The sequence below is a fragment of the Methylicorpusculum sp. genome, from assembly GCF_030651835.1.
In the GTDB taxonomy this organism is placed as follows: domain Bacteria; phylum Pseudomonadota; class Gammaproteobacteria; order Methylococcales; family Methylomonadaceae; genus Methylicorpusculum.
Genome location: NZ_JAUSBX010000031.1, coordinates 1 through 57,671 on the forward strand (window position 1 = coordinate 1; position 57,671 = coordinate 57,671).

Annotated in this window: 52 protein-coding genes (1 of these 52 running past the window's edge); 36 read left to right on the forward strand and 16 right to left on the reverse strand. The window is 46.1% G+C overall.

The window, feature by feature from the left end; all coding sequences use genetic code 11:
* Positions 1 to 155 precede the first annotated feature (155 nt).
* The 6 genes from Q7V32_RS03675 to Q7V32_RS03700 all read left to right on the forward strand — a co-directional run bounded on the left by Q7V32_RS03675 (position 156) and on the right by Q7V32_RS03700 (position 5,013).
* Positions 156 to 923 (forward strand): DUF1295 domain-containing protein, encoded by a 768-nt coding sequence (locus Q7V32_RS03675; protein ID WP_304895632.1) that lies wholly within the window; start codon positions 156 to 158, stop codon positions 921 to 923.
* 175 nt (positions 924 to 1,098) lie between these two features.
* Complete coding sequence (locus Q7V32_RS03680; protein WP_304895633.1) at positions 1,099 to 2,130, forward strand: cyclopropane-fatty-acyl-phospholipid synthase family protein; 1,032 nt, start codon at positions 1,099 to 1,101, stop codon at positions 2,128 to 2,130.
* Positions 2,131 to 2,132: 2 nt separating this feature from the next.
* Positions 2,133 to 3,434 (forward strand): HAMP domain-containing sensor histidine kinase, encoded by a 1,302-nt coding sequence (locus Q7V32_RS03685; RefSeq protein ID WP_304895634.1) that lies wholly within the window; start codon positions 2,133 to 2,135, stop codon positions 3,432 to 3,434.
* A gap of 389 nt (positions 3,435 to 3,823) precedes the next feature.
* Positions 3,824 to 4,507: a cold shock and DUF1294 domain-containing protein gene (locus tag Q7V32_RS03690; protein WP_304895635.1), complete on the forward strand. Its 684-nt coding sequence runs from the start codon at positions 3,824 to 3,826 to the stop codon at positions 4,505 to 4,507.
* A gap of 66 nt (positions 4,508 to 4,573) precedes the next feature.
* Positions 4,574 to 4,783, forward strand: a complete 210-nt coding sequence (locus Q7V32_RS03695) for a type II toxin-antitoxin system HicB family antitoxin (protein WP_304895636.1) — start codon at positions 4,574 to 4,576, stop codon at positions 4,781 to 4,783.
* 2 nt (positions 4,784 to 4,785) lie between these two features.
* Entirely contained in the window at positions 4,786 to 5,013 is a 228-nt protein-coding gene (locus Q7V32_RS03700; RefSeq protein WP_304895637.1) for a type II toxin-antitoxin system HicA family toxin, read from the forward strand.
* Between the two features lie 269 nt (positions 5,014 to 5,282).
* Here the strand turns inward: Q7V32_RS03700 and Q7V32_RS03705 are convergent, their stop codons facing one another.
* Together Q7V32_RS03705 and Q7V32_RS03710 are read right to left on the reverse strand one after the other, a co-directional pair.
* The gene (locus Q7V32_RS03705; RefSeq protein ID WP_304895638.1) at positions 5,283 to 6,149 is read right to left on the reverse strand and encodes an ion transporter; all 867 of its coding nucleotides are present in this window, start codon (positions 6,147 to 6,149) and stop codon (positions 5,283 to 5,285) included.
* A 351-nt stretch (positions 6,150 to 6,500) separates the two neighbouring features.
* Positions 6,501 to 7,967, reverse strand: a complete 1,467-nt coding sequence (locus tag Q7V32_RS03710; protein ID WP_304895639.1) for a hypothetical protein — start codon at positions 7,965 to 7,967, stop codon at positions 6,501 to 6,503.
* Between the two features lie 78 nt (positions 7,968 to 8,045).
* On the opposite strand from Q7V32_RS03710, the gene Q7V32_RS03715 reads away from it, so the two are divergent.
* Both Q7V32_RS03715 and Q7V32_RS03720 read left to right on the forward strand, forming a co-directional pair.
* The gene (locus tag Q7V32_RS03715) at positions 8,046 to 9,290 is read left to right on the forward strand and encodes a hypothetical protein (protein WP_304895640.1); all 1,245 of its coding nucleotides are present in this window, start codon (positions 8,046 to 8,048) and stop codon (positions 9,288 to 9,290) included.
* A 78-nt stretch (positions 9,291 to 9,368) separates the two neighbouring features.
* A complete protein-coding gene (locus Q7V32_RS03720) occupies positions 9,369 to 10,028 on the forward strand; it encodes a thiopurine S-methyltransferase (RefSeq protein WP_304895641.1) in 660 nt (219 codons plus the stop codon).
* Positions 10,029 to 10,106: 78 nt separating this feature from the next.
* Here the strand turns inward: Q7V32_RS03720 and Q7V32_RS03725 are convergent, their stop codons facing one another.
* From Q7V32_RS03725 to Q7V32_RS03735, 3 genes are all read right to left on the reverse strand, one after another.
* Entirely contained in the window at positions 10,107 to 11,156 is a 1,050-nt protein-coding gene (locus Q7V32_RS03725; RefSeq protein WP_304895642.1) for a low specificity L-threonine aldolase, read from the reverse strand.
* A 22-nt stretch (positions 11,157 to 11,178) separates the two neighbouring features.
* A complete protein-coding gene (gene mgtE, locus Q7V32_RS03730; RefSeq protein ID WP_304895643.1) occupies positions 11,179 to 12,519 on the reverse strand; it encodes a magnesium transporter in 1,341 nt (446 codons plus the stop codon).
* A 608-nt stretch (positions 12,520 to 13,127) separates the two neighbouring features.
* Positions 13,128 to 14,051 (reverse strand): MerR family transcriptional regulator, encoded by a 924-nt coding sequence (locus Q7V32_RS03735; RefSeq protein ID WP_304895644.1) that lies wholly within the window; start codon positions 14,049 to 14,051, stop codon positions 13,128 to 13,130.
* 140 nt (positions 14,052 to 14,191) lie between these two features.
* Here Q7V32_RS03735 and Q7V32_RS03740 point away from each other — a divergent pair, with 140 nt between their 5' ends.
* The 13 genes from Q7V32_RS03740 (at position 14,192) to Q7V32_RS03800 (ending at position 31,683) form a co-directional block, all read left to right on the forward strand.
* Positions 14,192 to 15,646 carry an RNA polymerase sigma factor RpoD/SigA gene (locus Q7V32_RS03740; protein WP_304895645.1) on the forward strand — a complete coding sequence of 485 codons (1,455 nt, stop codon included), beginning with the start codon at positions 14,192 to 14,194 and terminating at the stop codon, positions 15,644 to 15,646.
* A gap of 123 nt (positions 15,647 to 15,769) precedes the next feature.
* Complete coding sequence (gene hflK, locus Q7V32_RS03745) at positions 15,770 to 16,936, forward strand: FtsH protease activity modulator HflK (RefSeq protein WP_304895646.1); 1,167 nt, start codon at positions 15,770 to 15,772, stop codon at positions 16,934 to 16,936.
* Positions 16,933 to 17,793, forward strand: coding sequence for a protease modulator HflC (hflC, locus tag Q7V32_RS03750; protein WP_304895647.1), 861 nt, complete (start codon positions 16,933 to 16,935; stop codon positions 17,791 to 17,793). Before hflK ends, hflC begins: the two co-directional genes overlap by 4 nt.
* 31 nt (positions 17,794 to 17,824) lie before the next feature.
* Positions 17,825 to 19,720 (forward strand): ATP-dependent zinc metalloprotease FtsH, encoded by a 1,896-nt coding sequence (gene ftsH, locus Q7V32_RS03755; RefSeq protein ID WP_304895648.1) that lies wholly within the window; start codon positions 17,825 to 17,827, stop codon positions 19,718 to 19,720.
* 313 nt (positions 19,721 to 20,033) lie between these two features.
* Complete coding sequence (locus Q7V32_RS03760) at positions 20,034 to 20,471, forward strand: hypothetical protein (protein ID WP_304895649.1); 438 nt, start codon at positions 20,034 to 20,036, stop codon at positions 20,469 to 20,471.
* 284 nt (positions 20,472 to 20,755) lie between these two features.
* The gene (locus Q7V32_RS03765; protein WP_304895650.1) at positions 20,756 to 21,652 is read left to right on the forward strand and encodes a TIGR01777 family oxidoreductase; all 897 of its coding nucleotides are present in this window, start codon (positions 20,756 to 20,758) and stop codon (positions 21,650 to 21,652) included.
* A 153-nt stretch (positions 21,653 to 21,805) separates the two neighbouring features.
* Entirely contained in the window at positions 21,806 to 24,205 is a 2,400-nt protein-coding gene (locus Q7V32_RS03770; RefSeq protein WP_304895651.1) for an N-6 DNA methylase, read from the forward strand.
* Complete coding sequence (locus tag Q7V32_RS03775; RefSeq protein ID WP_304895652.1) at positions 24,196 to 25,209, forward strand: YhcG family protein; 1,014 nt, start codon at positions 24,196 to 24,198, stop codon at positions 25,207 to 25,209. The genes Q7V32_RS03770 and Q7V32_RS03775 overlap by 10 nt, the downstream gene beginning before the upstream one ends.
* Positions 25,206 to 26,573 carry a restriction endonuclease subunit S gene (locus tag Q7V32_RS03780; protein WP_304895653.1) on the forward strand — a complete coding sequence of 456 codons (1,368 nt, stop codon included), beginning with the start codon at positions 25,206 to 25,208 and terminating at the stop codon, positions 26,571 to 26,573. Before Q7V32_RS03775 ends, Q7V32_RS03780 begins: the two co-directional genes overlap by 4 nt.
* A gap of 43 nt (positions 26,574 to 26,616) precedes the next feature.
* Entirely contained in the window at positions 26,617 to 26,859 is a 243-nt protein-coding gene (locus tag Q7V32_RS03785) for a hypothetical protein (RefSeq protein ID WP_304895654.1), read from the forward strand.
* Positions 26,856 to 27,593, forward strand: a complete 738-nt coding sequence (locus Q7V32_RS03790) for a zeta toxin family protein (protein ID WP_304895655.1) — start codon at positions 26,856 to 26,858, stop codon at positions 27,591 to 27,593. The genes Q7V32_RS03785 and Q7V32_RS03790 overlap by 4 nt, the downstream gene beginning before the upstream one ends.
* 260 nt (positions 27,594 to 27,853) lie before the next feature.
* Entirely contained in the window at positions 27,854 to 30,964 is a 3,111-nt protein-coding gene (locus Q7V32_RS03795) for a type I restriction endonuclease subunit R (RefSeq protein WP_304895656.1), read from the forward strand.
* A 2-nt stretch (positions 30,965 to 30,966) separates the two neighbouring features.
* A complete protein-coding gene (locus tag Q7V32_RS03800; protein ID WP_304895657.1) occupies positions 30,967 to 31,683 on the forward strand; it encodes a M48 family metallopeptidase in 717 nt (238 codons plus the stop codon).
* A gap of 8 nt (positions 31,684 to 31,691) precedes the next feature.
* Here the strand turns inward: Q7V32_RS03800 and Q7V32_RS03805 are convergent, their stop codons facing one another.
* Positions 31,692 to 32,561 (reverse strand): universal stress protein, encoded by an 870-nt coding sequence (locus Q7V32_RS03805; RefSeq protein ID WP_304895658.1) that lies wholly within the window; start codon positions 32,559 to 32,561, stop codon positions 31,692 to 31,694.
* 400 nt (positions 32,562 to 32,961) lie between these two features.
* On the opposite strand from Q7V32_RS03805, the gene Q7V32_RS03810 reads away from it, so the two are divergent.
* Positions 32,962 to 33,579 carry a class I SAM-dependent methyltransferase gene (locus Q7V32_RS03810; protein ID WP_304895659.1) on the forward strand — a complete coding sequence of 206 codons (618 nt, stop codon included), beginning with the start codon at positions 32,962 to 32,964 and terminating at the stop codon, positions 33,577 to 33,579.
* Between the two features lie 208 nt (positions 33,580 to 33,787).
* Here the strand turns inward: Q7V32_RS03810 and hspQ are convergent, their stop codons facing one another.
* Both hspQ and Q7V32_RS03820 read right to left on the reverse strand, forming a co-directional pair.
* The gene (gene hspQ / locus Q7V32_RS03815; protein WP_304895660.1) at positions 33,788 to 34,099 is read right to left on the reverse strand and encodes a heat shock protein HspQ; all 312 of its coding nucleotides are present in this window, start codon (positions 34,097 to 34,099) and stop codon (positions 33,788 to 33,790) included.
* On the reverse strand, positions 34,099 to 34,632 hold the full coding sequence (locus Q7V32_RS03820) for a gamma-glutamylcyclotransferase family protein (protein ID WP_304895661.1): 534 nt from the start codon (positions 34,630 to 34,632) through the stop codon (positions 34,099 to 34,101). The genes hspQ and Q7V32_RS03820 overlap by 1 nt, the downstream gene beginning before the upstream one ends.
* A 218-nt stretch (positions 34,633 to 34,850) precedes the next feature.
* Here Q7V32_RS03820 and Q7V32_RS03825 point away from each other — a divergent pair, with 218 nt between their 5' ends.
* The 4 genes from Q7V32_RS03825 (at position 34,851) to ribA (ending at position 38,689) form a co-directional block, all read left to right on the forward strand.
* Positions 34,851 to 35,204 (forward strand): response regulator transcription factor, encoded by a 354-nt coding sequence (locus Q7V32_RS03825; RefSeq protein ID WP_304895662.1) that lies wholly within the window; start codon positions 34,851 to 34,853, stop codon positions 35,202 to 35,204.
* Positions 35,194 to 35,811, forward strand: a complete 618-nt coding sequence (locus tag Q7V32_RS03830) for a chemotaxis protein CheX (protein ID WP_304895663.1) — start codon at positions 35,194 to 35,196, stop codon at positions 35,809 to 35,811. The genes Q7V32_RS03825 and Q7V32_RS03830 overlap by 11 nt, the downstream gene beginning before the upstream one ends.
* A 9-nt stretch (positions 35,812 to 35,820) precedes the next feature.
* Positions 35,821 to 37,980, forward strand: a complete 2,160-nt coding sequence (locus tag Q7V32_RS03835) for an EAL domain-containing protein (RefSeq protein ID WP_304895664.1) — start codon at positions 35,821 to 35,823, stop codon at positions 37,978 to 37,980.
* A gap of 91 nt (positions 37,981 to 38,071) precedes the next feature.
* Entirely contained in the window at positions 38,072 to 38,689 is a 618-nt protein-coding gene (ribA, locus tag Q7V32_RS03840; RefSeq protein ID WP_304895665.1) for a GTP cyclohydrolase II, read from the forward strand.
* A gap of 68 nt (positions 38,690 to 38,757) precedes the next feature.
* Here the strand turns inward: ribA and Q7V32_RS03845 are convergent, their stop codons facing one another.
* A complete protein-coding gene (locus Q7V32_RS03845; RefSeq protein WP_304895666.1) occupies positions 38,758 to 39,930 on the reverse strand; it encodes a M20 aminoacylase family protein in 1,173 nt (390 codons plus the stop codon).
* Positions 39,931 to 40,130: 200 nt separating this feature from the next.
* Here Q7V32_RS03845 and lexA point away from each other — a divergent pair, with 200 nt between their 5' ends.
* Positions 40,131 to 40,775 (forward strand): transcriptional repressor LexA, encoded by a 645-nt coding sequence (gene lexA / locus Q7V32_RS03850; RefSeq protein WP_304895667.1) that lies wholly within the window; start codon positions 40,131 to 40,133, stop codon positions 40,773 to 40,775.
* A gap of 144 nt (positions 40,776 to 40,919) precedes the next feature.
* Here lexA and Q7V32_RS03855 read toward each other — a convergent pair whose 3' ends face one another.
* Together Q7V32_RS03855 and corA are read right to left on the reverse strand one after the other, a co-directional pair.
* Entirely contained in the window at positions 40,920 to 42,278 is a 1,359-nt protein-coding gene (locus Q7V32_RS03855; protein WP_304895668.1) for an HD-GYP domain-containing protein, read from the reverse strand.
* Positions 42,279 to 42,574: 296 nt separating this feature from the next.
* Positions 42,575 to 43,564 carry a magnesium/cobalt transporter CorA gene (gene corA, locus Q7V32_RS03860; RefSeq protein ID WP_304895669.1) on the reverse strand — a complete coding sequence of 330 codons (990 nt, stop codon included), beginning with the start codon at positions 43,562 to 43,564 and terminating at the stop codon, positions 42,575 to 42,577.
* Positions 43,565 to 44,239: 675 nt separating this feature from the next.
* Here corA and Q7V32_RS03865 point away from each other — a divergent pair.
* A complete protein-coding gene (locus Q7V32_RS03865; protein WP_304895670.1) occupies positions 44,240 to 45,832 on the forward strand; it encodes a SulP family inorganic anion transporter in 1,593 nt (530 codons plus the stop codon).
* A 142-nt stretch (positions 45,833 to 45,974) separates the two neighbouring features.
* Here the strand turns inward: Q7V32_RS03865 and smrA are convergent, their stop codons facing one another.
* The 3 genes from smrA to Q7V32_RS03880 all read right to left on the reverse strand — a co-directional run bounded on the left by smrA (position 45,975) and on the right by Q7V32_RS03880 (position 48,068).
* Complete coding sequence (smrA, locus tag Q7V32_RS03870) at positions 45,975 to 46,553, reverse strand: DNA endonuclease SmrA (RefSeq protein WP_304895671.1); 579 nt, start codon at positions 46,551 to 46,553, stop codon at positions 45,975 to 45,977.
* A 57-nt stretch (positions 46,554 to 46,610) separates the two neighbouring features.
* A complete protein-coding gene (locus tag Q7V32_RS03875) occupies positions 46,611 to 47,516 on the reverse strand; it encodes a DMT family transporter (RefSeq protein ID WP_304895672.1) in 906 nt (301 codons plus the stop codon).
* Positions 47,517 to 47,585: 69 nt separating this feature from the next.
* Positions 47,586 to 48,068 (reverse strand): MOSC domain-containing protein, encoded by a 483-nt coding sequence (locus tag Q7V32_RS03880; RefSeq protein ID WP_304895673.1) that lies wholly within the window; start codon positions 48,066 to 48,068, stop codon positions 47,586 to 47,588.
* A 119-nt stretch (positions 48,069 to 48,187) separates the two neighbouring features.
* On the opposite strand from Q7V32_RS03880, the gene hslO reads away from it, so the two are divergent.
* From hslO to Q7V32_RS03900, 4 genes are all read left to right on the forward strand, one after another.
* Positions 48,188 to 49,060, forward strand: coding sequence for an Hsp33 family molecular chaperone HslO (hslO, locus tag Q7V32_RS03885; protein ID WP_304895674.1), 873 nt, complete (start codon positions 48,188 to 48,190; stop codon positions 49,058 to 49,060).
* Positions 49,047 to 49,835 carry a hypothetical protein gene (locus tag Q7V32_RS03890; RefSeq protein WP_304895675.1) on the forward strand — a complete coding sequence of 263 codons (789 nt, stop codon included), beginning with the start codon at positions 49,047 to 49,049 and terminating at the stop codon, positions 49,833 to 49,835. The genes hslO and Q7V32_RS03890 overlap by 14 nt, the downstream gene beginning before the upstream one ends.
* Positions 49,836 to 50,140: 305 nt before the next feature.
* Positions 50,141 to 51,889, forward strand: coding sequence for an ABC transporter ATP-binding protein (locus tag Q7V32_RS03895; RefSeq protein WP_304895676.1), 1,749 nt, complete (start codon positions 50,141 to 50,143; stop codon positions 51,887 to 51,889).
* Between the two features lie 242 nt (positions 51,890 to 52,131).
* Entirely contained in the window at positions 52,132 to 54,300 is a 2,169-nt protein-coding gene (locus tag Q7V32_RS03900) for a sodium-translocating pyrophosphatase (protein WP_304895677.1), read from the forward strand.
* Here Q7V32_RS03900 and Q7V32_RS03905 read toward each other — a convergent pair.
* The gene (locus Q7V32_RS03905) at positions 54,265 to 54,609 is read right to left on the reverse strand and encodes a hypothetical protein (RefSeq protein WP_304895678.1); all 345 of its coding nucleotides are present in this window, start codon (positions 54,607 to 54,609) and stop codon (positions 54,265 to 54,267) included. The two genes, Q7V32_RS03900 and Q7V32_RS03905, sit on opposite strands and share 36 nt — an antisense overlap.
* A 96-nt stretch (positions 54,610 to 54,705) precedes the next feature.
* Between Q7V32_RS03905 and Q7V32_RS03910 the strand changes: the two genes are divergently transcribed.
* The 3 genes from Q7V32_RS03910 to Q7V32_RS03920 all read left to right on the forward strand — a co-directional run bounded on the left by Q7V32_RS03910 (position 54,706) and on the right by Q7V32_RS03920 (position 56,660).
* A complete protein-coding gene (locus tag Q7V32_RS03910; RefSeq protein ID WP_304895679.1) occupies positions 54,706 to 55,500 on the forward strand; it encodes a hypothetical protein in 795 nt (264 codons plus the stop codon).
* A 329-nt stretch (positions 55,501 to 55,829) separates the two neighbouring features.
* Positions 55,830 to 56,048, forward strand: a complete 219-nt coding sequence (locus Q7V32_RS03915) for a DUF1289 domain-containing protein (RefSeq protein WP_304895688.1) — start codon at positions 55,830 to 55,832, stop codon at positions 56,046 to 56,048.
* Between the two features lie 267 nt (positions 56,049 to 56,315).
* Positions 56,316 to 56,660: a DUF2956 domain-containing protein gene (locus tag Q7V32_RS03920; RefSeq protein WP_304895680.1), complete on the forward strand. Its 345-nt coding sequence runs from the start codon at positions 56,316 to 56,318 to the stop codon at positions 56,658 to 56,660.
* Between the two features lie 80 nt (positions 56,661 to 56,740).
* Here the strand turns inward: Q7V32_RS03920 and Q7V32_RS03925 are convergent, their stop codons facing one another.
* Positions 56,741 to 57,106: a DUF6164 family protein gene (locus Q7V32_RS03925; RefSeq protein ID WP_304895681.1), complete on the reverse strand. Its 366-nt coding sequence runs from the start codon at positions 57,104 to 57,106 to the stop codon at positions 56,741 to 56,743.
* A gap of 357 nt (positions 57,107 to 57,463) precedes the next feature.
* Here Q7V32_RS03925 and Q7V32_RS03930 point away from each other — a divergent pair, with 357 nt between their 5' ends.
* A protein-coding gene (locus tag Q7V32_RS03930) for a hypothetical protein (protein WP_304895682.1) crosses the window boundary here: on the forward strand, positions 57,464 to 57,671 show its 5' portion. Its footprint extends 14 nt past the window's final position; the window shows 208 of its 222 coding nt (coding positions 1-208); its start codon is at positions 57,464 to 57,466; its stop codon lies off the right edge, out of view.

The following is a 57,671-nucleotide window of genomic DNA, read 5'->3' on the forward strand; positions in this document are numbered from 1 at the left end:
CCCCTCCAATTATAGTGGGTGTAGGTGGTTGATTGAAAAGGCTTCTGCAACAGGGATGTTGCAGAGAGCTACAGGGACGCATTTACGCGTCCTTTGAAATCAAGCACCTACACCCTTAATTCAAAGCGGGCGAGTAGTTACCCAGGAGGTATTGAATGTTTAGTTTAACCGTGGTCGCCGTATTAAGCGTGATCGCTATGCTGATGGCTTGGGTATGGCAGCAGAATCGTCGCAATGCAGGGATTGTCGATGTCATCTGGGCATTCGGTATGATGTTTGCCGGGCCCTGGTATGCCTTTACCGGTTCTGCGCCCGTGTTATTGCAATTGAGTCTGGCTTTATTAACGATGGTCTGGTTTATGCGCTTGGGTCGCCATCTGGCTTTACGCGTATTCAGCGAACAGGAAGACGGCCGTTACAAAGCAATGCGTTTGGCCATGAAAGAAAACGCAGCCAAAGGATTTCTAGGCTTTTTTTTGGTACAGGCCGGATTTATCTGGATCTTGTCTTTACCTTTCTACGCCGTTGCTCAAAACCAGAATCCGTCCACGCAATTGGTTGTGCTGGCGCTGGTTATTGCCGAACTGGCTTTTTGGGGCGAGGCGTCTGCCGACCGTCAATTGGCCGAATTTCGTAATAACCCTGACAACAAAGGACGCACCTGCCGCAATGGCTGGTGGCGTTACTCAAGACACCCCAACTATTTTTTCGAATGGTTGCACTGGTTTGCGTATCCCTTGATGGGCTGGGGCAGTGAGTACCAGTATTGGTTGTGGTTGGCGCCGGTTGTCATGTTCTGCTTTTTGTATTTTCTCACCGGCATTCCGTTTACCGAGCAACAAGCCTTGCGAAGTCGGGGTGAAGATTACCAGCACTATCAACAAACCACGCCGATGTTTTTCCCCTGGTGGCCCAAGGAATAATCGTTATGAATCAGTGTAGGAGCGTGCCATGCCCGCCACTGGATGGGGTTCCATCGCGGGCATGGCCGGCTCCTGTAAAATACGATTAACTTAACGGTATTGTGAGTTGGGTGAGAGGGAATGGTTCGTTGCGCTGATTTGTTAAAAAGTTTCTAACAAAACCAAGAGGTTTACGATGAGCTTGATCGCACTGGCAGAAGCCGGAAAAGTCCCCGATTCCTTGATCAGATGGGGTATCAGACGTTTATTAAAACAACGCTTGCAGGAAGAATTTGCAGATGATGTCGAACGCCAAAGTCAGCGTTACCGTGACTTATTGACAGAACTCAGACAGAGCCCGATTGCGATTGAAACCGAGGCCGCCAACCAGCAGCATTACGAAGTACCGGCCGCTTTTTATCGGTTCGCGTTAGGTAAGCATCTAAAATATTCATCCTGCTATTGGGATCATGAGACTACTAACCTGGATGAAGCCGAAGCTAAGATGCTGGCAATAAGCTGCGAACGGGCTGAACTGATCGACGGGCAGGACGTGCTTGAATTAGGCTGCGGTTGGGGGTCGTTGACACTGTGGATGGCCGCGCATTACCCCGGCAGCCGCATAACTGCCGTATCAAATTCCAACAGCCAGCGTGAATATATCAATGAACAGGCCCGACAACGCGGATTGAACAATATCGAAGTCATAACCTGCGATGTCAATCAACTGACGTTGGACCGTAACTTCGACCGTATCGTTTCGGTAGAAATGTTCGAGCATATGCGAAATTACGACAGCCTTTTGAATAAGGTCGCGTCCTGGTTAAGGCCCGGCGGCAAGCTGTTCGTACACATTTTTTGTCACCGCTATCTGGCCTATCCGTTTGAAACAGAAGGCGATGACAACTGGATGGGACGGTATTTTTTTACCGGTGGAATGATGCCCGCCCGCGATACGCTGCTGCATTTTCAAACACAGTTACACATTGAATCTCAATGGGATGTCTCGGGGCGGCATTATCAGCAAACTTCTGAAGCCTGGCTCAATAATATGGATACCCACAAAGAGGCTATTTTGCAGTTGTTTAGTGAAACTTATGGAAAGAAGGACGCTGCGTTGTGGGTGCAGCGCTGGCGGCTGTTTTTTATGGCTTGTGCCGAATTGTTCGGATATCGCGGCGGTAATGAGTGGCTGGTGGCTCATTATCGGTTTGCCAAAACAGGATAACCATGCCAAAACAAGGCCTGCACTATAAGCTGATCAAAGCTTTTTTGTGGCAAATTTTACTGATCAGTGGCGCGACGCTACTCGGCGTCTTTGCTGCAGCCAAAATCGTTGAAGATGTTTTGGTCAGGGAGGCCTTGCAAGGCGAAGCCACGCATTTCTGGTCGTTATACCAAACCCATGCGGATTTCCCTCGTCCGAATACGGCCAATATGAAAGGCTATTTGGCCAAAGGCGGTGATGACTCAGAAGTACCGCCTGGGTTGCGTCATTTAACGCCAGGTTTTGGCCGGGCGAATATGGAAGGCCGTCATCCGATTGTGTATGTCGAAAATAACGGTACGGATCGGCTTTATCTGGCTTTTGACGAACAGCAGGTTGCCGCGCTGTCATTTTATTTTGGCACTGTGCCGCTCAGTCTGGTTTTGGTGTTGATTTATCTGTTCGCCTGGCTCGCGTATCAGCAATCCAAAAAAGCCATTTCACCGGTTATCAAACTGGCAGAAGTGGTCGAACGGTTTGATTTTAGGAAACAAGGATTGGCTGAGTTGGATCTGAATGAATTGCGCGACTCAGGCGACAGTGATGTCGCCAAACTGATCGATGCCCTGGATCATTTCACTGAACGATTGGAATTGTTTATCGAGCGGGAGCAAAACTTTACCCGTGATGCCAGCCACGAGTTGCGCACGCCGATGGCCGTCATCAAAAGCTCCCTGGCTTTGCTGCAACGACATGCCGATTATCAACCCAACGAGCGACATGCCCTGGCGGTGATTGAAAACACACTTAAAGACATGGAAGAACTCATCGAGACTTTGTTGCTGTTAGCGAGGGAGGAATCTTCGCCGCTACCGGAAGAAGACGTCCTGATTAACGATTTATTAGCGACATTGGCCGAGCAGGTCAACCGTGTCGTAGGTTCAGATCATCTACGCCTGGAAATTGAGCAAAACTGCCTGCTGTCCACCGTTGCGTCGGAAAAAGTGCTGCATATTCTGTTTACCAATCTGCTGCGAAATGCATTCAGCTATACGCGAGAAGGCACTATCAGCATTATCATCGACGAAAACCGCGTCACCGTATCCGATACCGGTATCGGAATGGAACAAGCTCAGTTGCAACAAGTGTTCGAGCCGTTCTACCGGGCCCAAAACGACAACCGGGGTCACGGTTTGGGCTTGACGATAGTCAACCGGCTCTGCAACCGCTTTGGCTGGCAATTAAAAATCAGCAGCAAACCCGGCGAAGGCACCCGCGTGTCGGTCTATTTTCCCAAAGCCAAACGGGTGGGCGGCAGGCGTTAGTTAATCCAGAAGGATGCGGTGAGGAACGGACCGCATCGACGGGTTGGCGAGCGCAGCCTAAATAATGGCTTTGTTGATTTTGGAGCCAAAAATCGGGAAGATATTTTTAAACTGAATTTTCCCAATAATTTCAAAATCGAACTACCATTCTGCTTGAGCTGCAGGAATTATCGATAGAGTTTGCTTAAACGGTGGCAAACCTATTTAACAAAGCACTGTCACTTAAGGCCGAGGCGTCATTCCGGCATTCCCTGGTCGAGGCAGGCTCTGTCGGAACGACGGTAACTATTAATTCAAACAAAGCTCTCTAAAAAGCCTGAACAACCCCATAAAAACTGGGAAACCTTCAGATTTGTAAGCACTATAACCACTCGTAAGCGCTGGAAAATATGGATACAAGAATCAAGGGAAAAATAATATCTTGGAATGATGACAAAGGTTTTGGCTTCATTGAACCAAATGAGGGTGGGAAACAAATCTTTGTTCATTTCAAAGCTTTTAATAACCGGAAAAAAATGCCAGCGATAAATCAGGCCGTTACCTATTCCATATCAGCTGATAAAAGTGGCAGACCTTGTGCTGAAAGAGTAACAAGAGCCGGTGAGCTTCTATCGAATAACAAAAAAACTGATAGGGCGTATTTCTCTATTTTTATCCCGGTATTATTTGTTGTGATTGTTGGCATATCAGCACTCACAAACAAGGTTCCCTTTTTAGTCTTGCCTTTTTATTTGGTTATTAGTTTATTGACTTTTATCTTGTATAAAGTTGATAAATCAGCGGCTCGAAATGGAGATTGGAGAACGAAGGAAAGCACTCTGCATTTGTTTTCATTAGCAGGTGGTTGGCCTGGTGGAATGATTGCCCAACAAACATTACGACACAAGTCTAAAAAACAATCGTTTAGAACTGTGTTTTGGGTGACGGTTTTACTGAATTTCAGTGCCTTTATTTGGCTGCATACACCCGGTGGAGCATCAGCGCTTTCCTTTATTGAAGTTCGAACCGCTCTGAACGTTCCGTATGGGATTATTTTTGACAAAAAAGGGCACATTTTGAAGCATGAGTTTTAACGATGATTAATCATGATATAAATCCGGCAGTGGATTCCAATAGTTATTCAAATAGGTCATGTCAGTATGAAAAATTACACTGCAATTATTGAAAAATGTCACGATACAGGATTGTATGTGGGCTTTATTCCCGGATTCGCAGGGGCACATACCCAAGCTGAAACACTTGATGAACTCAATAAAAACCTTCGGGAAGTAATTGAAATGCTCCTTGAAGACGGCGAGCCAATACTTGAAGCCGAGTTTATTGGTACACAAAATGTTGTTGTGGCTTAAGCATGGGGCACATTCCTGTTCTAAAACCTCGTGAAATTGCTGCTTTGCTTGAAATATTAGAGTTTAAAGAAGTTCGCCAGCGTGGATCGCACAAACAATTCCGCCATACTGATGGCCGGTGTACAACTGTACCGTTTCATGCAGGACGTGATATTTCACCCATTTTGCTTAGGCAAATTGCCAGAGATATTGGATTAACAGTTGAAGAATTACTTAAATTTAAAGTCTAATCCGATGCTCCAGCGAAACTCAGCAGTTCTCAATTTGAAGAGAAAAAAGGGCTGGGAAGCTTTCTGAGGATGTGGTCAGCAAGGATGCTGCTGTCAAGCCCCCAAGGAAGGGTTTACGGCGTTCCTCAAAAGGCTTTTCCCAGCCCAAAATGACGCCGAAAAGATCAAAGTGAGAATTGCTGAGCGAAACTCCTCTAACTAAGTATTGCAGGGAGTTGTCTTAGTTAGGTAGGTAGGATGCCGTTCGTTCCTCACCGCGCCCTACCGAGCTAATCACTTCCCTCCAAAAATTGCCCGCAATATTTACAATAAACGGCATCAAAGTCATGGCCGGTTGCACCACAGTTGGGGCAGGCCTCGTTGTCGATTTTGCTTGATTTATGACTTTTCATCAGCTCGGCGCTATAAATTCCGGTAGGAACGGCGATGATGCCGTAACCCATGATCATGATCACCGACGCGATAAACTGACCCAGAGGCGTTTGCGGTGATATGTCGCCGTAGCCGACAGTCGTTATTGTGACGATGGCCCAATACAAAGACGTGGGGATGCTGGTGAAGCCGGATTCGCTGCCTTCTATCATGTACATCAACGAGCCAAATACGACGACTAACATTAATACGGTAAATAGAAACACCGCGATTTTTCGAAAACTATTGTTCAGTGCAACCATCAGAATATTCGCTTCGCGGACGTATTCGGACAGTTTTAAAAGCCTGAATATGCGCAACACACGCAAGATGCGAAGCGTCAGCATATATTCGCCGCCCGGAATGAGTAGCCCCAGAAAAGTCGGAAGTATGGAAAGCAGATCGATAAAGCCAAAGAAACTGCTGGCATAAAGCCAGAGTTTGCGGACGCAAATCAGGCGTAACAGATATTCAAATGAAAACAGGGCGGTGAAAAACCATTCCGCAGCATAGAGTTGTTGTTCATATTGATTACGCATGGCTTCGATGCTATCGAACATTACCGTAAGGATACTCAGCAAAATCATGATAATCAGAACAATATCGAAGGCTTTGCCGGCAGTCGTTTCTGCGCCGAAAATAATCTGATTTAGAGCAGCGCGCCAGGCGGAAGCTGGGCTGTCTTCACTGTGATTTTTCAGTTTGAACGGTTTTCTATCCGCCATTGAGGTTGTCCTAAACAGGATTAACTAAACCTTGTTATCTCGATGAAGTTGTGTTCAATCGAGACTTTTGGGGTGTTTATAGTTTTCAGTTTCACTGTATGCTACGGCAGACAAAGAAAAGGTCAATTTTCTTGTCTCCATCAGCCTTATATCGACGAATTGTATACCCATCGCAGATCGAAATTCGGCACCAGGTTGCCCGTCAAAGGACGCCGTAAATACATCCGTGTAGGCTCTATGCCAGCATCCATGCTGGCAAAGCCTTTGCCGAACAACCCGTTGCCGAACAACCCGTTGCCGAACAACCCGTTGCCTCCTTAGGCACTGCCGAAATTCAAAGTGGTCGAGTAGTTAAAATGAAAGATCCCATTGCAGCCAAAACCGCTGTTCTGATTGACTCATGAATGAACGCGGGTCTTCGACGATCAAATGGCTCACCTGGAAATTTACTTTATTGGAATGGCCACTGAAGAAGTAGGTCATGACACCGCTGACTTCCTGTTGCAGATCGTTATCGACATCGGTATTCGGATCAACAAACGCATAGCGGCCGGCAAATTCCAGATTTTTAGGTACGATCGCAAACAGGTAATGAGGAAAGTAACCCGCTTGAATCAAGCCGCCTCTGAGGTTGGTATCTCTTGATGAATCAGATTCTGCTTTAAGCGTGTCCTCGATTTCTTTCCAGTGCATTTCGTGTTGAATCGATAAGCCCTGCCATTTGAACCGGACTTCCTCCATCATTTGATTGATTTTGTATTGTCCGTCTTCTCCTTTTTTAAATCCGTCCAAATTCCGACAACTGTTGCTGTCGGTTTCAAAAGAAGTACATTTGCTTTGGTTGGTCGCTGCGGCGAAAGCAAAGTTGAGCGCCGGTTTTTGATGGAATTCGATATCGGATTGGGTGAACGGCATTTCCCCGCCCAGGGCATTCCATTGCAGGCGGCCTGCATACATCATGTTGTCATCGTCATTATTGCGTTCACCCACTCCTAAACCCGTAAAGATGCCTGCGACATAGCTCATGTCATACCATCTTCCGGGAAACAAATTGCCCAGGACCTGAACGCCTTGTTGCCGATCCACGGTAAAAATATCGTTGACGATTGAGCGGTTGACAAATTGTTGGTTGCCGGAAGATGTAACCCGCTCGTCGTTATAGACTACCTTGCCGCGACCAACCCATAATTTGGCCCAATTATACTTGTCCAAAGTCAGGTTTAGATCGCGTAACACCGGTTGAGACCAGTCATATTGCATGTAGTATTTAAGCCAGGGCCAATAAGCGTGGCCTTTTAGCTTGGTTCGAGCCCTGCGAATCATGAATGAACTATGATCGCGTTCGAGTTGACTGATTGAACGCGGGTCGCTGTCAAAAGGGTTGGCATAACGGACTTGTATGCGATTTTGGATGGCCAGCGCGAATTTGCCGTCATCGGTTTTAACTTCAAAACCGTTTTTCCCGTAACTGGAACTGACCGGAAAACCATCCTGTTTTTTTGACGGCATTTTGTCAGCATCTTTGGTTTCCATCGTCTGCGTTGGAACGGGCGGTTTTGTCTCAACGGGAGCTGGTGGTGCAATGGCAGGCGCTGCGGTAATGGCGGCTGATTTGCTTTCCAATACTTCCAGCCGGTTCAGCTTTTCATCTAATAGCTTTAATTTGGCATCGAGACGTTTTTCAATAGCCAATAATTCGTCTTTATACTGTTCAGGATTATGGGCTTCAGCTGCGAGCGCGTTTCCGCATAGCGACAGGCTTAACACTGCCCATTTGCCTGCGCTGGGCAGTGGCCTCAAGTTCAATTGATTGTTCATGGTGGGTTTTGTCAGCTAACAAAAGCGTCAATTATGACAAAAATATGACAGAATTATGACAGCTCATGATGAAAATAAATGACATGGTTTTATACCTGCCCGCCTTTTACGCCGTTGATTTTTTTAAAGTTCTCTATGGTGAAACCTAACATCTTACACAACCCCGTAAGTCCACAAGTCGATCAATTGCTTTTTGAAGAGGGGCGCTTTTCGCCAGTATCCTGGTTGTTGGCGAACGGTTTTCTTGAATATGGGGATTACGTCAACTGGCGTAACGGCCTGATAGATAGTCTGGATAGCTGTTTTATCCGGCAACGGGATACTATCCTCATCCAGTTAAAGGCAGCTCAACTCTACGCTGTTTCGCTTGGGTTTGAGTCGGTTGTCGTGGCTTACACCTCGACAGATCAGCGTATTTTGTTAATCAGCTGTAATCCTGCCGATGACCTGATATTCAAAACGGATTTTGAACCCGCTCATAACCGGATGCAGTTGGATCTTTTTTTCGACAGTGCGCCGGTTTGCACTGAAAATGAATTGATTGCAGCGCTCATCGCCGGAAATGTTCAGGAAATTGATATATATCTCGATAAGTTAAACAGATACGATGACCGGAAACATCAGGATTTCAAGCAACTGATTGAATTGGGGCGTCGGATAAAGTCCGGCAGTTTATCGATTCAACAAAAAGTTGCGGTATTAGAAGAGGAAATGATGCCTCTGTCGTTAAAACTTTTGCGCGGTGAATCGATACGGTTTTTAACGCCCTTGTGGCGGACTTTGTCTGACAGCTTGACCGGATATGCCTTTCGGCCGCAAGTGCCGAACGTGCATATCAGTTATACAGCGGCCAAGGCATTTCAATGGCAGGACGTGGTCAGCTCTATCGAACAAGAACCGAAATGGCTTGAAAATCCGCTGTTGCTATTTCGTTATGCCGAAGCGTCCTTTAAATTAAGCCGTGAACTGACAGGTTTTACCGCATGGTTTCAAATATTCTTATCGGATGCAGAAGAGGCAGAGCAACTTATTAAAAAAACGGCGCATTCTCTGCTGTCTGCTGATTGGCGGCGTTTTCAGGATCTTGATCCGGAGCTCGAAACACGCTTTTTTCCTGCCTGGCTTTTATTGATAAAGCCGGCCTTAGCCAGGCATGATTATAAACTGACCGGCGATTCGGAAGGCTGTCAGGCTTTCAGTCTGGTCAAGCAATTAATGATTTTGCCGAGTGAAAGGACCGGCAACGCATCACTTTCTCTGAGAGCAGAACTGAAAATGTTGAATCCCGGTATTTTCGATCATTTTATTACGGCAATTCTATGATTGATTCATGCAATCCCAGGTCGTGACAACGCTCTTTTTCGACAATGAAGTTAATCTTTTTCCAATCAGGACAAACACGTGCAATTAGATTTTTGGTTAAATAAATGGCAAAAGAAGGACATCGGCTTTCACCAGGACGCCGTCAATCAGTCATTGATGGATTTTTGGCCCCGGCTTGATTTGGGAAATCAGGGGCGTGTTTTAGTACCGCTGTGCGGTAAAACACAGGATATGCTGTGGCTGGCCGGACAAGGTCATCATGTCGTCGGTGTGGAAATCAGCCCCATTGCGGTACAGGAATTTTTTGCTGAAAACCAGCTAGATGCGACCCATGCTCAACTGGACGGTCTTGATGATTGGTCGGCCGGAGCTGTGCGGCTGATTTGCGGTGATTTTTTTGCGACAACGGCTGCGGTTGTTGACGAGGTCATGGCGGTTTATGACCGGGCGGCATTGATTGCCCTGCCTCCGGAACTGCGCCGCCGCTATGTCGCTCATCTCAGTTCTTTGTTGTCTTATGGTACGGACATACTTTTGGTGGTCATTGATTATCCGCCGGCAGAAATGGATGGTCCGCCTTTTTCGGTCAATGATCATGAGGTCAACGCGTTGTATGGCGCTGAGTTTAGCATCAGCATGCTGGCAGAGCGTGATGTGCTGGATGAAAATCCGAGGTTCAGGCAGCGAGGTTTAACCCGGATGATCGAGCGGGTTTACCGGCTGACAAAATTAGCCTGATAGAAGACTGGAAGGGGCATGTAAATGGCACTTCAGCAGGGTGATTCTGATCGGCTCTCTTGCTAATCAGGTCATCCTTCACCCCAGTAATTCAATGAATCTATCCACATGCGCTTTTTCTGTCGCAAAGCTGGTGACCAGGCGGGTCAATACTTCATTTTCTGCCAACAAACCGGCTTTGGCTCTGGGCGGATTCCATTCATGAAATAAAGCGCCTTGTTGTTTAAGGTAAGCGGCAAAATCTTTGGTCATGATACAAAAGACTTCATTCGTCTGAGTGTGCCAGGCCAACCGGGCGTTTTGTGCTTGTTCTATGCCTTTTTGTAAATAATCAGCCATCGCATTCGCATGGCGGGCTAAGTTGAGCCAGAGATCATCGTCGAGATAAGCGTCAAACTGGCCGGCAATAAAGCGGGTTTTGGAAAAGAGTTGTGCAGCCCGTTTACGAATATACGGCAAATCCTTAGCCATGCCGGGTTCCATAAAAACCAGCGCTTCAGCGCACCAGCAGCCGTTTTTTGTAGCCCCAAAAGAAACGATGTCGACGCCGCATTGCCAGGTCATTTCGGCCGGGGTCAGGTTTAACGCCGCCAGTGCATTGGCAAAACGCGCTCCATCCATGTGCAAGGGCAGTTGTTTGGCTTTGGCAATGGCCGCGATGGCTTTGATTTCATCCCGCTGATACAGCGTGCCGATTTCAGTCGCCTGAGTAATGGATATCGCCATGGGTTGACCGGCATGAATAAAATTGGGGGGAAAACGGGCGATTTCGGCTTTCAGATTGCCGGGGTCAATTTTACCGTTTTCACCATCAACCGGAGCGAGCCGGGCGCCGTGAGTGAAAAACTCAGGTGCGCCGCATTCATCTTCAATCATGTGCGCTTCACGGTGACAGAATGAAACGCCGCCCGGACGGTTGACTGCCGCCAGCGCCAGGGCATTGGCGGCGGTACCGGTGCCGACAAAAAAAATCGCAACTTCACGTTCAAACAGGGTGTTGAAGCGCTTTTCTACCCGTTTATCCAGTTCGCTGGCGCCGTAAGCCGCCGAGAAACCGCTTGATTCTTCAGACAGTCGTTGAGCGATGGCGGGATGGACGCCCGCCCAGTTATCGGATGTAAAAAACATTCTGGTACTCCTGTTTGCCGGATCAATTCATTAAAAAAGCCGAACCCAACGCTAAAAAGGCGACAAAGCCGACCACATCGGTCACTGTTGTCAGGATCACCGAACCGGATAATGCCGGATCAATCTCGAATTTATCCAGCACAATCGGAATGATAACGCCCGAAAATGCGGCGGCGATGATATTAATGACAATAGCCGTAGCGATCACTAAGCCGATGCCAAAACTGCTAAACCAGAGCGAGGCGATGATGCCGATGACCAAAGCCCAGAGCACACCATTGACAGCACCAACCCGCACTTCCTTGATCAGCAGCGGCATCATGTTGCCTTTGGCTATTTGACCCAGCGCGATACCTCTGATAATCAGCGTCAAGGTTTGACTTCCGGCAATACCGCCCATGGAGGCGACGATGGGCATCAGCACGGCAAGGGCCACAACTTCCTGCAAGGTGCTCTCATAAAGGCCGATAGTCCAGGAGGCCAGAAAAGCGGTTAGCAGGTTGATACCCAGCCAGGTTGCCCGGCGTTTTGAGCTGCGAAAAACCGGCGCGAATAAATCCTCGTCTTCATTTAAACCGGCGGTAGCCATCAATTGACTTTCATATTCTTCGCGGGTGATTTCCAATGCCAGTCTCAATGTCAAGCGGCCTAACAGCAGATTGTTACTATCGATCACCGGTAAAGCGCTCAAGCCGGAATGCTCCATTTTTTCCGTGGCATCGCTGAGATAGCTTTCAGCGGACAACGTGACCGGGTCTTTTATGGATAAGCTGATCAACGTTGCTTGAGGGGGCGCCAAATAAATTTTATGCAAGGGGACTGTGCCGACATAACTGCCGTTGCGCTGAATCAGATAAATACAGTCGGTATAATCCGGCAATTCATTCTGAATTCGCCGTAACGCATCTCTGACCCGAGCCGAGCGAGGCAGAATGATCAATTCATGGTCCACGTAACGACCGATCTGGTCTTCGTCATACTGCGAAGATAACTGGTAATGCTTGCGCTGATCAGCATCCATGCCGCTCAATGCGTTGTCTACAACATATTCCGGCAGCGACTCAGCCAGTTCGATCAAATCTTCAGCATGCAGGCCGCTTAATAGATCCTGCAGCTCGGTTTCTTCCAAACTTTCAATGATCGTAGCGCGCGGTTCCGAGCGCATGGCCACCAGAACATCGACCCGGTCTTCCTGAGGAACCTGTTCCCAGCGCTGCAAACGGTCCTGCAAGGGCAATGACTCAAGCAACAAAGCGAGCTCGGTGCTTTCCAGTTCTTCTATAGCCTCTTCAAAAACAGCTTTTTGATCATCGTTCTCGGCGATATTGAGGCGTTCGACCAGATGACTCATTTCTTCATTCATGCTGTTTCTCCTTTGAGGTTATCTAGCGTTGATCAAATTTGCATGCCAAAAAAAAAGCCTGTGAGGCTTTTAATAGGCTGTTAGTTGAATAGTTTTTTTCGCCGATCAAATTATTTATTTTAAGTCACACCGTGTAATGGGCTTTTATTTTGGCCGTTGCCTGCCCAGCCGGTCAAGGCCAAACCGTGTGCTTGATTTTCGGACTATTCAGAAAACGATAGTGTACGTCATCTGGTCCGGCCCGGAGTGTAAATTCGGGGAGCACGCGGCAATTCTCAATTTGAAGGGGAAAAAGGGCTGGGGAAAGCCTTTTGACAGCCCAAAATGACGCTGAAAATATCAACCTGGGAATTGCGCGGAAACAAGGCGGCTCCAAGCCCAGCGGACCCTATTTAGAATCCATTCTTCAACAAACAAAGTTACTAAAAATCATGGACAAGCCATGTGCATCTTTTTTGGCGGGAATCTTTTTTTAATTCCAGGAGTAAATTAGTCAAGAACTTTTTGAAAAGACTAATGTCCGATAAACATTAAGTTAATCCGGCCGATAAGGCCAGCGCTATATGGCGTGCAGACCCGGTTTTTTTGAAAGGCAAACGGGCTGTTTTTCAGGGATGTTGTGGCGCATTACGGGCTCTTTGGACATTGAGAAGGCGTGCCAGTCGGTCATTAAAGGCATCCAGGGAAGGGGTATAAATGAATTTTTTATCCAATTCATTTCTATCGCAAAGAAACTGAGCTCCCGCGCCGCCTATCCATAGTTGCGTCTCATCTGCCGTTGATTTTGCCAGTTGATTTAACTCAACGACGGTTTCATTTAAGGGAGGAAAGGTCACGCAGCTAAGGACAATGACAGCGGGTTTAAGCTGAATGCTGGCTTTTAACAGTTCTTCGCCGGGAATATCGGGGCCTATGTAAAAGCAAGGGCAACGTTGAGAGACAGCCAGCATACAGGTCAACAATATGCCGAACTCATGGTCTTCTCCGCTTAGCGTCGCAAACATGATGCCGGGATTAGGTCCGGTAAAAGGATGCATGGAGTTGACCAGGCTTAAAACAATACGTTTTACGCAGGCGGATAGCATGTGTTCCTGGGCAATGCTGAGTTTGCCTTCATGCCATAAATTGCCGGCATTTTGCAAGGTGGGTAACAACACATCGCGGGCATAAGCGAGCGGTTCCATTGCCACCAGCGCGCGGCGCAAGAGTTCCTCGCACTGATCCATACGGTAATTGAGTAGCGCATCGATAATTTGAGTAAAGAAAAGATCATTGTGATTACTGCGGGTTTCCTGGTGGGAAGAAACCAGTTCCTGCAGTTCCGCATTGCTCATTTCGGCAATTTTGCTGATTGTAAAGCCTTGCTGGGTCGCATTGGAAAGCAAGGTTAACCGTTCGATGTCCTGTTGAGTATAGAGACGGCGCCCCTTGTCGTCGCGAACAGGGATTACGGTGCCGTAACGCCTTTCCCAGGCGCGCAAGGTTTCAGTGTTAATGCCTGTGAGAGAGGTAACTGTTTTGATGGTATACATAATTTGCACAGGGTTTGTTTAACAAAATGTTTGACAAGCATTGTACTTTGGCGTAACTTTGATTCCAAGCTTTAATTTAGCTTCAAATAAACTTCTACGGCTTACCTGCCCGGTAGTCCAATTTAAGGGGTAAAATAACCATGACCCAGCTTCAAAATGTTCAACTTGCAACCAGCTTCATTCATGATGGATTAACGTCCGCCACCAATGAGGAACATCGGTCTTCACTGCTTCCCCGCACCAATTCAAAATTTAAAACGTCAAGTAACAAACAAGACAATGACCTTGGCTTGTTAACACTATTCGAGCCGGATGTGATCCCATTGGATGAGAGCGATGGTGATTATGAAGGAACCTTGACGGCTTCAACCGAATCTTTAGAACTTAAAATTCATACCCAGAACGCAGTCGTGTTGACTGCTGAACAGTTCAACTGGCATGCCCGAAAAATGGGGAAAGCGAGACAGGAACTGACTGATATCATCATCACTTCGCCGCAAGCACTGCTGATAATGGCCGCTGAATTCCTGGATTCACTGAGCAAAGGCGTTGATATATCAGAACTAATTAACCGTAGCGGCTGCGAGCAAAGCCAACCTGTACAAAATAGCGAGCTTGTACAGGATACAGCGAAGGGACTTGAAATAAAACTGACAAATTGCTTTCAAAAAGTAATTAATGCCGAAGAAAGTATTAATGTCGAATTGACGCTGCAAGAATGCCGTTTGGCCTTGCGCGATATTCAGTTTCTACCCAACTTTCTGCAGCAAGTGGTTTACAGCATCAAGTCGCAAGGTCAGAACAAAGAAGCGGGTTTTCAGGATGAAGCCTTAGTCAAAACCCTGCTGGCCAAGTTGAAAGGCATGGTGGATTCCCGCCAAGCCATGATCAATGGCAATCTGAGACTTGTTACCTTCATTGCCCGTCAATATAACAACCAAACCCTGTCATTTTCCGATTTGATTCAGGAAGGTACGGTCGGGTTGATCAAAGCTGTCGACCGTTTCGACTTTAGCCGCTCGGTTCGTTTTTCCACCTACGCGATTTACTGGATCAAACAAACCATTTCCAGGGTCATGGTCAGGCAGGAAAAAACGGTCAGGCTACCTTACAACATAGCGGCTAAAGCATCAGCCGTTTATGAAGCGATGAACAGCTTGCACCTGCAGAACAATCGCTGGCCCAGCGTGATTGAGCTTGCCGAAAAATGCAAACTGCCGGAAGACGAGATAAAGGCGATTATCGATAACTATCAACCTACCGTGTCTTTGTTCAGCAACATCAACAACAATGAAGACATGCCTGAAGTGATTGACACTTTAGAGCAGCACCACTATCCGCAACCCATCAATACACTGGCTGCAAGTGCTTTAAAAGCCTGCTTGAGAAAAGCAATAGGCACATTGCCCGCTCGCGAGGCCGATATTATTACCTGCCGCTTTGGGCTTGATAATGATCATGAAATGACCTTGCAGGATATTGCCGAACATCTGTCATTAACCCGGGAACGCGTCAGACAGATTCAAAACAGCGCATTATTAAAACTGAAAAATAATTTCAGTCATGAGCTGATCGACTTTCTTGAGCCGGGTTAACTCATTTTTCCTGAGTCAAATCCTAAAAACCAAAAACTTAAAAGAAACCAGCTAACAAGAGTTCAGTTTTAAGCTGAAGAGGATAAAGCTGGTCAAAAAACCTTCATGCAGGAGACTACTACCATGCCTTGGAAAAATGAGAATAAAGAACACCATGATCTGGGTGAAAAACCAAAATCGGATTGGGGCGAGCAGATTGATACCCATTGGAATCAATATTCCGAAAAATTTAATCAGTTCTTTTCCAAAAATACCAAAAAACTGGCCCTGTACGCCGGAGCAGCGTTAGGCGTTAGCTGGCTGGCTAGTGGCATCTATATAGTCGATCAAGGCAGCCGGGGGGTTGTTACCCGTTTTGGTGCTTATGTTTCTACCGCGATGCCGGGTCCTCACTGGCATTTGCCCATGCCGCTGGAAGATGTGCAAGTCGTCAATGTGGAAAACCAACGGTTTATAGAAATTGGCTATAACACCGGCAGCCGTAACAACGGATCAGGCTCTGTTTTACCCGAATCCCTGATGTTGACCAAAGATGAAAACATAGTCAGTGTCAGACTGGCAGTGCAATATCAAATCAAGGATGCCAAAGATTACCTGTTTAATGTAAAGCAGAGTGAAGCGACGCTCAGGCAAGTTACCGAAAGTATCGAGCGAGAAGTGATCGGAAGAAACGATATGAGTTTTATCCTGACTGAAGGACGCAGTCAAATCGTTACCGAGATTAAAGACGAAGTCCAGAAAGCAATGGATGAATATAAAACGGGCCTAAGAGTTGCCAGTGTCAACCTACAGGATGCTCAGCCGCCTGAAGAAGTTCAAAATGCATTTGAAGATGCGATTCGTGCACGTGAAGATAAACAGCGCTTGATCAATGAAGCTGAGGCTTATGCGAACGAGGTCATTCCCAAGGCAAGAGGTGCCGCCGCACGGATGATCCAGGAAGCCGAAGGTTACGAAGCCCAGGTGGTCGCCAGATCCAAAGGTGAGACTGAACGTTTCGATCAACTACTCGTTGAATACGAAAAAGCGCCGAAAATCACCCGTAAACGGATGTACCTTGAGGCTCAGGAAAAACTATACAGCAGCAGCAATAAGGTGATGGTTACGGTAGAAAATGGAAACAACATGTTTTATTTGCCGCTCAACCCGTCCGAATCAAAAAACAATAGCGAATCGACTTCCATGTCTGAAAAGATAAGTCAGGCCGCAAGCCAAGTCGCTCAAGCTGAAAAGCTTAAAAACATCCAAAAACAACTACCGGCAAGTCGAGTTAGCAGGAGCAGATTATGAACCCAGCACAGTTATTAGTTCCACTAAGCTTCAGTGCCTTACTCCTCAGTTATATGACCGTGTTTTATGTTGGGGAAAGCGAAAAAGCAATTAAATTCAGATTAGGTGAAATTGTCGAGTCTGATTACGAGCCCGGTCTGCATTTTAAACTGCCGTTAATCAATAACGTTAGCCACTACGATGCCAGAGTCCTGACGCTGGACGCTAAGTCAGAGCGATTCCTGACGTCTGAAAAGAAGAACGTCATAGTCGATTCATTCGTTAAATGGAAAATATCAGATGTTGGTCTTTTCTATACCACCATGGGCGGTGACGAATACCAGGCAAATCTGCGGCTGGATCAAGTGATGAAAGACGCTATGCGGGGCGAATTCGGCAGGCGGACGATCAAAGAACTTGTTTCAGAAGACAGGGGCGATATGCGGCGCATGTTGATTTCACGGCTGGCACCCGTGGCCAAGGAGTATGGGATTGAACTTTTGGATATTCGGATCAAACGCATAGATTTGCCGGAAGAAGTCAGCAGTTCCGTCTACAGGCGGATGGAGGCCGAGCGGGAAAGAGTGGCAAGGGAATTTCGCTCTCAAGGTTCAGAACAAGCCGAAGAAATCAGCGCACAAGCTGACAAAGAACGGGAAATCATATTAGCCAATGCGTATAGAGAGTCCGAGCAGATCCGTGGTCGCGGTGACGCGAAGTCTTCAGAAATTTACGCGGCAAGTTACGGTAAAAATCAGGAATTTTACGCCTTCTATAGAAGTCTCAATGCTTATGCGGCTTCCTTCGAAAAAACCCAGGATACGCTGGTTTTGGAGCCTAAATCTGATTTCTTCAAATATTTTTCGAAAGAAGAATGATATCCTCATACTTCCATAGAGGAGAAAAAGTATGAAAACAAATGCAATTAAATTTTTAATCTGGATTGCTGTAGGCGTTACGCTCTTTTCAGCATTCAGCCGGATGAATCCGTCGGGTGACAGTAACTATGCCTTGTCTTACTCTGATTTCATACAAGATGTAAGAGGAGGTGCTATCTCTGAAGTCATTATTAATGGCGATGAGATAGACGGGCGCAGAAGAAATGGCGAACGATTTATTACTTACAACCCCAATGATGCTCGTTTAATCGACGAATTGTTGGAGTACGGTGTCAAAATCAAAGTTGCCAGTCCGCCAAGACAGTCAATGTTGATGCAGATCTTCATTTCCTGGGCGCCTATGCTGCTTCTGATTGCTGTCTGGGTTTACTTCTTCCGCAAGCAACAAGGCGGTGGCGGAGTAGGTGGTCAGATGAATTTCGGCAAAAGCAAAGCTAAATTGCTGGAAGAAAATCAGATCAAGGTCAAATTTGATGATGTCGCCGGAGTTGAAGAAGCAAAGGAAGATGTTGTTGAAGTGGTTGACTTCCTGAAAGATCCATCCAAGTACGAATATCTGGGCGGTAAAATTCCCAGAGGCTTGTTGATGGTAGGACCTCCAGGTACAGGTAAAACCTTGCTGGCTAGAGCCATTGCAGGGGAAGCCGGCGTGCCTTTCTTCTCGATATCAGGTTCTGATTTCGTTGAAATGTTTGTCGGTGTCGGTGCCTCCAGGGTACGAGATATGTTTGAACAAGCCAAAAAGCGTGCACCTTGCATCATCTTCATCGATGAAATCGATGCGGTGGGAAGACATCGCGGTAACGGCATGAATGGCGGTAACGATGAGCGCGAACAAACCTTAAACCAATTGCTGGTTGAAATGGATGGTTTCGCGGGCAACGAAGGCATCATCGTAATTGCAGCCACCAACCGTGCCGATGTACTGGATAAAGCGTTATTAAGACCCGGTCGTTTTGACAGACAAGTCACCGTTGGCTTGCCTGATATCAGAGGCCGTGAACAAATCTTGAGAGTTCATTTAAAGAAAGTTCCGTTGGCTGACGATGTCAACATCATGGATTTGGCAAGAGGCACTCCTGGTTTCTCAGGTGCCGAACTCGCTAATCTGGTCAATGAAGGCGCATTGTTTGCTGCAAGGACGAACAAGCGCGTAGTTGACATGAACCATCTCGATAAAGCGCGCGACAAGATGATCATGGGGGCTGAAAAGCGCAGCATGATGATGAGAGAAGAAGACAAGCTGATGACGGCTTATCATGAAGCAGGCCACGCAATTGTCGGCCGTTCCGTACCTGAACATGATCCTGTCTACAAAGTCAGCATCATGCCGCGTGGCGGAGCTCTGGGTATTACCATGTTCCTGCCGGAGCGAGATACCTACAGTGCCAGCCGTGACAAGCTTGAAAGTCAGATTGCCAGTTTGTACGGCGGACGTGTAGCCGAAGAAATCATCTACGGCAAAAACAAAGTCACTACCGGCGCCTCAAACGATATTGAAAGAGCTACCCAGTTAGCCAGAAATATGGTAACTAAATGGGGTCTTTCAGATCGGTTGGGTGCTATGGATTACGGCGAAGATCAAGGTCGTGGATACATGGGACCGCAGGCAAAAGCCATGTCCGAAAAAATGGCCGAAATGATCGATGAAGAAATACGTAATCTGCTTGACTTGAACTACGAAAGGGCACGCACCATTCTGAATGACAATATGGACATTCTTCACAACATGGCTGATGCGTTGATGCAATGGGAAACCATTGATAAGTTCCAGATTGATGATTTGATGAATGGCAAGAAATTGGCGCCACCTGTCATTGAAGAGTCAAAGCCTGATGAGCCGCCAACAGCGGAAACCGGTTCAGGAACGACTCCAACTGTAGGCCAAGGCGGATTGGCAACCTAGTAATAAAAACGATCAAAGTCGCTTGTTGACAGTCAAAAAAGGGACTTCAGCAAGCACTTGGAACCATTGATCAAAGCGTCCATCGGTTGTGGAGATGGGCAAACCAATAAGACGTCCGCATATATGTAGGGACTTATAAACGATTGCCATTGGCAAATTTTCTGCCAATGGCTGACAAAATCGATTGTTTTTTGATATTGATTTTGGCAGTGCTTTTGCACTGTGGGAAGAGTTCTTCCCTGTGTAATGTCCTCCTCTATAAGTCCTCCCCACGCATTACTATGGGGAGGATTCTTTTTTTCGCGAGGTTCTCATGAATGCTTTAGCAACAAAAAGTTTAAATAGTGTCAAGTACGGTTTGGAAGCTAACTACTATGTTTCGCTGTTAGTCACAGTCGTGACCGCAGTCATGTCTGTAACAGGGAAAGACAGCTTTTTCACGATGGGCGATGATCTTTACGGGCCACTGGGCAATAATCTTAAAATAATGCTGATTTATCTGGCTTTGGCTCAATTGGTAGTATTTATATACTGTCTGAGGAAGCAAAATTATCGGGAATTGACAATCATGGGATTGTTCATTATTTTGTTGATCGGTGGCGTTGAGTTTTACGGCGCCATCAACGATGTACCGATAGACGAAAAATATAATCCATTTTTTCTGTATACCGGCCTATCACATATTTTTTACGGTATATTGTCGTTCTTGCCTGACAAAAACGATCAAATGGACGCACCAAATATAAATTAAATCCAGGTTAAAAGGATGGTTGATTGATTTGTCAGTTTGTTATTCGCTATGAACATTGGCAAATCAATAGCCTTCTCGATCTAATCCACTTTTTTATCATCAATTTGGGAATTGTTGATAACGGGATCTCTCATTCACTATGTTTGTGGTCTAAGTGATTTTCGTGGATCAAACGATTTTACCAAGTTAAAAATAAAACGTATTTCCGGAAGTTATATTAAAAAGCCCTCCGTTTCATATCTTCAGATCATAAAATGCCATACCAACCAGGGAGGCAAGCAATCATGAAAGTACTTCTCACCGGTGGCACCGGTTTTATCGGTAAAGCCCTCATTCAATCATTGCTTCAAAGCGAACATCAAATTACTGTGCTGAGCCGAAATCCGCAACAGGTTGCAGAACTTTGCGGAAAAAACGTGGCAGCATTGGGGCGATTGGATGAATTAACGGCCGAAGATCATTTTGATGCGGTGATCAACCTGGCCGGTGCGCCGATTTTTGACCGGCGTTGGACTGACGCACGCAAACAACTGATATGGGACAGCCGCGTCAAATTGACCGAGCAACTCATTGAAGCGATCAATAAAATGAAGGTTAAGCCGCAAATTCTGATCAGCGGTTCGGCCATAGGCTATTACGGTAATCAGGGCGATACAGAATTGACCGAACAGTCGTCCTACCGGGATGATTTTTCGCATCGCTTATGCGAGGCTTGGGAAACAGAAGCAAAAAAAGCAGAAGCTTTAGGTGTCCGTGTCTGCATTATCCGGACCGGGCTGGTTGTCGCTCCCGGCGGCGGAATTGTTGGCCGGATGCTGCTTCCGTTCAAACTGGGCCTGGGAGGCCGTATTGGTGATGGAAAACAATGGATGTCGTGGATACACCGGGATGACTGGATAAACATTGCATTGGCGATGATTGACAATCAAAGCATGCAGGGTGTCTATAACGCGACAGCACCGGCGCCCAGAACTAACGCCGAATTTACCCGCGTATTGGCCGCTTGTTTAAAAAGACCGGCCTTAATCCCGGTACCTGCCTTTTTGCTTAATTTATTGCTGGGTGAAATGGCCGAATTGGTCTTAGGTAGCCAGCGAGTCCTTCCAAAACGACTACTGGATCAAGCGTTTCAATTTAAATACACAGAACTTGATGACGCCTTATTGGATGCCGTTAAGTGAAAGCCATCCAATGATTAAATAAGCAGTATTGCAGGAGCGGGCCATGCCCGCGATGAGAATAAATAGGCAAGAACTGTTAGTTCAAAGTGGCATATTTGCCGGGCTCACTGTACATTAGCGTGCTGCAAATAAGACAAAACTAACAACTCACTCATGGCCATCAAAAAATCCGAGCTGTATAGCTCGCTATGGAAAAGCTGCGACGAACTGCGCGGCGGAATGGATGCATCGCAATACAAAGACTATGTACTGGTATTGTTGTTTATCAAATACGTCAGCGATAAATACGCGGGTCTCCCCTATGCTCCGGTCACCATCCCGGAAGGCGCAGGTTTTAAAGACATGGTCGCGCTCAAGGGCAAGCCCGATATCGGCGATCAGATCAATAAAAAGATTATCGGGCCGCTGGCCAGCGCCAATAAACTGTCCGATATGCCGGACTTTAACGATGCCGGTAAATTGGGTAGCGGTAAGGAAATGGTGGATAGACTGACCAATCTCATTGCCATTTTTGAGCACAAAGCATTGGATTTCTCCAAGAATCTGGCCGGAGGCGATGATATTCTCGGCGATGCTTACGAATTTTTGATGCGCCATTTTGCGGTGGATAGCGGCAAAAGCAAAGGCCAGTTTTACACCCCTTCCGAGGTCAGTCTTATTATGGCCAGGATCATCGGTATTCGAGAGGCAAAAACCAGTAGCAATACCACTGCTTACGACCCAACCTGCGGATCGGGTTCTTTGATACTGAAAGTCGGCGATGAAGCGCCTACCGAAATTACGCTTTACGGGCAGGAAAAGGACGCGGCAACCAGCGTTCTGGCGCGAATGAACATGATTTTGCACAACAATCCAACCGCTCTGATTGTGCAGGGCAATACCCTGGCTGATCCCAAGTTTAAAGAGGGCGATAGCCTCAAGACCTTTGATTATGTGGTCGCTAATTTTCCATTCAGTGACAAACGCTGGAGCAACGGCGTCGACACCGAAAACGACCCTTACGACCGCTTCAAACATTTTGGCACGCCACCCGACAAGCAGGGTGATTATGCCTACCTATTACATATTGTCCGTTCTTTAAAAAGCACCGGCAAAGGCGCCTGTATCCTACCGCATGGCGTCTTGTTTCGCGGTAATGCCGAGGCCGATATCCGCCGCAATCTGATACGCAAAGGCTATATCAAAGGCATCATCGGCCTGCCGGCCAACTTGTTTTACGGTACCGGCATACCGGCCTGCATCATTCTGATCGACAAAGAAGAGGCCCACACTCGCAGGGGCATTTTCATGCTCGACGCCAGCGCCGGTTATATGAAAGACGGCAACAAAAACCGGCTGCGGGCGATGGACATCCACAAAATCGTCGATGTCTTCAACAAACGCCTGGAAGTACCTAAATATTCGCGCATGGTGGGTTTCGAGGAAATCGAGAAAAACGACTACAACCTCAACTTGCCGCGCTACATCGACAGCCAGGAGCCGGAAGATCTGCAAGACATCGAAGGCCATTTGCGCGGCGGCATTCCGCTGCCTGACATTGAAGCACTGCAACGCTATTGGGTAATTTGCCCTCATCTGAAAGCGGCCTTATTCAAAGACAATCGCCCCGGTTACCTGGATTTGGCGGTCGATAAAGCCGCTATCAAAACCAGCATCTACCAACACTCAGAATTTGCCGCCTTCATCACCGGCATGAACGATCATTTCGACGCTTGGCGACAACGCACTACCGAATCACTAAAGGCCCTGAAAAGCGGCTGCCACCCCAAGCAACTCATCGTTGAGCTGTCCGAAGACTTGCTGAGCCACTACGCCGGTAAAGCCTTGATCGATAAATACGATGTTTATCAGCATCTAATGGATTACTGGGCAGACACCATGCAGGACGATTGCTACCTGATCGCCGCCGATGGCTGGAAGGCCGAGACCTACCGCATCATTGAAACCGACAAAAAAGGCAAACAAAGAGACAAAGGCTGGACCTGCGATTTAGTGCCCAAAGCCTTGGTTGTCGGGCGTTACTTTGCCGACGAACAGCAAGCTATAACACAACTGCAAGCCGATCTTGATAGCATTAGCGCACAACTCACTGAACTGGAAGAAGAACACAGCGGCGAAGATGCGGTGTTTTCGGGCTTCGATAAAATCAACAAAGCCGAAGTCAGCAGTCGGTTGAAGGAGATAGGTAATGATGCAAACGCCAAAGATGAAATCGACATATTGAAAAACTGGCTGAAACTGTCAGCCGACGAAGCCGCACTGAAGAAAGCACTCAAAGACGCCGAAGCGGAACTGGATGCTAAAGCCTATGCCCACTACCCTAAACTCAGTGAAGCGGACATCAAAACCCTGGTGGTCGACGATAAATGGTTGGCAAACCTGGACACTGCCATCCACGGTGAAATGGACCGCATCAGCCAGCAATTGACCCAGCGCGTCAAGCAACTGGCCGAACGCTACGAAACCCCGGTGCCGCAAATCAGCCTACGCGTGGACGCATTGCAAGCCAAGGTCAACGGCCACTTGCAAAGAATGGGGTTTGTATGGAGTTAACCCAAAGCACCGATTACCAAATCCTGCTGGAGCGCATCACCGACAGCTACACCCAAGGCCGGGTGCAGGCCATGCAGGCCGTCAATATCAGCCTGCTGGAAACCTACTGGCAAGTGGGTCGGCATATCATCGAGTTTGAGCAAAACGGTAAAATCCGCGCCGAGTATGGCAAAGCCTTGATCGGCAGCTTGGCCACCGATTTAAGCCTGCGCCACGGCAAAGGCTTCAGCCGCAGCAATTTGGTCTACATGCGCCTGTTCTATCTGCGTTACCCAATAAGTCAGAAGCCTTCTCACCAATTGAGTTGGTCACACTATGTCGAATTATTGAAGCTCGATGACGAGTTGGAACGTAGTTTCTACGAAAAACAGGCCATCGCCGAACGCTGGTCGGTACCGGAGCTGAAGCGCCAAAAAGCCTCTTCATTGTTTTTACGACTGGCGGCCAGTAAAGATAAAGCCGGGGTATTGCAACTGGCCGCGCAAGGCCAAACGCTGGCCCAGCCTACCGACCTGTTGCGCGAACCTTACATTTTTGAATTTCTCAAAATCCCGGAACCGGCGCAGGTCTCGGAAACCCAACTCGAAACCTTATTGTGCAATCACTTGCAGCAATTCTTACTGGAGCTGGGGAAAGGTTTCACCTTTGTCGGCAGGCAGTATCGCATTACCCTTAACAACATTCATTACAAGGTCGATTTGGTGTTTTATCACCGCATCTTGCGCTGTTTCGTGCTGATCGACCTGAAAATGGGCGATGTGCAGCATCACGATATTGGCCAGATGAACATGTACCTGGGCTATTTTGCCAACGAGGAAAATATCGAAGGCGACAATCCGCCCATCGGCATCATCCTCAGCCGGCATAAAGACGAACTGCTGGTGGAGTATGCCACCTACAACCTGAACAGTCAGTTATTCGTGCAGAAATATCAGCTGTATCTGCCGGATCGGGAAGAGCTAAGACGGGAGCTGGAAGACACCTTGCGCGAGGCGGAACAATGAGTGAGCCGCGAAATAGCAGCAAAAGCGATGCCGCGCCTCCCAACCCAGGGGCGGTGATGGATGTGCAGGAAGCGAATGCGAAATATTTGTTGCCTGCCGAGCAGCAAGTACCGAAGGGATATAAGCAAACTGAGGTGGGGGTGATTCCGGAGGATTGGGAGTTAGCATCCATTGAGGATGTCGCCCAAATCACAACTGGCAGCAAAAATACCCAAGATAAAATCGAGGATGGTGAATATCCGTTTTTCGTGCGTTCTCAGACGGTGGAGCACATCAATAGCTATTCATATGATGGTGAAGCAGTTTTGACAGCTGGTGATGGTGTTGGAACCGGAAAGGTATTTCACTATATAAGGGGTAAATTTGACGCTCATCAACGTGTTTATCGTATTTCTGAATTCAGTAGCCGCCTAAACGGATATTTCTTTTATCTATACTTTAGCAATCATTTTTACAATCGAATCATGCAGATGACAGCTAAATCATCAGTTGACTCTGTAAGGCGAGAGATGATTGCCAAAATGCTTATCCCTTTACCTCCCACTAAAGCCGAACAAGAAGCTATCGCCGAGGCGTTGAGCGATGCGGATGCGCTGATTGAAGCCCTGGAACAACTCGTCGCCAAAAAACGCCAGCTCAAACAAGGCGCCATGCAGGAATTGCTCACCGGCAAACGGCGGTTACCGGGGTTTGAAACCAAGCTCGGTGTAAAAATCACTGAGATTGGAACAATTCCAATCGATTGGGAATATCTTCAAATCGCCGACTTTATAGACCTTCTAACTGGTTTTCCTTTTCCCAGTAGCAAATATTCCATGTCTGGTATTAGGCTCTTAAGAGGTTCAAACGTTAAGCGTGGAATTACGGATTGGTCTGATGACGGAACAGCTTATTGGCCCTCAGCAACTTCGGAGTTAAAGAAGTATTTGTTGAAAAGCGGCGACATAGTAATCGCCATGGATGGTTCCCTTGTTGGACGCAGTTTCGCTATGTTGTCAGATTGTGATCTGCCGGCTTTATTACTACAAAGAGTAGCCAGAATTCGACCAGCTGTTATAGATCAGAAATACCTGAAAGAGTGGATATGCAGTCCTAGATTCACTGACCATTGTGACGCTGTAAAAACAGTTACCGCAATTCCCCACATAAGCCCTGCTGATATTCGTTCATTTCAAATTACTATTCCGCCAACCAAAGCTGAACAAATCGCCATCGCCCAAATCCTCACCGACATGGACGCTGAAATCACCGTGCTGGACACCAAACTCACCAAAGCCCGCGCAGTCAAACAAGGCATGATGCAGCAATTACTCACCGGCAAAATCAGGCTGGTTGTCAATCCCAAACCGATCATCGACAATTGATATGAAAGAGACGGTCCAATCGAATCCTAACTGGAGATAACCCTTGTCCACTGTCAATCTACCCTTCACGGAAAAAACCCTGTGTTATCTGGAAGAGCACATCCCGGAATTGGCCGATGCCGCCTTCAAGCAGGCATATTGGCAGGCTCTGGCCGCAGGCAGTAGCGTGTTAGAAGTTGAAAACGGCACGATTGTCGAAGTCTTTCCGGACGGTACCCGACAATTCGTCAAGCATATCGATCCGGCAACACCGGTAACGCCAGGGCAAAAGCGGGTTGCCGCGTGAGTGACGTGCCGCGTCTGCGAATGTTTGCCGGGCCGAACGGCTCGGGAAAAAGCACCCTGAAATCGGTGATCAGCCCGGCATTGCTGGGTGTATATATCAATCCCGACGAGATAGAGAAAGACGTTCGAGAACGCGATTATCTTGATCTTAGCGCCTATGCCGTGGAGACAGTGGCTGAAGAAATTCTGGGATTTTTTCGGCAGGCTCCCTTGTTGGCATCGGCGGATTTGCTGGATGAAGCTGCTGAATTGCGTTTTACCGATAATAAGCTCAGTTTTCACTCTGTAATTGTCAATGCGTATTTTGCTTCGGTAGCGGCGGACTTTATTCGGCGCAAATTACTGGAATCGAGAACCTCTTTTACATTTGAAACCGTGATGTCATTTGCCGACAAGGTGGATTTGTTGCGGCAGGCGCAAGCAATGGGGTTTCGAACCTATCTGTACTTTATTGCCACCGAAGATCCAATTATTAATATTTCCCGCGTTCGCCACCGGGTGAAAATGGGCGGGCATCCGGTGCCGGAAGATAAGATTGTGAGCCGCTATCGGCGTTCTCTTGATTTACTGCGCAATGCGGTGCGCTATAGTCATCGAGCCTACATTTTTGATAACTCGGGTAGCGAGCGTGTTTGGTTGGCGGAAGTAACCGATGGCCATATTCTGGAGCTGAAAACCGATTCGATGCCGCATTGGTTCAAAGCGGCCTTGTGGGACGTTTTTTCAGCAGGTTGATCTGGAGCCGATGCGTTTGCCTTGGCCTTGGCCGGTGGTGGTTTGATGTTTTCGACTCACTGGAAGTCAACTAACACGGAAAATTTCGACTTCCATAAACGAGCTTTTCAAGATAATTTTTTTGGTAGACAGCGTCAATTTATTGATATGGCTATGGTTTTTATGTCAAATTAAAGATACATAAACAACATGATTACAGATAATCATCATATTTCCGCCTCTTTACATCAGGTCGATAGCTAATCGACAAGGATTGTTAGATGAGTACAGTCGGCCAAGCCGAAAAGGTTACGCAAAACCGTATCATTACTTTATTTCGGGATAATCTGGATTACCGCTATCTGGGCGATTGGACTGATCGTGTGGGCAACAGCAATATCGAAGAAAGTCTGCTGTCGGCATATCTGACGCGTTGTGGTTATAGCGCTGCGCAAATCAGTGTAGCCATCCACAAACTGCGCAGCGAGGCGGATAACCACAGCCGCACTTTATACGGTAACAATCAGGCGGTTTACAACCTGCTGCGTTATGGCGTGCCGGTCAAGATAGACGCGGACCGGGTGACCGAAACAGTACACCTGATCGATTGGCAGGTGCCGGAAAACAACGATTTTGCGATTGCCGAGGAAGTGACGTTGAAAGGTGCGCTGGAGCGGCGGCCGGATTTGGTGCTGTATGTCAACGGCATTGCGGTTGGCGTGCTGGAGTTGAAAAACAGCCGGGTGAGTATCGGTGATGGCATCCGGCAGAATCTGTCCAATCAACAGCCGGAATTCAACGCCTGGTTTTTCAGTACCGTGCAGTTCATTTTTGCCGGTAACGATTCCGAAGGCCTGCAATACGGCGCGATTGGCACCGAGGAAAAGTATTTCCTGAAATGGAAAGAAAACGAAGAAGACAACAGCGGCTTCAAGCTGGACAAATACCTGGAAAAGCTGTGCAACAAGCAGCGCCTCATCGAATTGATGCATGACTTTGTGTTGTTCGACGGCGGCAAGAAAAAGCTGCCGCGCGTGCATCAGTATTTTGGCATCAAGGCCGCGCAACGCCATGTTCGCGAGCGAAAGGGCGGCATCATCTGGCATACCCAGGGTAGTGGTAAAAGCATCGTGATGGTGTTGCTGGCCAAATGGATTTTGGAAAATCATCCCAATGCCCGCGTGGCCATCGTCACCGACCGCGATGAACTGGATAAACAAATCGAGCGGGTGTTTACCGAGGCGGGTGTGACCATCAAGCGCACCAGTAGTGGCCGCGATTTGATGACGCAACTCGGACAAGCGACGCCGCGGTTGCTGTGTTCGTTGGTGCATAAGTTCGGCAAGAAAGGCGTCGATGATTTCGATCAGTTTGTCAAAGATCTGGAAGCACAGCCCAGTGCGACGGTGGGTGAGCTGTTTGTGTTTGTGGACGAATGTCACCGTACCCAAAGCGGCAAATTGCATCGAGTCATGAAAGCGATGATGCCGAATGCGGTATTCATCGGCTTTACCGGTACGCCGTTATTGAAGAAAGATAAAGCCACCAGCCTGGAAGTGTTCGGCGGCTATATCCATACCTATAAATTCGGCGAGGCGGTCGACGATGGCGTGGTACTGGATTTGTTGTATGAGGCCCGAGATATTGATCAGACTTTGGGTTCGGTAGAAAAAATCGATGCCTGGTTTGAGGCCAAAACCAAGGGCCTGAACGACTGGCAAAAGGACGAGCTGAAAAAACAATGGGGCACCATGCAACATGTGCTCAGCTCCCGCTCCCGAATGGACCGCGTGGTCAGCGACATCATTTTTGATTTTGGGGTTAAGCCACGGTTATCTAATGAACGCGGCAATGCGATTCTCGTGGCGTCCAGCATTTACGAAGCCTGCAAATACTACAGCTTATTCCAGAAAACTCCGTTCAAGGGCCGTTGTGCGGTGGTCACCTCTTATAATCCACTAGCCAAAGACGTCACCCTGGAAGAAACCGGCGCCAATACCGAAACCGATAAGCAGTTCATCTACAACACCTATAACGAATTGCTGAAAGAGGTGGAAGCCAAGCCGAGCAAAACTAAAACCGAAACCTACGAGGATAGTGCGAAAGCCTTGTTTGCCAGGGAACCGGCCAATATGAAGTTGCTGGTAGTGGTCGACAAACTGCTGACCGGCTTCGACGCGCCGCCTTGCACTTATTTGTACATCGACAAATCCATGCAGGATCACAGTTTGTTCCAAGCGATTTGCCGCACCAATCGGCTGGATGGCGACGATAAGGATTTTGGTTACATCGTCGATTACAAAAACCTGTTTGAGAAAGTCGATAGCGCGATTTCTGTCTACACCTCTGAACTGGACCATAGCGACGCTGGCAGTGATCCTGAGGTGATGCTGCAGGATCGATTGCAGAAAGGTAAAGAACGTCTGGATCAGGCGCTGGAAGCCATGGCTTTATTGTGCGAGCCGGTGGAACCGCCGAAAGGCGAGTTGGAGCATATTCATTATTTCTGCGGAAATACTGAAATTGCTAAGGACCTGGACGCACACCAACCGCAGCGGGTGGCATTCTATAAAGCCACGGCAACCCTGGTTCGGTCTTATGCCAATATCGCCGATGAAATGGACACGGCCGGCTACAGTAGAGACGACACCCAGCACATCAAGCAACGCATCGATCATTATCTGGCCATTCGCGAGATTATCCGTAAGGCCAGCGGCGAAACGCTGGACCTGAAAGCCTATGAAGCGGACATGCGGCATTTGATCGACACCTATATTCAGGCCGACGAGCCACGCAAGATTTCGCCGTTTGATGATATTCCGTTATTGGAGTTGATCGTCAAAACCGGCATTGCCGAGGCCATCAATCAGCAGTTGGGCGGCTTGAAGGGTAATAAAGACGGCATCGCCGAAACCATCGAAAACAATGTTCGCCGCAAGATTATCAAGGAGCATCTGACCGATCCGGAGTTTTACGAAAAGATGTCCGCGCTGCTGGATGAAATCATCGCGACGCGTAAAGCCAAGGCCATCGAATACGAAGATTTTTTGAAGCGGATTGCCGAATTGGCAAAGCAGGTGCAAGCCGGTAAAGGCGACGATACCCCGGAACGGCTGGATACGCCAGGTAAACGTGCCCTGTATAACAGTCTGAAAGGCGTGAAACCCGATTGTACTGCAGAGCAAGCGGGAGAATACGCCGTATCCGGCGATCCGCTACTGGACTTGGCGCTGACAATCGATACCACGGTCAAGCAAGTCAGACCGGATGGCTGGCGAGGTGTGCTGGCCCGGGAGCAAGTCATTAAGGCCGCGCTGTATGGCGTACTACAGAATGGCGACGCGGTGGAGCGCATCTTTAAGATCATCTTCGAGCATAAAGGCGAGTATTGAGGGTGGCCGAAGTACAGCTGGGAGACATTACCGTTGATGTGGTGTTCAAAGACATTAAAAATGTCCACCTGAGTGTCTGCCCGCCGGACGGCAAGGTGAAGATTGCCGCACCGATACGGATGAATCTCGACACCATCCGGGTGTATGCCATTTCAAAACTAGCTTGGATCAAGCAGCAGCAAAGAAAGCTAAGGGAGCAAGCACGCGAAACACCCCGCGAATATTTGAACCTGGAAAGCCATTATGTCTGGGGACAGCGCTATTTGCTGAGCATCGCTTATAGCGAAAATGCAGTTGGGGTATTTCTAAAACACCGCAAAATCGTACTCAGATTACCACCGGACAGTGACCAAGAGAAAAAGCAGATTATGCTTGAAGCGTGGTATCGAGAGATTCTGAAACAGGCGGCCCAACCCTTGATCGCCAAATGGGCGTCGGTTCTCGGTGTAACGGTCAGTAAGGTATTTGTACAGCGGATGAAAACCAAGTGGGGCAGTTGCAATCCCAAGGCTCAAAGCATCCGGCTCAATAGCGAACTGGCCAAAAAGGCTCCTGCCTGCCTTGAATACATCGTGCTACATGAAATGATGCACCTGTTGGAACGCCATCACAATGATCGGTTTATGGCGCTTATGGATAGTCATATGCCGAATTGGCGCTCTCAACGAGATGAGTTGAATCGGGCGCCTTTGGGCTATGAGAACTGGGGTGCTTTATAACATTTCACTTATCTGAGCAAAAGCAAAGGTTTACGGGTGCTCAACAACATTTTGGCGGTGAAGCTGCCCAGTACCATATCGTGCAGGCGGGTATGGCTATAAGCGCCCATAACGGTCATGTCAATGGCTTGTCCGGCTTGATAATCAGATAATGCTTGATCGATTTTGCCGGTGAGCTTTTGTGTAATCAAGTCAATGCCTCCTGCTTGCGTGATTTTATCGGACGCCGCTTCAAGCAGCTTTTGTGAAGTGGTTTCGTCTTTGCTGACACAGACCAGATGACAGATCAGACCTTTATATAAGGGGCTGGATGCCACCATGTCGACTGCTTTTTCGGCTGCGTTGCTGCCATCGTAGGCCAGCATGATGCGCTGAGGTGACTTAAACGCTTCGTTGACGACTAATATCGGTTTATGCAGGGAGCGGATAATGGACTCCAGTTTTGTTCCGATTTGGCCCGGTTGATTATCATGCACTTTGCCTCTCAAGCCGATGACCAGCACCCGAATGCTGTCTTCCACTTCTATCAAGGATTCAACCAGATTGCCGTGCCGCTGACTAATAATCGGATCGGTTATGCCGTTTTGCATGGCTCTTTCTTTGGCCGCTTGAAGCAGCACCTTGCCTTGTTGCAAACGTAATTTACTGTGTTGCTGCTCTATGCGAATAATATCTTCCAGCAGGTAATCGCGGCTATCCTCGCCGATATTGCCGGATAGATCGGTAATCGCTGCGGTCTCGGGGTGGTGATCAATCGTATGCAGAAGTTTGAGTGGGGCATTGACTCGCTGCGAAATCCAGGCCGCATAATCGCAGACGGCTTCACTCAGTCCTGAACCGTCAATACAAGCAATCACAGTGTTGGTTTTGATGTTCATTAATGACCTCCCCTGATTTTTTGGATCTCTTCCGGCTTATACACGGCAATTGACGGTAATACAATGATGCAGACCAATGGCGAGAGGCCGGTTTAGATAACAGTCAGAAAAATAAACAAGTAGCTATTGATCAGCCAGTCCTGTTTTGTTGATAAAAAAGCATTTTTATACGCATCAACAAATTTGGGCGCAGGTAAAGGTGAGAAATTATTTAACTATTCAGGAGCACCAAAACAAAGGTGATTCACTGTAGGTTGCGGTTGGCTATAGTCAATTCAGACCGAGTTTGGTTTGGTTGCCCCGGCATTTTAGGTTCATAGTTGGGTTTAAGCGCTGTTTGTCGTTAAAATGCGGCTAGATTTTTGACCCATCATTTAACCTGGACTCTTTAGGCCTGATTATGAAACCGGACCGCATTACGATCAAAAAACGATATGACCGTTTGGCGCCTTACTTTGACGGCCTGGAGGCCATGATGGAAGGGCTTATGTTTAAAAAATGGCGTAAGCGCTTGTGGGCCAAGGTTGAGGGTGAGCATATTCTGGAAGTCGGTGTAGGAACCGGTAAAAACTTTACGTTTTATCCGCACTCTGCACGGATGACAGCGATCGATTTCAGTGAAAAAATGCTGGCTATCGCTGAACAGAAAAAAGCTCGTAAATTCATCGATGTCGATTTACAGGTGATGGATGTCGAAGGCTTGTGGTTTGCCGATAACAGTTTCGATACCGTGGTGGCGTCTTTCGTGTTTTGCTCGGTACCCTCGCCCAGAAAGGGCTTGCGTGAACTTTACCGGGTCTGTAAGCCCGGGGGGCAAATTCTGTTGCTTGAACATGTCATCAGTTCAAAGCCCTGGCTGGCGCGCCTGATGAAGTTGCTGAATCCTGTTGTTCTCCGCTTGTTTGGTGCCAATATCAATCGCGATACAGTCAAGAGTGTGCAGGCTTGCGGTTTTAATTCAGTGTTTGTAGATCCACGCAGCAGCGACGTTATCAAGCTGATTCAGGCTCGCAAATGATGTTTTTTAAGCTGTTCGCGGTACCGTGAAAGTCTGGGTGGCAGATGGGTAGGTTGGATAAGCGAAAGCGAATCCACTTTTAAAAGCTTTGGTGGATGCGGCTATCGCCTTATCCATCCTAAAACGGCCTTTGATTTGCCGGAACGCTGGCAACTATTAATACAAACAAAACCTTTTTTAAACTTCAGCCATCATGACTATTAGAGACTTAATTTTTCGGGAGATTAAGTTGGTAGACTCCGTTTTTGAGTCCGGAAAAATAGTTTTCCAGAAAGGGATTGTTAATCGGATTGCTATTGTCGCTGACGCTCAGGTTGCTCTCTGCCACATAAGTCTGATGCTTGGCGTTATCAACCAGGACGTGATACCAGGGCTGGTACTTGGATGGCCGGCTTTTAGCCACTTTGTCATACCATTCTTCTCCGCCTAAAAATTCAAAATCAACATCAAAAATCACGCCACGGTAATTAAACAGTTTGTGATGAACAATTTGGCCGATAAAAAATTTGGCTTGTTTCATTAGTAAGTTCCCTGCCAGATGGCGTCGATATCCTTGTCATTGTCAATTCCACAAAAACCGGTTGATGCTTTGAATGCGTTAACAAAGGATTCTCCGAATTCACTGCAGCCTTGCAGGCAAATAGCCAGATAATGTGTTTGTTCTTTTGATGCAGTCAGGTAGCGGTAAGGGGGGTAGTTTTTGGCATTGAAATAATAGGCGTTGATGAGTTGGGATTCATCGAAAAAATGCCGGGCGTTCACCGGGCAAAAATCATAACCTTTCTCCCGCTCCAGCAGGGCGTCTAATTCGCTTTCATCCAAATCAAAACAAATGCCGTTTAAAACCGCATCGGGCTCCGAAGCCTCGGCATTTAACACGCACACCGGCGATTGTTGAAGGGGATCATAGCGGTAAGTGGATGCCAGATTGAATTGGCGTTTCAATCCTTTGACGTTGACAGGGACTCTGTTGCGCGCAGTTGGAACTGTCCTCGCTAAAGAGCCTTGATGAATTAAACTGCCGTAAGCAAAAACTGTGTAAATACCGGTCATAATGAAGGTGATAATCATGTCGGCTTAAGGGCATTAAAGGATACCATAAACAGGATTGATCTTATCCAGGGCTCAGCAGAAAAGTAAGGTTTTAAAAAGTTTCAGGCCATCAGGCATCCACTCACAGCTAATCCGGCCTCGATTGTACAGCGCCGAGTTGGGAAAATCGTTTAAGTTCTGCTACCTTTTTAGTCTGGATAATCTAAAAGGGTAAAACAATGTCACAATCAACTTGTTTAATAGTGGATGACAGCCGGATGTCAAGGTTGATGCTAAAGAAGATTATTAGCGATCTTCATCCTGACTGGCATTTGGTGGAAGCTGAAAATGGACAGGAGGCTATCGATAAGGTGAAAGAACAGGCGTTTGATATTATTTTACTCGATTACAACATGCCGGTAATGGAAGGCGGTCCTGCGGCTGAAGTGATAAGACCTCTGCTGCCTAATGCCAAAATTGCTTTTTTAACGGCGAATGTTCAAGAAGCAATTCAAAAGCTGGCCATAAAGTTGAAGGTTGACTTTATTCCTAAGCCCATTACTGAAACCAAAATAAAAGATTATGTTGGATAACGATGATTATGGTGATGAGTTTTTCAGGGATGCCTTTGCCGAAATACTCAATATTGGTATGGGTTACGCGGCAAGTGCGCTAAGTGAGATGGTGAACGAAGAAGTTCGTTTGTCTGTCCCTGCCGTTGAGTTTGTAAAAAAAGCGGAAGCCTTGCGATTAATTGAATCCAAAAACCGAACCGATGTGAGTGGTGTGCATCAGAAGTTTAACGGCTCTTTTGATGGAGATGTTTTTCTTTTATTTCCTGAAGAAAAAAGTCTGGAGTTAGTCCGTGCTGTATTGCAGCAGGACATCTCGCTTCACGATTTGACCGAAATGGAACAGGAGGCCATGACTGAAATCGGTAATGTCATTCTTAATGGCTGTCTTTGCAGTATGGCGGATATGTTCCAAAAAGAAATGCAAGGCAGTATTCCGGAGTTTGTTAAGGGTGCTTTTGCCAATATTTTGAACAAGGCGGGCGATAAGACGGATGCTTGTGTCTTGATGTTGAATATGGATTTTGCGATAGATCAAAAAAGCGTCCAGGGTTATGTATCGTTTATGATGGATGTTGAATCGCTGGAGACTTTTAAACAAAACATTGCGGCTTACATGGGATTGTAGAAGCTGACTATGAAAGAAATAAAAGTTCATGTAGGTTATCTTGAAGATGAAAGCTGGATTTTCGAAAGTGTTTTTAATGCATGCGAATTCGGTTTTATCGTTCTGGACCATAACCAGAATATCGTGACATGGAATCCATGGGTATCCAGGCACTGCGGCTTCGTATTGGAATCGGCATTGGCAAAATCCTTTACCGAGGTGTTTCCCGAAATTCTTAACGGCAGTTTGGATCGGGCGATTAGAGTGGCTTTATCCCACGGCATGTCATCCTTTATTTCCAGTAACCTGAATAAAAAACCCTTGCCGTTAAGATCTATTTTTGGATCGGCAATTCAACAGTCGATTAAGGTCAAACCGCTCAAACGAGCTAACGGTAAGACATTTTGTCTCATACAAATTGACGATATCAGCTCGATTGCCAATCGTGACAAACAATTGCTGGAACAAGTGTTTGAAACAAAATGCATATCGCAAAAATTGGCGGAAGAAAAAGAACGGGTTCAAGTCACGCTGGATTCTATTGCCGATGCGGTCATTGTGACCGATGAAAAAGGCATGATTGTTTCTATGAATCCGGTCGCCGAATTACTGACCGGAATTTCTGAGGAAGACGCCATAAACCGGTCATGTCTTGATGTTTTCAAATTGATCGACGAGCGTATTCAAACGCCGGTCAAGTGCCCTGTTTGTGAGTGTCTCAGGCAAAATGCAATCATTACTAATGACAGCGATCATATCCTGCTTAGCGCCGACGGCCAGCGCTATGCAGTCACTGATTCGACAGCGCCTATCCGAAATTCGGACGGGCAATTGTTCGGATCCGTCCTGGTTTTTAGAGACGTTACCGAGTCTAGAGCTTTATCGGCCGAGTTAAATTGGCAAGCACTGCATGATCCTTTGACCGGTTTGGCCAATCGGCGTGAATTTGAAAGCAGATTGGGTCAGTCACTGGAAAAAGCCAGAACGCTCAAGCAGCGGCATTATTTATTTTATATGGATCTGGATCAATTTAAAGTAGTTAATGATACCTGCGGGCATGATGCCGGTGATGAGTTGTTGAAGCATATAGGTGCTATTTTTCAGCAGAAACTCAGAAAAATAGATTTACTGGCACGCCTGGGTGGTGATGAATTTGGCGTGTTATTGGAAGGTTGTGAAAAGCAGGCGGCTTTAAAAATTGCTCATGCCATGCAAAAAGCCATTGAAAATTATCGGTTTATTTGGCATTCGCAGACTTTCAAGATTGGCGTCAGTATCGGTATTACCGAAATTACCGGAAAGGAGGCAAAAGCCTCGGAAATTTTAAGCGCTGCCGATTCAGCCTGTTATGAAGCGAAAGACAGCGGGCGTAATCGGGTGCATTTTCACGAGTCGGATGAAACCGGAGCGTCGGCTCATCAGCAGGAAATGCAATGGATTTCACGAATTCAAAATGCGCTGGATAAAGGTCAATTTGAATTGTATGGCCAATGCATTAAAAGCTTGAAGGCAGTAACGAATATTGCGGGGCATTATGAAGTATTAATTCGGATGCGGGGCAGCAATGGCGAACTAATTCCTCCGGGCGCATTTTTACCTGCGGCTGAACGGTTCCACTTGATGTCCAGTATAGATCGCTGGGTATTTGATAACGTATTCAATCTCATTGAACATAAAACAGCCGAGGAACTCCCGGTTTTTTCGATTAATTTTTCAGGTATGTCCATCTCAAATGATTCCCTGATCGAGCATATTGTTGCGAAATTAGATACATACCCTCATTTGTCCGCTAATTTATGTTTTGAAGTCACAGAAACCGCTGCTATTGCCAATCTGGATAAAGCAACGCGGTTTTTTAATGTGTTGAAAGAGAAAAATTGCAAGATTGCCCTGGATGATTTTGGCAGCGGTTTATCCTCATTTGCTTATCTGAGAAGACTACCGATCGACTATTTAAAAATTGATGGTTATTTTGTAAAAGGCATTGCCGATAATGCTATAGACCGCACTTTTGTAGAAACCATTAACCAGATAGGCCATGCCATGGGCTTAAAAACAATCGCTGAATTTGCCGAAAATGATGCGATCATTCTGATTTTAGAAGAGCTTGGAGTGGATTATGCGCAAGGTTATGGTGTCCACGTTCCATATCCTCTGGATAATATTCTTGGCATTCCTCCTGCCGTTTAACCGGTTCTGATCAAGTCTTGGGAAACTTTTTAACGTTAGCTTGGCCGAATTGGTTAAAATATCAATTGTTTTTGTTATTTATCATCCTGAAGTGAAACCAACCCTAGAAAATTTAGTTCAGACGCGTATTCCTACCCGTTACGGCGACTTTGTTTTACATTACTACAGCAACAGCATCGATAATAAAGAGCATGTCGCTTTTGTTAAAGGGCAGGTGGCCGATCAGTCAGACGTGCTGGTCAGAATGCATTCGGAATGCTTTACCGGAGATGTGTTGGGCTCTCGCCGCTGTGATTGCGGAGAACAACTGGACATGGCACTCAAACTTATCAGCGAAGCCGGCAAAGGTGTATTGATTTATTTGCGGCAGGAAGGCCGCGGTATTGGCCTGCTGAAAAAATTGCAGGCTTATAATCTGCAGGATCAGGGAATGGATACGGTAGACGCCAATATTCATCTGGGACACTTGGCCGATGAACGGGATTATTCAATTGCAGCATTGATTATTCAGGATTTAAAAATTGCATCGATCAAGCTGATTACCAACAACCCCAGGAAAATAAAAGACCTGCAAAAATTGGGTATTCAGGTCGCCGGTCGAATCGCCATCGAGCCGTTGTTTAACCAGGATAATCTGGATTATCTCAAAACCAAGGCGGCAAAAATGGATCATTTGCTGTCACTGCCGGATGATGACAGTGAGCAGTGAACTGCGCTGAGTATTCTTAGTGTTGGCTCTGCCGCGTTTCAGCTATCGGCTTGACTCATTTCTACACATCAAACTAAAACCGTTTCTACCAATTTAACCCAATAAGCCACGCCTACCGGCAACAAGGCATCGTTGAAATCGTAATGCGGATTATGCAGCATACAGCCGTGTGCTGAAGGTCCATTACCAATCCAGATGTAACAGCCCGGACGTTCCTTCAGCATGAATGCAAAATCTTCTGAGCCCATGCTGGGCGTGGGTTCTCTATGTATCTGTGCCGCTTCGACCACCGCTGATGCCGCATTCAGCGCGAATTCGGTAGCATCCGGGGTATTCACCGTTACCGGATATCCTGGATTTTCAGGATTAAAAATAATCTCGCCTTTTATACCCGCGCTTAAACTGATCGAATCAACTAAATGGCGTATTTTTCGGGTGATCAGCTCCTGAGTCTCCTCCTTGAAACAACGGAAAGTACCCCTGAGTATCACTTCTCCTGGTAAGGCATTCCAGGTATTGCCGCCGTGTATTTGGGTGATGCTGACCACTGCCGAATCAGCCGGATCAATGGTTCTGCTCACTATGGTCTGCAGCGCGTTAATCAATTGCGCCGAGGCGACTATCGCATCGGTGCCTGAGTGCGGCAGGGCTGCGTGGGTTGCATGGCCGGTTAGTTTTATTTCAAAACAATCGAACGCCGCCATCAAGGGTCCGGACTTGATCGCGAAGTGGCCTTCGGGGATATCGTGAAAATTGTGCATGCCAAACACATAATCAACCGGAAACAACGTGAACAAGCCATCGTCAATCATTTGTTTGGCTCCGGCTCGCCCTTCTTCTGCAGGCTGAAAGATAAATACCACAGTACCCTTAAAGTCCGGGTGCCGAGTTAGATAGGAAGCGGCCCCAAGCAGCATGCTCGTATGTCCGTCATGACCGCAGGCATGCATTTTTCCGTCATGTTTTGATTTATGGGCAAACGCGTTTTGTTCCTGAATAAACAAGGCGTCCATATCGGCTCGCAATGCGATGGAGCGCCCTCCTTCTCCTGACGTTAAACGTGCGACCACGCCGGTTTGCCCCAGTCCTTCGTGAACTTCCAGGCCGAATGAGCGCAATTTCTCAGCAATAAATGCAGCCGTTTCTTTCTCCTCGTAGGCCGTCTCCGGAAACTGATGAAGATGATGCCGCCAGCGCTTCATTTCCTCATGCATTTCGTTTATGGCGTCGGCGATAGTCATTGTGTTTCTCCAAAAGGCTTGTATTGCCAGGCGAGGGTGATTGATTTACTGGAAGTGTGATGATGTATGAAAAATTAGATCAATAAAAACAATATATTACTTTGCCCTGATAACAAAATAGTAAAAATTTTAAAATAAAAACTTGTTCTCTTTTTGTTCTTTAATTATGATTGATAAAAACCAATAGAGAACAAATGACAATGAATGATTACTCTTTTCTTACCCGTAAACAACAGGACGTGCTCGATTTCTTGCTGGAAAATCAATCGCATTTTGTCCAACCTCCAACGCTGGATGAATTATGCCTTGCCATGGGGCTTAAATCACGCGGTTCGTTACATAAGCATATACAAGGTCTTATTCAGGCAGGACTTGTTGAAGCACCAAACCGCAAACAGCGGGGTGTCCGCCTCACTAAACTGGCTTTAAAAACGCAATCTGCCGCTTTAATTGATGATTTGGGTGTGCCGTTTGTTGGCGCTATAGCCGCCGGGGTTCCGATAGAAGCGGTGGAAAATGTCGAATATATGCAGGTGCCGGCCCAGTTAAAAACAGAAAACCGTTGTTATATCCTGCAAGTCAGGGGGGACTCGATGATCGATGATGGCATATTGGATGGCGACTGGGTGGTCATTGAACAACGCAATCATGCCAATAACGGAGATATTGTAGTTGCCTTGATCGACAAAACGGAAGCGACGCTGAAACATATTCTGCAAACGCCCCGTGAAACTATTTTGATTCCTGCCAATCAAACCCTGCAACCTATGCATTTTCAGCCTCATCAGGTAGAGGTTCAGGGTATTTTGGTGGGTCAGATGCGAAGTTATACAAAAAAGTTGTAATGCTTGAATTCCGAAGTTTTGTTTCTGATAACTTAAGAGGAAATGACAATGATGCCACGTACACATATGCAAGATCAGGTACATGACCGTATTAAAGATATCATGGGTGAGAAACGTCTGACTGTTCAGGAGGTTGCTCAACATTTAACCAACCTGGCGGTTATCGTTGTATTCTTGTTGATAGGTCTGAATTGGTGAATACTGCCTGGACGACCTGCAGGCTAAAAATGCGCTTGCGGGTCGACATATAACGCTGAGTAGTCCTCTCTGGTAATACCGATTAATATCGATATTGTAAGTTTCGGGCCGGACAATTTTTCTTATCGAATAGTTGTGGCCGGTGGCGTCCAGATCCAGTTTTGTCAGATCAATCAGGCGTTCCCTTACCGGTTTTTTATTTTCATTCAATAGCAGGATGATTTTTGGACGGATCTTGGCTTTGGGGTTTACTTCAACGACAATGCCGACTTCTCCTGTATTCATCTCCACAATGCTTCCTGCTGGATAAATTCCGAGACATTCAATAAATTTTATCGTTAACGCGGAATCAAGGTGAGTTCCGCTGACTTTTGTCATCACGCTGATGGTCTCAAGATGCGTCCTGCCGTTTTGATAGACACGATCACTGCTGATGGCATCGTACATATCTACAATCGAAACGATACGGGTGAACGGCGATATCTCATTATCAGTCAATTTCCTAGGATAGCCGTTACCATCCAGGCGTTCATGATGGGAGTATGCAACATCAATAGCGCCGCCGTACATACCGGGAGATGACATGAGCAACTTCCATCCCATCGTCGTATGGCTTTGCATGATGGTCATTTCTTCAGGGGTCAGCTTTCCTGGTTTATTCAGGATATCCAGAGGGACGCGCATCTTGCCCATATCATGCATCATCCCGCAAAACCCCAGGTTATGTAATTCACTGATCGGAAGATGGATATGTCGTCCCAAGGCAATGGCAAAGATGCAGACGTTCATGGAATGTTGAGCCGTGTATTCATCGCGATTTTTTAATTGTGTCATCCAGATCAACGCATCGGGTGAATTGATGACGCTTTCCACGCATTCGGCGACGGCCTGTTTTGCCAGTTCGGTATTGATCGTTCCAACCAGTTGAACCTGCTGCATGAAGCTTTTGATCAGGCTACTGGTTTTACGATGGACATACTCGGCATTCTTGATTTCCTGGGCAAAAGTCGAGTGCTTTTCAGGGGGGGGCAGCTTTTCCAGATAGCCTTTGGAGTAAGCCGTATCTTTGGAATACGCAGGAGGAATTTTTGCCTGTTTGGTGATATCGATGAACACGGAGTCACATTGGCTTTGAACGGCCTCTATGTCATCTTCGTTCTTTAACTCAAAACCCTGAAATACAAAACTGGTTTCAAGCCAGGGTCTGTCAAGCATTGATACATACATGCCGACTTTTAGGTCTTTTACATTAATTTCTATCAAGTCGATGGATGTTGCAAATAAATCAAGGTCTGATTCATTCATAAAGTTGTAATACCTTTGCCGTTGACAGCATTAGAAAAAACTAAATTATAGGCAACTACTCGAAAATTGAATGTTAATGTCCTTAGAATTTTATTGGTGGCATACGGTTGCGAAAATCAGTAGTGCCAACCAGAAAAGTGCCGCAGTTTAATCTATTGATATATAGGTATTATTTTAAATGAATGACGAAGATAGGTTAAATGGCTTTTCGTTCAATAGTTTGGGCAAATCAACTGAGAAAAAGTGAGGGTCCAGGTTCAGGCAGATACCTTTACCTTTGAGTCAGTGAGAAAAACCTACAACCAGCCGGATCGCTTCAAGCGTAAAAATAACAGCAAGCTGGCAAAGATGACGCCGCCGATCAGCAAGGGGTAGCTGTAAGTCCATTCCAGCTCCGGCATATGTTTGAAGTTCATGCCGTACCAACTAAATACCATGGTTGGAATTGCCAAAATTGCGCCCCAGCCGGCAAGCCGTTTAACCACTTCGTTTTGTCTGACGGTGACAAAAGTCAGATGCACATGCATGGCTGCGATCAGCATTTCGCGCATGCTTTCAATGGCGCGGTCAATCCGTTTGATATGATCGGCGATATCCCGAAAATACAATCGCACGTCTTTGGGGATGTCGACATTATGAAAATGCATCAAGACATTGCAAATATCTATCACGGGTAAAATCACGCCTTGCATTTGCAGCAATTCGCGTTTTAATTCGTACAAACCCTCCATGGTCTGAAGGCTGGGATGATGCTGAAAAATGGCCGATTCAAGTGTATCAAACCGTGTCTGTAGGCCTTCCAGCACCGGAACATAGTTGTCGACGATAAAATCCATGATGGCGTAAAGAGCAAAACCGGGGCCTTTGGCTAATTGAAGCGGTGACGCTTCGCAGCGTGCCCGGATTTTGTTGTGGCTTAATGTAGAGCCATGGCGAACCGTAACCAGAAAATGATTGCCGACAAAAAAATGGGTTTCCCCGAAATCGACACAGTCATCCCCGAGACTTGCGGTATGCAATACGATAAAAAGGGAATCGCCGTATTCCTCGATTTTTGGCCGTTGATGAGCGGACAGTGCATCTTCTACTGCCAGATCATGCAGCCCAAATTCTTCCTGAATCTTGCCGAGCAAAGCGGCATCGAGTTCGCGTAAGCCAAGCCATACAAATGTATCGGGCTGTTTGATCACTTCGCTAATGTCTTCGATGCCGATATCGCCTAAGCTGACACCTCGTTGATAAGCTACGCATTTCATAACCATGTTGTTATCGATAGTATCGTTCAAGAACAGTTTCCTATTGGTGGTTTGGCAGATGCTTGCGCAGTCTATTTTACAATCGATGGATTGTAACGTTAATGTAACTACTCGCCCACTTTGAATTGAGGGCGTAGGCGCTTGATTTCAAAAGACACATCAATACGTCCCTGTTACAGAAGCCTTTTCAATTAACTACCTACATCCAATAAAAGGCAGATACGCGTTAATTTCTATTGATGCTAATAATCCGGCAATTTCCCCTTTGGAAAAAGGGAAACGTAAGTTTTGCGAGGATGTTGGCAGCAGGGATGCTGCCGTCAAGCCCTCATGGATGGGTTTACGACGCTTCTTGCAAGGCTTACGGTACACCTCAAAGCTACAAAAAAGCTCAAACTGGAAATTGCTGAGCCGAAGAAACTCGCTGTTGGTATTAAAAGTAACAAACCGCCATAATGCAGCAATTCCCAGTTTGATGATAATAAAGGGTAGGCGTAAGCTTTGCGGGGATATCGGCAGCAGGGATGCTGCCGTCAAGCCTCCACGGATGGATCTACGGCGTTCCTCGCAAGGCTTTCGCCTACCCTCCAAGCCACATTAAAAGTTCAAACTGGCAATTGCTGGCCATAATGCAACGTCTTTACTTTTTATCAGGTTGGAGCATTAAAAGCTGCTATCGGTCTGTTTATCTCAACGAGGAACTGCATGAATAAGCCCTATCTGTCGAATCTACCCAAAACAGGAGTGCCCGGATTAATTGAACACTGGCGTACTGATTTACTGTCCGGTTTTCTGGTGTTTCTTATCGCTTTACCATTATGCCTCGGCGTTTCGCTGGCTTCAGGCTTTCCTCCATCGGCGGGCATTATCACGGCAATTGTCGGAGGTTTGCTGGTTTCCCGGATTAGCGGCTCACATCTGACGATTAATGGACCGGCTGCCGGACTGATTGTGGTGATTTTTGATGCAGTGCAAAAGCTGGGAGAGGGTGACGCACTGGCCGGTTACCGTTATACCTTGGCCGCGATTGTGGTTGCCGGCATTCTTCAGTTTTTGATGGGAAAATTCAGGTTGGGTCAGCTGAATGCCTTTTTTCCCGCATCGGTTGTCCATGGCATGCTTGCAGCAATAGGGTTGATCATTATCGCGACTCAAAGCCATGTCATGCTGGGTGTAACACCAGAACCGGGCAGCCTTTTTTCAACGATACTGCAGATTCCACACAGCTTATTCAGCATGAAACCGGAAATTGCCCTAATCGGCTTTTTAGGCTTGCTGATACTGATTAGCTGGCCGTTAATCAAGAGTAAAATTCCTTCGCCTGTCATCGTAGTATTGACAGGCATGCTGTTCGCCTGGCATTTCAATCTGGATCAGGATGCGGTGGAAAACGGCACAAGCTATTTGGTATCGATCTCCGACAATTTCACGGCTGACTTTTATGTGCCCGATTTTTCCAAACTGTTCAGTGTCGCCTTTTGGGAGGCCGTGATCACAATCAGTCTGATAGGGAGTATTGAAACTTTGCTAAGTACAACGGCTGTCGATAAGCTGGATCCTTATAAACGCAGTTCCGATCTTGATCGTGATTTAACCGCTGTTGGAATCGGAAATATTGTGGCCGGAGCAATAGGCGGTCTTCCAATGATAGCTGAAATCGTCAGAAGTTCGGAGAATGTCAGTCATGGAGCAAAAACCGGGTGGTCCAATTTTTTTCATGGCTTGTTGTTGTTACTGGTTGTCGTTTTGTTTCCTCACTTGATCAATAACATTCCAATGGCGTCATTGGCGGCGTTATTAGTCTATACCGGTTATCGTCTGGCTTCGCCTGCTACTTTTGCCAGTGTGCTGAATGTTGGCAAAGACCAGTTATTGATATTTGTAGTGACAATTATCGGGGTTTTAGCGACTGATTTATTGCTGGGGGTCGCGCTGGGGATAGTGCTCAAGTTGATGATTAATCTGTTTCGGGGCGTTTGGCTGCGTAATTTGTTCAAAATCTACTTTACGATAGAAGAACAATACCAGAATACGTTGATTTTCAGACTGCAGGGATCGGCGCTTTTTTCAAATTATCTGCAGTTAAAAAAAGCGCTGTTAGAGCTTGAATCGGGACAAACGATCATTTTTGATTTCACGGAAGGTTATCTGATTGATCATACCGTGATGGACTTTTTACATGATTTTATTCGCAACTATAAGGCTCAGGGAGGGCATTGCAAAATCGTCGGCAAAGCCTTGGAGACCTTCTCTGATCATGAGCTTTCTGCCAGGCTAATGACAGAAGATGACAGATAATGAATAAGCCAAGCTCAGTCGGCGAAAGACCCGCATCCCTGTTTGTCTTTTAGTCAGTCTTTGTGACACTCTGCAACATCCCTGTTGCAGAAGTCTTTTTATCAAACACCTCACTCAATAGCAGATACCAAAAAAGTGACTTTTAACCGCCCAGACGGGCTGCGTGTCGCTCGCGATTTTCTGCCCGCATGGCTTCACTTTTACGTAGCAAGACATACACAGCGCCAGAGCCGCCATGCTGTTTTTGAGCAGTATGGCAGGCCTGAACCTGTTTCAGTTCGGGAAGCCATTGGGCCAGATAACTTTTAAGCAATGTCCCGCTATTTCTTCCGTGACCAAAACTGATCAGAACACTGCGAATATTGCATTCCTCGCATTCATTCATGAACTGCAATAATTCGTCCCGGGCTTCTTTCGGAGACTTACGGATCAGGTTAAGAACGGCTTCGTGCGGATAGTGGCCCAGCCTGACGTTTTTGAAGACGCCTGTTTGAATGCCATCACGTTTATAGCTGATCCAGTCGTCGGCTTGCAGAGTGTTTCTCAATACTAACGATAAAGGACCCTGGATTTCCTGTGCTGAATACTGCGCTTTTTGATGCCGGTATTGTTGACCGGGTGTCGCCTCTTCCGGCTTTTTGAGCACTACTGTTTCATTCTTTTTGATAGGTATAACATCGTGCATGACATGCTTAAATAATTCCAGTTCTTGAGTCATCATCTGAAAAACCTCGTATGCAGTTGTCAGGGTTTAGAATAATTTATGATGCAAAAGTTTTCAATTTCCAGGTCTGCTGACCACAAAAACGCCAATAATCACCAGTACAGTGCCTGATAACTGTAACCATGAAATGGCCTCGTTTAAAAATACGTAAGCCAGTAATAGCGTCACGATGGGACCTATGGAACTGATGATTGATGCTGAACTGGCGCCGATTCTAAGTATGCCCGCATTCATGGCGTATGCCGGCAATACCGTGGAAAAAAGAGCCATCAGTATTACCAGCCAATATAGCTTGAATGGAAAATCGAGCAAATGTGTTCCGGAAGTCAGGCTAAAGTGAAGTAAAACCAGGAATCCCGCTATGCTCATGGTGTAGGTGGTAAATCGGGCCGAGCCTACTATTTTGATCATTGCGCCGCTACCCATGGTAAAACCGGCGAAAACAACGGCACTGCCTAAAACCAGTAAGGATCCAAACAACCAATCCGGGGTTTTGACGGTCAGGTTATCCGCAAAGACGCAGACCAGTCCGCCATAGCAAAACAGTAAAGCGAGAAATTCTCTGGTTTTGATCCAGCGTCTTTGCAATAACGCCGAAAACAGCACGACAAACGTGGGATATAAAAATAGCAACACGCGTTCCAGGCCGGCTGAAATGAACTGTAAGCCTTTAAAATCAAGGTAACTCGCCAAATAATAACCGGCGAAGCCCAACGCAAATAATTGAATGACTGTTTTTTTACTCAGCGATTGATTGGGCCTGTGTTTCTTTTGCTGCCAGAGGCCGATTAACAAAAAAATAGGCAAAGAAAACAGCATTCTTAACGCGAGCAGGCTGATGGCATCCAGTTGTCCGGAAACCTGATAGGCCGACTTTACAAATATCGATTTGGTGGAAAAGCCCAAGGCGCCCATCAGAACCAGGAAAATACCGGATGCGGCCGTGTTTTTAATTTTCAATGATTAGCCAGAATGTGCTGAAAGCATCGTGATGATTGTTAGTTTTAAAAGGTCTTTCGGCTTAGTCAGTTAGGTCTCCGTTACTACTGACACCGGATCACCTCTCTTCAATAGGCCACCGGCCAGTACTTGCGCCGTCATTCCGCCATGTCCTCTCATAGCATTGTAAGCGCCTTCGCCTAGCGCTGTTTCCATTCTGGAACAAGGATGGCATGCGCCTGTTACCAGCAGCACTGTATTGCCGATGGTTATTTTTCGCTGTTTAAGGGGCAGCAGGTTTAGGCCTTTAATCACTAAATTTCGGCGCAATTGTTCAGGTTCGACGGGTTTGTCCAATAATGCCGATAGCACAGCAAGATGCTCCCATTGAAATAAGGTCACCTGCCGGGTTCCTTTTTTACCGTTGTAGTGATCGCCGACAAGCCCGCAAGCAATATCTGCCTGTACCTCCTCAACCGGCACCAGCGGCATTTTTTTACCCGGTCTTAGCCCTATCCAGACCAGTTCTCCGTTTTTTGGATAAGCATTGGCAAGATTATTTATCGTTAACATTAAAGAGATATCCAAATTTAATCACGGTTGATTATCGTATCGGAAATGAGATGTTAGGCAAGGGTTCAGTTTCTATTAGATTATAATGAGAGCTGTTTTGTTTATAGTTAGACCTTGTTATGAAAGAAAATGATTGTTTGCGCCGGTTTTTATTTGAAGATTTTGGTATCAGAGGGGAATGGGTCAGGCTTGAGCAAAGTTGGTTAGCGATAAAACAACATCAGCAAGGGCCTGATCAGGTTGTTTTTATGCTGGGCGAGGCATTGGTTGCCGCGACGATGTTATCTGCCACGATAAAGTTCAAAGGTTCAATCATTCTGCAGGCTCAAGGCAACGGTCCATTTAAAACGCTGGTTGCTCAGGCATCTGATCAGCAGAAAATCAGAGGCCTGGTTCGTTCAGAAGCAGAAGTTCCGGCAGGTTCTCTGGAGCATTTGTTTGGCGATGGCCACCTTATCTTAACGATTAAAGCTGAAGCCAACGATCCTTATCAAGGCGTTGTACCATTAGTGGGAGAACGTTTAAGCGATGCCGTAGAGAGTTATTTTAAACATTCCGAGCAACTCAATACCCGGCTTTGGTTAAGCGCGGATGAGAACAGTGCCGTAGGTTTGTTATTGCAGGAACTGCCGGGTCAAAATCTTGATCGTGAGGATTGGAACCGGATTGAAATATTGGTAAATACGCTCAAGATGTCCGAATTGCATGAATTGGACTGTGAATCTTTATTATTCCGCTTATTTCATCAGGAAAAAGTTAAGCTTTATCCCTGCGAACCGGTTGAATTTGAATGCTCTTGTTCCGTTGAGAAAATTGAAAATACCTTATTTTCGATGGGGAAAGAAGAATTGGCCGGTATTTTGGATGAGTACGGTCAAATTGACGTGGACTGTGAGTTTTGTGGCAGGCGATACCGTTTTGACAGTATCGATATAGAAAACCTGTTTGCAAATTTAAAATTGTCCGGAGGTGCTTCGAATGCGAAACATTAACAAGAGCAATTACCCAAAAGCCCATCGTCTGGTTAGATTGATCAGCCTGTTAGTCATCATTAGCACCTTGACGGGCTGCCTTTACTGGCTCAGAGCCTTTCAAACCTATCAGCAGCTGGACGAGTTCGATAAACACTTTGGCATTGAAGTGGCTGATGAATTTTTGTTGAGTTTTAAAAAACCGATCATGTTCAGCGAAGACTTTATTTCTTTATCCGGGCTTCGTTCCAGCGAGGTGGATCAGGAAGACAATGGCAAACGCTGGCGCTATTGGTTTCATAAAGTGGACAAGAATAACAAGCTGATCGAGCCCGAAATAAAATTTTATTTTGACCTGCATTTTAATGCGTTGGACCAGCTTTATTCCTGGGGTTTCTCATCGTTATTTTTGCAAATTGCACCCCCTCAGTTTTTGGAAGTTTCGCTGCGGTCGTTAGCCGGAGCTGAAATTAATAAGGACAGCAAACAATTACGGGCCAATACCGACCATATCGATAAAATTTCCGCAGATTTACCTAAAAAAGCCAACGTTGTTAAGCAATTGGGAACGCCACTTGAAATAATCGATGACAAGGAAAATGAAATTTATGTGTATCATTTTTTGCTTGATTCATTAGGCATTAATAAAGGTTATGAAGACAGGGCTTTAAGCGTAATCAAATTAACATTTGATAAGTCAACCGATGAACTGATAAAAATGTCGGGGCGTTTTGCAGGGCTTAAAATTTCAATAAGCTATCGGAAATATATTGAGAATGTTGCTGCACATTCCTAGTGCTTATCGCCGCTATTTAAAATTTGCCCAAAAATAACTGCTTCGTAACTACTCGCCCGCTTGGAATTGAGGGTGTAGGTGATTGATTGAAAAGGCTTCTGCAACAAGGACGTATTTATGCGTCCTTTGAAATCAAGCACCTACACTTAAATTCTGCCCTACCTGAAAAATCAATATTCGGGACTTTTTTTCAAACCTATCTTCCGCCTTTGTGCCCGCCCATGCCGGCAAGCTAAAAGTCAGGGTAAAAGCCAATCCAGTCAAGGGTTACACGCCCTGTTTCGCTAATTTTAAGTATACACACCATGGATATCATATTTAAAGAATACGGCCGCGTTATCTGGCAGAAAAAAGGCTATTTTCTGTTGGCCTTGATCGCTCTGGGAGCGTCAGTCAGTATGGATGTTTATGTCTCGGTTTTTTATAAGAACATTGCCAATGGCTTGGCGCAGCCTTATTCGGAAAGTGTTTTTGAGACAGTCATACATAATCTCGGATGGGTTGCTCTTCTTTATGCCTGCATCTGGTTATCCTGGCGTTTTTTGGAAGTGGCCATTATTCCTTTGGACGGCGGAGGCGTTAATCTGCTGGAAAAACGTTGTTTCGAGGTGTTGAAAAAACAGAAATATGGCTTTTTTGAGAATCAATTTTCAGGCAGTCTAGTCAAGCAGGCAGGACGTTTCTCACGTTCATTCGAGATTGTAATGGACTGGTTTTTATTTCAGCTCTATCAAAACAGTCTCGCAGTTATAGTCTCGTTTGTTATTTTTTATCAGCAACAGCCGGAATTCGCTTTATATTTTTTAGTGTGGGTTATTGTTTTTGTCGGGTGGAGTGTTGTTTTTTCCTTGTGGAAACTGCGTTTTGATAAGGCTGTTGCAGAGGGGGATTCCAAGGTCGGGGGCGTTTATTCGGATGCGATCAGTAATATATCCATAGTAAAAAGTTTTGCGATGGAAGCCACTGAGCAAGCGCAGATTAATCAGGCTTCCGATGGGGTGTATAAGAAAAAGAAAATTGCCTGGATTTTGATGTTTATTTCCTTCGCCATTCAAGGAATGATGGCGTTGGGTATGGAATTGTTGCTGGTGTACCTGATGATTCAGAAGTGGAAAAAAGGCCATTTTGAAGTCGGCGAATTTGTGTTGTTTCAATCCATTTTTATGCTGCTGATTCATCGTTTATGGGATTTTGGCCGTAATTTCCGGACGTTTTTCAGTGCTTTAGCGGATGCTGCAGAAATGGCGGAGGTATTCAGATGCACTGATTTAGAGGTTGATGTAGAGGGCGCCAAGCCTTTGCAGATTAAGAAAGGTGAAATTCATTTTGATTCGGTTGATTTCAGCTATTCAGAGTCAAGCGAAGTCCGGTCCAGCTTATTTAAAGATTTTTCTCTTGAAGTGCGACCCGGCGAAAAAGTGGCTTTAGTGGGGCATTCCGGCTCCGGTAAAACCACATTGACGAAAATGTTGTTCCGTTTTGTTGATCCGCAAAAAGGTTCTTTAAAATTTGACGGAATGGATGCCAGAGCCTTTACACTGGAGTCTCTGCGGCGGCAAATTTCGTTGATACCTCAGCAACCGGAGCTGTTTCATCGTTCGGTCAGGGATAACATTACGCTGGGTCGGCCTGTGACCGATGCGGAGTTAACCGATGTGGTCAAAAAAGCGCAGTGTCTTGAATTTATTGAAAACTTTCCTGAAGGAATAGAGACGCTGGTCGGTGAGCGAGGCGTTAAATTGTCAGGCGGGGAGCGGCAACGCATAGCGATTGCCCGTGCATTTCTGGAGGATGCGCCTATTGTTGTGCTGGATGAAGCCACCAGTGCACTTGATTCCCTGACAGAGAAACAGATTCAAGTCGCTGTGTTTGAGCTGATTAAAAATAAGACAGCGATTGTCATCGCGCATCGCTTATCCACTATTTTACGAATGGATAGAATTGTTGTTATGGAGAAAGGCCGGATTATTGAGCAAGGCACACATCAGGGATTGCTTAAAATCCGGGGTAAATATTTTCAAATGTGGGAGCACCAGAGCGGTAGTTTTTTGTAAGTTGAACGCATGCTGATTTTAGCTATATCGATAATGAAACCGGATTTAAGCTTGTCTTGACTTGAAAAATCATTAAATTGTCCGTGTTACGTATTTGTTTATAAGTTACGCAGAAGATGTATCGAGAGTTCATTTATGTGCTGTGGGGGAAATGCCGACTTACTCAACTTTAATTTAAAGATTAATTTCGGTGAAATATGACAGCAGCATAACTATTTTTTAACTATATAAGGCAAACATTTATGAACACAGGGCAGTTAATATCCTATTTAATTCCGGTTTTTGGCTTTCTGGCCTTGATTTTTACCGTCATTCGCTCCGCTTGGGTTAAAAAACAAGATGCCGGGAATGAAAGAATGACGCGAATTGCCGGGTATATCGCTGATGGGGCGATGGCTTTTCTAAAAGCCGAATACCAGGTTTTAGCGGTATTTGTTGTAGTCATCGCCGTTTTATTGGGCTGGATGGGTTCTCGTTCCGCTGATTCCTCTTGGTTAATTGCTTTTTCATTCGTCTTGGGTGCGTTTTGTTCCGGATTGGCGGGTTTTTTGGGGATGCGAATAGCGACTCAAGCCAATGTAAGGACAACACAGGCGGCCAGAACCAGTATCGGTAGCGCCTTACAGGTGGCCTTCTCCGGTGGTTCCGTGATGGGCTTGGGGGTGGTTGGTCTCGGCGTGCTGGGTTTGAGTCTGTTGTTGATTTTTTATTCTTCTTTAGGATGGGACTTTAACCGAATTGTTACGGTCATCACCGGCTTTTCTTTTGGCGCATCATCCATTGCATTGTTTGCGAGGGTTGGCGGCGGTATCTATACGAAGGCGGCCGATATTGGCGCCGATCTGGTGGGTAAAGTCGAAGCCGGTATTCCCGAAGATCATCCGCTAAACCCTGCAACGATTGGCGATAACGTCGGCGATAATGTCGGTGATGTTGCTGGTATGGGTGCGGATCTTTTTGAATCCTATGTGGGTTCAATAGTGGGCACAATGGTCTTGGGAGCCGCGCTGATCGGTTCTGCCGGGTTTGAAATGAATAATGAATTTGGCGGGCTAAATGCTGCTTTATTGCCTCTTTTATTGGCGGGTGTTGGCATTGTTACATCGATTATCGGCACGTTTTTTGTGCGCGTTAAAGAGGGCGGTGATCCGCATAAAGCCTTGAATCGTGGCGAACTGGTTGCATCTGTCTTAATGCTGGGGGCTACCTATTGGATCACGTTGTGGATATTGCCGGCATCCTGGCAGACACCAACCGGGACTTATACTTCGATGGGGGTTTTTACGGCCATTATCATCGGTCTTTTATCCGGATTGGCGATTGGCTATGTTACCGAGTATTACACTGGAACCGGTACCCGTCCGGTTAAGCGGATTGTTGAGCAATCATTGACAGGTTCCGCGACCAATATCATTGCCGGATTGGGTGTTGGGATGCAATCAACCGCAATGCCAATCATCATTCTTGCGGCGGCTATTATCGGGGCCTATGAGTTTGCAGGGCTTTATGGTATCGCAATCGCGGCAGTGGGAATGCTGTCAAATACCGGCATTCAACTCGCGGTCGATGCTTATGGTCCCATTTCCGATAATGCGGGCGGTATTGCTGAAATGGCTTCGCTGCCAAAAGAAGTGCGTAAACGCACGGACAAACTGGATGCTGTCGGTAATACGACGGCTGCCATAGGTAAAGGTTTTGCGATAGGGTCAGCCGCTCTAACTGCATTGGCGTTGTTTGCGGCCTATATGACAACGGCTAAGATAACCAGTATCGATATTTCCAAACCTTATGTGATGGCCGGTTTGTTTTTGGGCGGAATGCTGCCGTTTCTGTTTTCGTCACTGGCCATGGGCGCTGTGGGCCGGGCGGCGATGGATATGATCAATGAGGTAAGACGCCAGTTTGCAACGATTCCTGAGCTTACGGCTGCGCTTGAAGTAATGCGTAAAAATGAGGGCAAGGAGCTTGAAGAATGGAATGAGGACGATCAGCTCATTTTTAACAACGCAGATGGCAAGGCGGAGTACAGCAAATGTGTTGATATTTCTACAAAAGCTTCAATCCGGGAAATGGTTGTTCCCGGATTGTTGGCGGTTCTGTCTCCTGTTGCAATTGGATTTTTAGGCGGTGCCGAAATGTTGGGCGGATTATTGGCGGGTGTAACGGTAAGCGGCGTATTAATGGCCATTTTCCAGTCCAATTCCGGCGGCGCATGGGACAATGCCAAAAAAATGATTGAAGAGGGCGTTGAAATTCAGGGTAAAACCTATCTAAAAGGGTCAGAGCCTCACAAAGCAGCAGTTGTGGGCGATACGGTAGGTGATCCGTTCAAAGATACATCAGGTCCTTCGCTTAATATTCTGCTGAAATTAATGTCAGTGGTTGCCTTGGTTATTGCGCCGATGTTGTAAATCGGCTAAGTCTGCCTTAGAAGCCTCGCTTGTTAATTCAATGCGGGGCTTTTTTTGCAATGAATAATGACGGGATGAGTCTGTTTTCTCAGAATCAGTATTGAACTCAGCAATTCCCAAATTGATAATTTCAGCGTCATTTTGGACAGGGAAAGGTCTTTCGAGGAACGCCGTGAAGCCTATGTGTGAGGGCTTGACAGCAGCATCTGACTGCCAAGGAGGGTGGAAATGCAGATTTTGTCCGGAATAAAAATCTGCCCTGCTGCCGACATCCTCAAAAAACTTCCCCCAGCCCTTTTTCCGCCTCAAATTGAGAATCGCTGGGGTTGAACTGTGACTGGATAGAGGGAAATGTTTCTGTTAAATTGCATATCAATGTCATTAAGCCTTTGAATTTAATTAATTATGAATTACGGTTTTTTGTCATTACTCGTTGAAGGATCCAGGGACGGATTAATTCCACGTTTCCTAAACTATAAAAATAATAATGAGGGGGAAGTTATGATGGCAACAGAAATAGTGGTGACTTGGGTCGGCGTCAGTGTCGTAGCCGTGGTTTCAGCATTACAGCTTGCAGTCAGTTTGATAGAAAAAAAACGCCTTAATCGAGAGATTAATGAGTTGAAATTAGTGGATGATAAAACGGCTCAACATGATGCGATTCGCAGAATAAGGTTGGCTTGGGGACATGATACCGGTGCGCTGCATTGGTCATTTGTCTTGCAAGCGTTATTTACCGTCATAGTATTTTCCTTGCTTCTTTGGTGGGGTATTTACTTAATGAATCAAATGTTTTACGAATGGGCCGCATTAAGTGTTAGTTTTGCTTTGTTAACAGTGAGTGTGACGCTTTTTGTATGGCAAGGGATCAAGTATAGGTCTGCGTGTCTGGAGAGTCTGAACGGTTCGGTTGACCTTGACGAACAATCAGATGAACCCGAGAGTGTAATTAAGGCTTCTCCGATTATCGAAGCCACCCGTTCAAACATCAATTCTGAGCCTGATTTATCTCAATCAGCACCGGCTAAATTGCCAGAAGATTCGGTATTAAGACGACACCATATGAGTTTGATAGTGAGTCAAATTGAGGATGAGTTGGGCGAAAGGCCCGTCGATTCAGTATTAGTGCGTCATTATGATCATCTCGTTCTTTCTGAATTAATGAGGCGTTTAGAGATAGAGGACCATACTTTTTTTTAGGTTAACGTTTCTGATGCGTTTCAATGCTAAGAAAAATTCGACAAGGTAGGGCGGGAGCAATGCCAAATTTGTGATTGAAAGGTATTGCTCCTTTTCATTATCCATGTGCTCATACAAACCAAGCACTAATGCGTTAATCTAAATAGGCAATGCCTTCCTATTGCAATAGTTTATTTCATAGATAACTACTATCGTTAATAGATTGTTTTTTAAAATACTTTTATTCTTTTGATTCAGGATATGGAAGTTTGTCAATTGACAATTGAAGATTTCTTGACAACTTAGAGTTCAATGAAACTCGTTTCATTTTTATACGGAGAAAAGTGAAAATGATAAGTTATCCTGAGCGGGTGAAATCGCCCTGTGTTGGTAATTGTTGTCTGAATGAATCAGACGTTTGTGTGGGCTGTTTTAGATCGCTACAGGAGATAAAAAGCTGGTCAGTTGCCGATGATCAATTGCGTCTTCAAATTATTATGAATACCCGAAACCGTGAGTACGCATCGACTAAAAGACAATTGATATTGACAGCGTGCGACAATGATTAAAAGGCAGATTGATAAGGCTTGTTTCCAAGACAATGCAGTATGGAATTAGATTTGTCAGGTTTAATTATTTTGGGCATCGGCCCAGGTCGATTTCAAATTTAGAGGGGGAGATATGAGTTTAGGTATGATTTCAAAGTTGCTTTTCTTTGTGTTGTGGCCATTTTTGTTGTTACTTATATATTACTTGTGGGATAAGGAGGGGTTTAAAAGAAAATATGAAGAATTGAAAAAAGATGGTTTCAATTAAGCAGATGTAAAATCCAAACAATGACAGCAAAAACGAAATATGATCAGCCATCCGAAGAAACTCGGGAGCAGGCCTTACAAATTGCAAAAGCAATCCAGAGGCCTGGCCAAACCAAAGAGCAGACTAAGCTTGTAAGCCAAGGCATTCAGAAAGGGATTGAAATTTATAAAAAACAGCAAAAAGCTAAAGCAAGAGAGTTAGATAAAAAAAGGAAAAAACCAACTAGCGTGACATCCGATGACTTTGATAAGAATACCAATAATGACATTCCTATTGTTATTTATAAGCAGAGCCTATTGCCTTGGATGCTTTTAGGCATTTCATGGTTGGCTGTGTTGTTGTTTTATCTGGCAGGGAATCAGTAAAATCTCCATAAACAGAGCATTGGGATAGGCCTCCCCAATAAAACTGTGTCAAATAACACAACTTAATAAGGGCCATTAGTTTACAGGCCGAACTCTAAAATCAGCTTCATCGAAACATAGATGACTAATCCTACCGCCAAGACATGAATTATAAACCTGTAAAAATTTTGATGCAGGTATCCAAAAAAACCGGGCATCTTTCCTTCCTTGATGAGTTGTTGATAAAGTTGCCGTTGAGTTATTGCCCTTTTGTCTTGGTAGTCATTTAATAAATGAGTCGCCTTATCAAACTGCAAGTCATCACGGACCCAGATAGCCGGCATTGAAATGCCCCAGTTTCCTGGTGGGGTTTCGTAATAATCAATATTATTTTCCTGCAATATCGTTCTGATGTCTTCCGCTTCATCATCCGGTACGTTCCTTAAAGAAAACAGTAATTTGCTCATGGATATCTGTTAATTCGATTTAAATTATTTTTCTATTCATATTCTGATGAAATAGAGGTGTATCGGCATTTTAATACGACAAGCCTGTTTACGTATTAAATAAACGGCCTGATTTTATGGGAATGCTCCGATTTTGACTGTTGAATCAGGCACTTGTTACTCTAGTTCTAAGGCAGAGTTGAAAATAAAATAGGTTAAATAACATATTTAAACTAGGTTATTTAACCTATTTTAGAGGTTTATTGTTTTCAGTGTGAATGTAAGTACATATAAAACAATGAGTTAAAAACTGGTATTAATCGTGCAAATAATAGGGAAATTGTTTATTAACAAACTTGAAATAAAGAGGTCAGAATAATGAGTCAGGATTTATCTCGTACTGTTGAAACAAGTAATACTGGTTCTTTACTAATAGGAACAGGTTTAGCTGTTGCGTCGATGATCTTGGTACCTGCCTTGGCCATGCGTTTGGGGTTGGGTGCAAGCCTTACAGGAGCGCTGCGTATTGCTTTAATGAAGGCGTCCAGTAAAGCGACAAATAGCAAACCGAAAATGTCTGCTTCTC

Excerpts from the sequence above, each read along its gene's own strand:
- Q7V32_RS03735 (WP_304895644.1), bottom strand. The coding sequence starts at position 14,051 with ATGTATACCATCAAAACAGTTACCTCTCTCACAGGCATTAACACTGAA.
- Q7V32_RS03810 (WP_304895659.1), top strand. The coding sequence starts at position 32,962 with ATGAAACCGGACCGCATTACGATCAAAAAACGATATGACCGTTTGGCG.
- Q7V32_RS03710 (WP_304895639.1), bottom strand. The coding sequence starts at position 7,967 with ATGAACAATCAATTGAACTTGAGGCCACTGCCCAGCGCAGGCAAATGG.
- Q7V32_RS03760 (WP_304895649.1), top strand. The coding sequence starts at position 20,034 with ATGAATGCTTTAGCAACAAAAAGTTTAAATAGTGTCAAGTACGGTTTG.
- Q7V32_RS03695 (WP_304895636.1), top strand. The coding sequence starts at position 4,574 with ATGAAAAATTACACTGCAATTATTGAAAAATGTCACGATACAGGATTG.
- Q7V32_RS03825 (WP_304895662.1), top strand. The coding sequence starts at position 34,851 with ATGTCACAATCAACTTGTTTAATAGTGGATGACAGCCGGATGTCAAGG.
- Q7V32_RS03690 (WP_304895635.1), top strand. The coding sequence starts at position 3,824 with ATGGATACAAGAATCAAGGGAAAAATAATATCTTGGAATGATGACAAA.
- Q7V32_RS03925 (WP_304895681.1), bottom strand. The coding sequence starts at position 57,106 with ATGAGCAAATTACTGTTTTCTTTAAGGAACGTACCGGATGATGAAGCG.
- Q7V32_RS03920 (WP_304895680.1), top strand. The coding sequence starts at position 56,316 with ATGACAGCAAAAACGAAATATGATCAGCCATCCGAAGAAACTCGGGAG.
- Q7V32_RS03845 (WP_304895666.1), bottom strand. The coding sequence starts at position 39,930 with ATGACTATCGCCGACGCCATAAACGAAATGCATGAGGAAATGAAGCGC.
- smrA (WP_304895671.1), bottom strand. The coding sequence starts at position 46,553 with ATGATGACTCAAGAACTGGAATTATTTAAGCATGTCATGCACGATGTT.
- Q7V32_RS03675 (WP_304895632.1), top strand. The coding sequence starts at position 156 with ATGTTTAGTTTAACCGTGGTCGCCGTATTAAGCGTGATCGCTATGCTG.
- Q7V32_RS03705 (WP_304895638.1), bottom strand. The coding sequence starts at position 6,149 with ATGGCGGATAGAAAACCGTTCAAACTGAAAAATCACAGTGAAGACAGC.
- Q7V32_RS03880 (WP_304895673.1), bottom strand. The coding sequence starts at position 48,068 with ATGTTAACGATAAATAATCTTGCCAATGCTTATCCAAAAAACGGAGAA.
- Q7V32_RS03775 (WP_304895652.1), top strand. The coding sequence starts at position 24,196 with ATGGAGTTAACCCAAAGCACCGATTACCAAATCCTGCTGGAGCGCATC.
- hspQ (WP_304895660.1), bottom strand. The coding sequence starts at position 34,099 with ATGAAACAAGCCAAATTTTTTATCGGCCAAATTGTTCATCACAAACTG.
- hflC (WP_304895647.1), top strand. The coding sequence starts at position 16,933 with ATGAACCCAGCACAGTTATTAGTTCCACTAAGCTTCAGTGCCTTACTC.
- Q7V32_RS03680 (WP_304895633.1), top strand. The coding sequence starts at position 1,099 with ATGAGCTTGATCGCACTGGCAGAAGCCGGAAAAGTCCCCGATTCCTTG.
- Q7V32_RS03855 (WP_304895668.1), bottom strand. The coding sequence starts at position 42,278 with ATGAATGAATCAGACCTTGATTTATTTGCAACATCCATCGACTTGATA.
- Q7V32_RS03915 (WP_304895688.1), top strand. The coding sequence starts at position 55,830 with ATGATAAGTTATCCTGAGCGGGTGAAATCGCCCTGTGTTGGTAATTGT.
- Q7V32_RS03895 (WP_304895676.1), top strand. The coding sequence starts at position 50,141 with ATGGATATCATATTTAAAGAATACGGCCGCGTTATCTGGCAGAAAAAA.
- Q7V32_RS03715 (WP_304895640.1), top strand. The coding sequence starts at position 8,046 with ATGACATGGTTTTATACCTGCCCGCCTTTTACGCCGTTGATTTTTTTA.
- lexA (WP_304895667.1), top strand. The coding sequence starts at position 40,131 with ATGAATGATTACTCTTTTCTTACCCGTAAACAACAGGACGTGCTCGAT.
- Q7V32_RS03900 (WP_304895677.1), top strand. The coding sequence starts at position 52,132 with ATGAACACAGGGCAGTTAATATCCTATTTAATTCCGGTTTTTGGCTTT.
- Q7V32_RS03890 (WP_304895675.1), top strand. The coding sequence starts at position 49,047 with ATGCGAAACATTAACAAGAGCAATTACCCAAAAGCCCATCGTCTGGTT.
- Q7V32_RS03740 (WP_304895645.1), top strand. The coding sequence starts at position 14,192 with ATGACCCAGCTTCAAAATGTTCAACTTGCAACCAGCTTCATTCATGAT.
- hslO (WP_304895674.1), top strand. The coding sequence starts at position 48,188 with ATGAAAGAAAATGATTGTTTGCGCCGGTTTTTATTTGAAGATTTTGGT.
- Q7V32_RS03765 (WP_304895650.1), top strand. The coding sequence starts at position 20,756 with ATGAAAGTACTTCTCACCGGTGGCACCGGTTTTATCGGTAAAGCCCTC.
- Q7V32_RS03700 (WP_304895637.1), top strand. The coding sequence starts at position 4,786 with ATGGGGCACATTCCTGTTCTAAAACCTCGTGAAATTGCTGCTTTGCTT.
- ftsH (WP_304895648.1), top strand. The coding sequence starts at position 17,825 with ATGAAAACAAATGCAATTAAATTTTTAATCTGGATTGCTGTAGGCGTT.
- Q7V32_RS03835 (WP_304895664.1), top strand. The coding sequence starts at position 35,821 with ATGAAAGAAATAAAAGTTCATGTAGGTTATCTTGAAGATGAAAGCTGG.
- mgtE (WP_304895643.1), bottom strand. The coding sequence starts at position 12,519 with ATGAATGAAGAAATGAGTCATCTGGTCGAACGCCTCAATATCGCCGAG.
- Q7V32_RS03770 (WP_304895651.1), top strand. The coding sequence starts at position 21,806 with ATGGCCATCAAAAAATCCGAGCTGTATAGCTCGCTATGGAAAAGCTGC.
- Q7V32_RS03805 (WP_304895658.1), bottom strand. The coding sequence starts at position 32,561 with ATGAACATCAAAACCAACACTGTGATTGCTTGTATTGACGGTTCAGGA.
- Q7V32_RS03830 (WP_304895663.1), top strand. The coding sequence starts at position 35,194 with ATGTTGGATAACGATGATTATGGTGATGAGTTTTTCAGGGATGCCTTT.
- Q7V32_RS03795 (WP_304895656.1), top strand. The coding sequence starts at position 27,854 with ATGAGTACAGTCGGCCAAGCCGAAAAGGTTACGCAAAACCGTATCATT.
- Q7V32_RS03910 (WP_304895679.1), top strand. The coding sequence starts at position 54,706 with ATGAATTACGGTTTTTTGTCATTACTCGTTGAAGGATCCAGGGACGGA.
- Q7V32_RS03685 (WP_304895634.1), top strand. The coding sequence starts at position 2,133 with ATGCCAAAACAAGGCCTGCACTATAAGCTGATCAAAGCTTTTTTGTGG.
- Q7V32_RS03780 (WP_304895653.1), top strand. The coding sequence starts at position 25,206 with ATGAGTGAGCCGCGAAATAGCAGCAAAAGCGATGCCGCGCCTCCCAAC.
- Q7V32_RS03725 (WP_304895642.1), bottom strand. The coding sequence starts at position 11,156 with ATGTTTTTTACATCCGATAACTGGGCGGGCGTCCATCCCGCCATCGCT.
- Q7V32_RS03865 (WP_304895670.1), top strand. The coding sequence starts at position 44,240 with ATGAATAAGCCCTATCTGTCGAATCTACCCAAAACAGGAGTGCCCGGA.
- Q7V32_RS03820 (WP_304895661.1), bottom strand. The coding sequence starts at position 34,632 with ATGACCGGTATTTACACAGTTTTTGCTTACGGCAGTTTAATTCATCAA.
- hflK (WP_304895646.1), top strand. The coding sequence starts at position 15,770 with ATGCCTTGGAAAAATGAGAATAAAGAACACCATGATCTGGGTGAAAAA.